Source organism: Hansschlegelia sp. (assembly GCF_035538955.1).
Classification (GTDB): Bacteria; Pseudomonadota; Alphaproteobacteria; order Rhizobiales; family Methylopilaceae; genus Methylopila.
In genome coordinates this window covers 614,317-660,434 of the sequence record NZ_DATLJK010000015.1, presented here as the reverse complement: position 1 = coordinate 660,434, position 46,118 = coordinate 614,317, and the positions used below count along the sequence as shown (strand labels likewise).

General features: G+C 67.7%; 44 protein-coding genes and 1 tRNA gene (1 of these 45 running past the window's edge). 13 read left to right on the top strand and 32 right to left on the bottom strand.

Translation table 11 applies throughout. The features are described from left to right. Both VM780_RS15175 and VM780_RS15170 read left to right on the top strand, forming a co-directional pair. A partial coding sequence (locus tag VM780_RS15175) for a ferritin-like domain-containing protein (RefSeq protein WP_325448770.1) occupies positions 1-457 on the top strand: 457 nt, incomplete at its 5' end. 238 nt (positions 458-695) lie between these two features. After that, positions 696-785: transfer RNA gene (locus tag VM780_RS15170), tRNA-Ser, on the top strand. A 266-nt stretch (positions 786-1,051) separates the two neighbouring features. On the opposite strand, the gene VM780_RS15165 is transcribed toward VM780_RS15170, so the two are convergent. The 12 genes from VM780_RS15165 to VM780_RS15110 form a co-directional block, all read right to left on the bottom strand. Further along, the gene (locus tag VM780_RS15165) at positions 1,052-3,589 is read right to left on the bottom strand and encodes an excinuclease ABC subunit UvrA (protein WP_325448822.1); all 2,538 of its coding nucleotides are present in this window, start codon (positions 3,587-3,589) and stop codon (positions 1,052-1,054) included. A 93-nt stretch (positions 3,590-3,682) separates the two neighbouring features. Then, positions 3,683-4,522 (bottom strand): aldo/keto reductase, encoded by an 840-nt coding sequence (locus VM780_RS15160; protein WP_325448768.1) that lies wholly within the window; start codon positions 4,520-4,522, stop codon positions 3,683-3,685. Between the two features lie 177 nt (positions 4,523-4,699). Then, positions 4,700-5,386: a type 1 glutamine amidotransferase domain-containing protein gene (locus VM780_RS15155; RefSeq protein WP_325448766.1), complete on the bottom strand. Its 687-nt coding sequence runs from the start codon at positions 5,384-5,386 to the stop codon at positions 4,700-4,702. 24 nt (positions 5,387-5,410) lie between these two features. Then, positions 5,411-6,406 (bottom strand): zinc-dependent alcohol dehydrogenase family protein, encoded by a 996-nt coding sequence (locus VM780_RS15150; RefSeq protein ID WP_325448764.1) that lies wholly within the window; start codon positions 6,404-6,406, stop codon positions 5,411-5,413. Between the two features lie 87 nt (positions 6,407-6,493). Further along, complete coding sequence (locus VM780_RS15145; protein ID WP_325448762.1) at positions 6,494-7,063, bottom strand: type 1 glutamine amidotransferase domain-containing protein; 570 nt, start codon at positions 7,061-7,063, stop codon at positions 6,494-6,496. 371 nt (positions 7,064-7,434) lie between these two features. Beyond that, positions 7,435-7,707: a putative quinol monooxygenase gene (locus tag VM780_RS15140; protein ID WP_414652834.1), complete on the bottom strand. Its 273-nt coding sequence runs from the start codon at positions 7,705-7,707 to the stop codon at positions 7,435-7,437. Positions 7,708-8,138: 431 nt separating this feature from the next. Next, positions 8,139-9,899 (bottom strand): putative bifunctional diguanylate cyclase/phosphodiesterase, encoded by a 1,761-nt coding sequence (locus tag VM780_RS15135; RefSeq protein WP_325448758.1) that lies wholly within the window; start codon positions 9,897-9,899, stop codon positions 8,139-8,141. 151 nt (positions 9,900-10,050) lie between these two features. Continuing rightward, a complete protein-coding gene (locus VM780_RS15130; protein WP_325448757.1) occupies positions 10,051-11,052 on the bottom strand; it encodes a GlxA family transcriptional regulator in 1,002 nt (333 codons plus the stop codon). A 225-nt stretch (positions 11,053-11,277) separates the two neighbouring features. Beyond that, positions 11,278-12,045, bottom strand: a complete 768-nt coding sequence (locus tag VM780_RS15125; protein ID WP_325448755.1) for a Crp/Fnr family transcriptional regulator — start codon at positions 12,043-12,045, stop codon at positions 11,278-11,280. A 383-nt stretch (positions 12,046-12,428) separates the two neighbouring features. After that, positions 12,429-12,965, bottom strand: a complete 537-nt coding sequence (locus VM780_RS15120; protein WP_325448753.1) for a DsbA family protein — start codon at positions 12,963-12,965, stop codon at positions 12,429-12,431. Positions 12,966-12,991: 26 nt separating this feature from the next. Next, a complete protein-coding gene (locus tag VM780_RS15115) occupies positions 12,992-13,435 on the bottom strand; it encodes a redoxin domain-containing protein (protein WP_325448751.1) in 444 nt (147 codons plus the stop codon). 17 nt (positions 13,436-13,452) lie between these two features. Then, entirely contained in the window at positions 13,453-14,058 is a 606-nt protein-coding gene (locus tag VM780_RS15110) for an HdeD family acid-resistance protein (RefSeq protein WP_325448749.1), read from the bottom strand. Positions 14,059-14,443: 385 nt separating this feature from the next. Here VM780_RS15110 and VM780_RS15105 point away from each other — a divergent pair, with 385 nt between their 5' ends. From VM780_RS15105 to VM780_RS15095, 3 genes are read left to right on the top strand one after another with little or no spacing between them, the layout of a single operon-like run. Continuing rightward, complete coding sequence (locus VM780_RS15105; protein ID WP_325448747.1) at positions 14,444-15,358, top strand: J domain-containing protein; 915 nt, start codon at positions 14,444-14,446, stop codon at positions 15,356-15,358. After that, positions 15,355-15,732: a chaperone modulator CbpM gene (locus tag VM780_RS15100; RefSeq protein ID WP_325448745.1), complete on the top strand. Its 378-nt coding sequence runs from the start codon at positions 15,355-15,357 to the stop codon at positions 15,730-15,732. Before VM780_RS15105 ends, VM780_RS15100 begins: the two co-directional genes overlap by 4 nt. Positions 15,733-15,771: 39 nt before the next feature. Beyond that, complete coding sequence (locus VM780_RS15095) at positions 15,772-16,245, top strand: phosphate-starvation-inducible PsiE family protein (RefSeq protein WP_325448742.1); 474 nt, start codon at positions 15,772-15,774, stop codon at positions 16,243-16,245. A 5-nt stretch (positions 16,246-16,250) separates the two neighbouring features. Here VM780_RS15095 and VM780_RS15090 read toward each other — a convergent pair whose 3' ends face one another. The 17 genes from VM780_RS15090 to hmpA form a co-directional block, all read right to left on the bottom strand. Further along, the gene (locus tag VM780_RS15090; protein ID WP_325448740.1) at positions 16,251-16,808 is read right to left on the bottom strand and encodes a nucleotide exchange factor GrpE; all 558 of its coding nucleotides are present in this window, start codon (positions 16,806-16,808) and stop codon (positions 16,251-16,253) included. Between the two features lie 39 nt (positions 16,809-16,847). Further along, a complete protein-coding gene (gene dnaK / locus VM780_RS15085; protein ID WP_325448739.1) occupies positions 16,848-18,761 on the bottom strand; it encodes a molecular chaperone DnaK in 1,914 nt (637 codons plus the stop codon). A gap of 184 nt (positions 18,762-18,945) precedes the next feature. Further along, a complete protein-coding gene (gene bchE, locus VM780_RS15080) occupies positions 18,946-20,472 on the bottom strand; it encodes a magnesium-protoporphyrin IX monomethyl ester anaerobic oxidative cyclase (RefSeq protein WP_325448737.1) in 1,527 nt (508 codons plus the stop codon). A gap of 19 nt (positions 20,473-20,491) precedes the next feature. After that, positions 20,492-21,199, bottom strand: coding sequence for a di-trans,poly-cis-decaprenylcistransferase (locus VM780_RS15075; protein ID WP_325448735.1), 708 nt, complete (start codon positions 21,197-21,199; stop codon positions 20,492-20,494). Positions 21,200-21,231: 32 nt separating this feature from the next. Continuing rightward, positions 21,232-21,606 (bottom strand): transcriptional regulator, encoded by a 375-nt coding sequence (locus VM780_RS15070; protein ID WP_325448733.1) that lies wholly within the window; start codon positions 21,604-21,606, stop codon positions 21,232-21,234. Continuing rightward, positions 21,593-22,210: a hypothetical protein gene (locus VM780_RS15065; RefSeq protein ID WP_325448731.1), complete on the bottom strand. Its 618-nt coding sequence runs from the start codon at positions 22,208-22,210 to the stop codon at positions 21,593-21,595. The genes VM780_RS15070 and VM780_RS15065 overlap by 14 nt, the downstream gene beginning before the upstream one ends. A 56-nt stretch (positions 22,211-22,266) precedes the next feature. Then, a complete protein-coding gene (locus VM780_RS15060; RefSeq protein ID WP_325448729.1) occupies positions 22,267-22,938 on the bottom strand; it encodes a response regulator transcription factor in 672 nt (223 codons plus the stop codon). Next, positions 22,938-25,628, bottom strand: coding sequence for an ATP-binding protein (locus tag VM780_RS15055; protein WP_414652833.1), 2,691 nt, complete (start codon positions 25,626-25,628; stop codon positions 22,938-22,940). The genes VM780_RS15060 and VM780_RS15055 overlap by 1 nt, the downstream gene beginning before the upstream one ends. Before the next feature lie 33 nt (positions 25,629-25,661). Then, positions 25,662-26,237 (bottom strand): potassium-transporting ATPase subunit KdpC, encoded by a 576-nt coding sequence (gene kdpC, locus VM780_RS15050; RefSeq protein WP_325448725.1) that lies wholly within the window; start codon positions 26,235-26,237, stop codon positions 25,662-25,664. A 74-nt stretch (positions 26,238-26,311) separates the two neighbouring features. Further along, complete coding sequence (gene kdpB, locus VM780_RS15045; protein ID WP_325448723.1) at positions 26,312-28,348, bottom strand: potassium-transporting ATPase subunit KdpB; 2,037 nt, start codon at positions 28,346-28,348, stop codon at positions 26,312-26,314. Between the two features lie 109 nt (positions 28,349-28,457). Then, complete coding sequence (gene kdpA / locus VM780_RS15040) at positions 28,458-30,167, bottom strand: potassium-transporting ATPase subunit KdpA (protein ID WP_325448721.1); 1,710 nt, start codon at positions 30,165-30,167, stop codon at positions 28,458-28,460. 543 nt (positions 30,168-30,710) lie between these two features. Next, on the bottom strand, positions 30,711-31,742 hold the full coding sequence (locus tag VM780_RS15035) for a hypothetical protein (protein WP_325448719.1): 1,032 nt from the start codon (positions 31,740-31,742) through the stop codon (positions 30,711-30,713). 503 nt (positions 31,743-32,245) lie between these two features. Continuing rightward, entirely contained in the window at positions 32,246-32,524 is a 279-nt protein-coding gene (locus VM780_RS15030; RefSeq protein WP_325448717.1) for a hypothetical protein, read from the bottom strand. 44 nt (positions 32,525-32,568) lie between these two features. Beyond that, positions 32,569-32,778 carry a hypothetical protein gene (locus VM780_RS15025; RefSeq protein ID WP_325448715.1) on the bottom strand — a complete coding sequence of 70 codons (210 nt, stop codon included), beginning with the start codon at positions 32,776-32,778 and terminating at the stop codon, positions 32,569-32,571. Between the two features lie 147 nt (positions 32,779-32,925). Further along, complete coding sequence (locus tag VM780_RS15020) at positions 32,926-33,756, bottom strand: alpha/beta hydrolase (RefSeq protein WP_325448713.1); 831 nt, start codon at positions 33,754-33,756, stop codon at positions 32,926-32,928. Between the two features lie 172 nt (positions 33,757-33,928). After that, positions 33,929-35,107 (bottom strand): HPP family protein, encoded by a 1,179-nt coding sequence (locus tag VM780_RS15015; protein ID WP_325448711.1) that lies wholly within the window; start codon positions 35,105-35,107, stop codon positions 33,929-33,931. A 121-nt stretch (positions 35,108-35,228) separates the two neighbouring features. Next, on the bottom strand, positions 35,229-36,443 hold the full coding sequence (gene hmpA / locus VM780_RS15010; protein ID WP_325448709.1) for an NO-inducible flavohemoprotein: 1,215 nt from the start codon (positions 36,441-36,443) through the stop codon (positions 35,229-35,231). Positions 36,444-36,520: 77 nt separating this feature from the next. On the opposite strand from hmpA, the gene VM780_RS15005 reads away from it, so the two are divergent. Then, positions 36,521-37,006, top strand: coding sequence for an Rrf2 family transcriptional regulator (locus VM780_RS15005; protein ID WP_325448707.1), 486 nt, complete (start codon positions 36,521-36,523; stop codon positions 37,004-37,006). A 46-nt stretch (positions 37,007-37,052) separates the two neighbouring features. Here VM780_RS15005 and VM780_RS15000 read toward each other — a convergent pair whose 3' ends face one another. Beyond that, positions 37,053-38,054, bottom strand: coding sequence for an SDR family oxidoreductase (locus VM780_RS15000; RefSeq protein ID WP_325448820.1), 1,002 nt, complete (start codon positions 38,052-38,054; stop codon positions 37,053-37,055). Positions 38,055-38,095: 41 nt separating this feature from the next. After that, the gene (locus VM780_RS14995; RefSeq protein ID WP_325448705.1) at positions 38,096-39,040 is read right to left on the bottom strand and encodes a LysR family transcriptional regulator; all 945 of its coding nucleotides are present in this window, start codon (positions 39,038-39,040) and stop codon (positions 38,096-38,098) included. A gap of 168 nt (positions 39,041-39,208) precedes the next feature. Between VM780_RS14995 and VM780_RS14990 the strand changes: the two genes are divergently transcribed. The 6 genes from VM780_RS14990 to VM780_RS14965 all read left to right on the top strand — a co-directional run bounded on the left by VM780_RS14990 (position 39,209) and on the right by VM780_RS14965 (position 43,594). After that, positions 39,209-40,156 (top strand): ring-cleaving dioxygenase, encoded by a 948-nt coding sequence (locus VM780_RS14990; protein WP_325448703.1) that lies wholly within the window; start codon positions 39,209-39,211, stop codon positions 40,154-40,156. Positions 40,157-40,258: 102 nt separating this feature from the next. Further along, positions 40,259-40,879 carry an alpha/beta hydrolase gene (locus tag VM780_RS14985; RefSeq protein ID WP_325448702.1) on the top strand — a complete coding sequence of 207 codons (621 nt, stop codon included), beginning with the start codon at positions 40,259-40,261 and terminating at the stop codon, positions 40,877-40,879. Positions 40,880-41,035: 156 nt separating this feature from the next. After that, positions 41,036-41,845 (top strand): quinoprotein dehydrogenase-associated SoxYZ-like carrier, encoded by an 810-nt coding sequence (locus VM780_RS14980; protein ID WP_325448700.1) that lies wholly within the window; start codon positions 41,036-41,038, stop codon positions 41,843-41,845. Then, the gene (locus VM780_RS14975; RefSeq protein WP_325448698.1) at positions 41,845-42,453 is read left to right on the top strand and encodes a rhodanese-like domain-containing protein; all 609 of its coding nucleotides are present in this window, start codon (positions 41,845-41,847) and stop codon (positions 42,451-42,453) included. The genes VM780_RS14980 and VM780_RS14975 overlap by 1 nt, the downstream gene beginning before the upstream one ends. Before the next feature lie 25 nt (positions 42,454-42,478). Next, positions 42,479-42,868 carry a thioredoxin family protein gene (locus VM780_RS14970; protein ID WP_325448696.1) on the top strand — a complete coding sequence of 130 codons (390 nt, stop codon included), beginning with the start codon at positions 42,479-42,481 and terminating at the stop codon, positions 42,866-42,868. Positions 42,869-42,874: 6 nt separating this feature from the next. Beyond that, positions 42,875-43,594: a cytochrome c biogenesis CcdA family protein gene (locus VM780_RS14965; RefSeq protein WP_325448694.1), complete on the top strand. Its 720-nt coding sequence runs from the start codon at positions 42,875-42,877 to the stop codon at positions 43,592-43,594. A gap of 9 nt (positions 43,595-43,603) precedes the next feature. Here VM780_RS14965 and cynS read toward each other — a convergent pair whose 3' ends face one another. Next, positions 43,604-44,053: a cyanase gene (gene cynS / locus VM780_RS14960; protein WP_325448692.1), complete on the bottom strand. Its 450-nt coding sequence runs from the start codon at positions 44,051-44,053 to the stop codon at positions 43,604-43,606. A 299-nt stretch (positions 44,054-44,352) separates the two neighbouring features. On the opposite strand from cynS, the gene VM780_RS14955 reads away from it, so the two are divergent. After that, positions 44,353-46,118, top strand: the 5' portion of a protein-coding gene (locus VM780_RS14955) for an acyl CoA:acetate/3-ketoacid CoA transferase (RefSeq protein WP_325448690.1). Its footprint extends 226 nt past the window's final position; only the first 1,766 of its 1,992 coding nucleotides appear in the window; the start codon lies at positions 44,353-44,355; its stop codon lies beyond the right edge, outside the window.

Genomic DNA, 46,118 nt, shown 5'->3' with positions numbered 1-46,118 from the left:
CGTCGAGAACCAGGCGCTGTCGCTCATCGACCGCCAGCTTGACCGGCTGAGGAACTATGATGAGGTCGCCGAGCAGCTGCGTCGTCACCGCGGCGAGACCGAGCAGCAGATCGGGCGGCTCGAGCAGATTCTCGGTTCGCTGGACGAAAGCCACTCCGCCCTCAAGGACGCCGCGCTGTCGTTCACGGGCAATCTGGCCGCGCTCGGCCACGCCGTCGCGGGCGACGAGATCCTGAAGAACACGTTCGCGAACTTCGCCTTCGAGAATTTCGAGGCGGCGAGCTATCGCTCGCTTATCACGATCGCTGAGGCCGGCGCATTCAGCTCCGCCGTTCCGCTGCTTCAGAACAGCCTCGACGAGGAGCTCGCAATGGCGGCTTGGCTCGAGCAGCGCGTGCCGGCGATCACCACCAAGTACCTGACGCTGTCGTCGCAGGGCGAGAAAGCCGACCGCTGACGCCACAGGCGCCGGCCCTCGCGTCTGGCGAGGGCCGATCCCTTTATTCGACCGGCCTCCTGCCGCGGCCCGGCCCCGCCCGCTTGGCGCCCTGCTGGCGGGGCCCGCCCTCCCGGCGGATGGCGCCACGCCGCCCTTCGGGCGCGGCGCCAACAAAGCGTCGCGGCCAGAGGCCCTTGCGGCTTGTGCCCCCGCCGCGTCGCGTGTATCTCACCGCGGATCGACGCTCGCCTTACGCGGAGAGGTGCCAGAGTGGTCGATTGGGACGGTCTCGAAAACCGTTGTGCGGGCAACCGTACCGTGGGTTCGAATCCCACCCTCTCCGCCACTTCCTTGAGCTAAATAATTGGGATCATCCTGGCGGCCGAGGCTGAGCGTGCCGAAACGTCACGATCAGCCCGCACCCATTAAGCGCCCCTCCCCAGCAAGCTCGGACAATCCTGGCCGATCATCGGGGAGCCGCGCAGCGCCGTTCGGCGGCCGTTGATCTCCGGCCGACGCTCGCCGGAGCCGGTGATCCCACAGCAGACGTCGAGCTCGCTGGAGGGCCAAGGCGCTAGCTCCCCGCCGCCTCAGCCGCTTCGGCGCCGCCGCTCAGGTGGCTGTGGCGACTAGCGCTCCGCCGAGCGCGCGATCCAGATAAGGCGCGGTGCGGCTCGCCTGGCAGGCGGCGACCTGCGCCGGCGGACCGCTCGCGACGATCCGCCCGCCCTCGTCGCCGGCGCCGGGCCCGATGTCGATCACCCAGTCGCTCGCCGCCGCCACCTTCATGTCGTGATCGACCAGGATGACGCTGTTGCCGGCCTCGACTAGGGCGCGGAGCTGGCCAAGCAGGCGCTCGACGTCGGTTGGATGAAGACCGGTCGTCGGTTCGTCAAGCACATAGAGCGCGCCGCCCCGCTGGGAGCGCTGCAACTCGGCGGCGAGCTTCACCCTTTGCGCCTCGCCGCCCGAAAACTCCGTCGCGGGCTGGCCCAGGCGCAGATAGTTCAGCCCGACCTCTCGGAGCACCTCGAGCGACCGGCCGACGTTGGGCGCGTCTTCGAAGAACTCCCAGGCGCTCTCGACAGTGAGCGCCAGCACCTCGGCGATGGTCTTGCCGCGATAGCGGATCTCGAGCGTCTTTGGGTTGTAGCGGGCGCCGCGACATGCGGGGCACGGGGCGTAGACGCTCGGCAGGAAGAGCAACTCCACCATCACGAAGCCTTCCCCTTCGCAGCGCGGGCAGCGGCCCTTGGCGACGTTGAACGAGAAGCGGCCTGCATCGTAGCGGCGTTTTTTGGCTTCGGGGGTCGCCGCGAACAGGGCGCGGACATGGTCGAAAAGGCCGGTATAGGTGGCGAGGTTGGAGCGCGGGGTGCGCCCTATCGGCTTCTGGTCGACCTCGATCAGCCGCCTGATCCCATCAAGTCCGCCGAGGATCCGGCCTTCGGTCACGCCGGCGAGCCGGTCCTCCAGCGCGGCGTCGCCATCCGGCTCCTCTTCGGCCGCGACCGGGCTGCCGAGGGCGGCGGCGACCAGTTCGACCAGCGCTTGGCTGACGAGGCTCGATTTTCCTGAACCGGAGATTCCGGTGACGGTCGTCATCACGCCGAGCGGGATCGCGCAGTCGACCTGCTTCAGATTGTTGCGCGAGACCCCCTCCAGCCGCAGCCAGCCGGCGGGCTCGCGCTTCGGGCTCGGCGTCCCGCCGCCTTCGCCGAACAGATGGCGTCTCGTTTCCGACGCGGCGACCTCGCGCAGACCCTCGATCGGGCCGCTGTAGAGGATCTCGCCGCCATGCTCGCCAGCGGCGGGGCCGACATCGACGATCCAGTCGGCGCGGCGGACGACGTCCATCTCATGCTCGACCACGAACAGCGAATTGCCGACCGCCTTCAGCCCGTCGAGCGCTCGGAGCAGCGCCTCGGTGTCGGCGGGATGAAGCCCGGCGGACGGCTCGTCCATCACATAGACGACCCCGAACAGGTTGGAGACGACCTGAGTGGCGAGCCTTAGCCGCTGCAGCTCGCCTGGCGAAAGGGTCGGGGTGCCGCGTTCGAGCGCCAGATAGCCGAGACCAAGGTCGAGCAGCACCGTCAGTCGGCGGCGCAGATCGCCGGCGATGCGCTCGACGACCAAGGCCTTCTCCGGATGGCTCTTGCGGAGCGCTCTGAGCTTGCCGGCTTTCGCTTCGGCATAGGGCGCGAAGATCTTCGAAACCCGAGCCATCGGCTGGCGGCTCATTTCGGCGATGTCGAAGCCCTCGAAGCGGACCGACAGGGCTTCCCGGCGCAGCCTCTTGCCGTCGCAGACCGGGCAAACTCGGGCGATCATGAAGCGCGCGGCGCGCTTCTTCATCATCGCGCTCTGGGTCGTCGCATAGCTGTGGGTGACATGGCGCTTCGCGCTCGAGAAGGTGCCCATGTAAGCGGGCTCCGTCTTGCGCCGGATGGCGCGCTGGATTTCGTCGTGGCTCCACCCGGGATAGACCGGAACCTGCGGCTGCTCGTCGGTGAAAAGGATCCAGTCGCGCAGCTTTTTCGGCAGGTTCCGCCACGGCGTGTCGACGTCGACGCCGAGGCTGATCAGGATGTCGCGCAGATTCTGGCCGCCCCAGGCCGTCGGCCAAGCGGCCACCGCGCGCTCGCGGATCGTCTTGGACGGATCGGGGACCATCGAGGCCTCTGTGACCTCATGGATGCGGCCGAGGCCCTGGCAGCGCGGACAGGCGCCCTCGGTCGTGTTGGGCGAAAAGGATTCGGCGTCCAGATGGGCTTGCCCCGGCGGATAGTCGCCAGCGCGCGAGTAGAGCATCCGCATCAGGTTCGAGATGGTGGTGACGCTGCCGACCGACGAGCGGGTGGTGGGCGATCCGCGCTGCTGCTGCAGCGCCACCGCCGGCGGCAGGCCCTCGATCTCGTCGACCTCAGGGACCTCCATCTGGTGAAACAGGCGACGCGCGTAAGGCGAAACCGACTCCAGATAGCGGCGCTGCGCCTCGGCGTAGAGCGTGGAAAAAGCCAGCGACGACTTGCCCGATCCCGACACGCCGGTGAACACCACCAGAGCGTCGCGCGGGATGTCGACATCGACATTCCTGAGATTGTGCTCGCGCGCGCCGCGCACGCGGACGAAGCCGGAGGTCTTCATGTCTCGCGTGCGAACCTCCTCGATCCGGACGCTCACGAACGGCCGTCCGTCGGCTTCGGCTTTATGCCTGCCGGATAAGAAGGCGTCGTGGGCCTACAACATTGGAAGGCGGCGCGGTTTCGGGCCGAGCGGGAACGCCGCGTCTATCCGGGCGAATTCAGCTTCCGTCAGCCGGAGCGAGCCCGCGCCGGAATTGTCTTCGGCGTGCTCGACGCTGGACGCCTTGGGTATCGCGAACAAGGACGGCTTGCGCACCAGGAAGCGGAGCGCCACCTGACGCGCCGTCGCGCCGTGGCTTGCCGCAATCTCCTCCAGGACGAGGCCGCCCGGCGTGCGCCGGCCCGGGAAGTCGCCATGGCCGAACGGACTGTACGCGACCACGGCGACCCCGTGCTCCTCGCACCAAGGCAGAACGGCGTGCTCGATTGCGCGTTCACCGAGGTTGTAGAGAACTTGGTTGCAGACGAGCTGGCCCTTACCACCAGCTTTCCAGGCGGCATCGAGGTCGGGCACGTCGAAATTGCTGACGCCCCAGGACAGGATCTTGCCCTGCTCGCGGAGCCGCTCGAAGCCGGCGAACGTGTCCTCGAGCGGATGGGAGCCGGGCCAATGCAGGAGATAGCAGTCCAGCCTGTCTGTCCCGAGGCGCGCGAGCGAGCGCTCGCAGGCGGCTACGGTCCCGCTATAGGAAGCGTTGCTGGGGAGCACCTTCGAGACGACAAAAACGTCGTCTCTCCGCCCCGCTATGGCCTCGCCCACCACGATCTCGGCGTCGCCGTACATTTCGGCGGTGTCGATGTGGGTCATGCCGAGGTCGATGCCGCGCCGCAGGGCCGCGATGGCGGTCGGCCGGTGCGCGGCGTCGATGTACCACGTTCCCTGGCCGATCACCGCAACCTCTCGCGGCAATAGCCCGAACGGGCGTCGCTCCATGCTCGTCTGATCCGACGCGGGTGACGCCTGGCGACTGGCGGCTTTCATGAAACGGACAGCCTTTCCTCAGTCTGTGCGAGGCGGAATTCAACCCGCCTTTCTGAATGCCGCGGGCCGGTGGGGTTTTCGGCCGCTGCGAGTTCAACGGATTGCGTAGATCTGGGCCTGTCCACGCCCTTACGCCCGCGCCGCGAGCTTTTCGATCAACGCTCTGGCTGCGGGCGCTGAGGACGCAGGGTTCTGCCCGGTGATCAGGAGCCCGTCGGCGACCACATAGGGCTGCCAGTCGGCGACCTTCGAGAACAGGCCGCCGTTCCGCTTGAGCTCGTCCTCGACCAGGAACGGAACGACCGCGGTCAGCCCCACGGCCTCCTCCTCCGTGTTGGTGAAGCCGGTGACGTTGCGGCCCTGGACCAGCGGCTTGCCGTCTGTGCCCTGCGCGTGCCGGAGCACGCCGGGCGCGTGGCACACGAGGGTGACGGGCTTGTCCGCCGCAATCGTCCCCTCGATGAGCGCGATCGAACGGCGGTCCTCCGCCAAATCCCAGAGAGGACCATGGCCGCCGGGATAGAACACGGCGTCGAAGGCCTCATGCGAAACCGTGTCGAGCCGGGCCGTCGCCGCGAGCGCGGCCTTGGCCGCAGCGTCGGCCTCGAAACGCCTCGTGTCGTCGGTCTGGAAGTCAGGTTCCGCGCTCTTGGGATCGAGCGGCGGCTCGCCGCCCTTGGGCGACGCGAGAGTGATCTCGGCGCCCGCGTCCTTGAAGGCGTAGTACGGCGCGGCGAACTCCTCGAGCCAGAAGCCGGTCTTGCGGCCGGTGTTTCCAAGACGGTCATGCGAGGTGAGCACCATCAGTATCTTCACGTCCGTTTCCTCTTCAGCGAGCGCTCAATGGGGGACGGTGACGACGATCTTCCCGAACTGCTGGTTCGACTCCATGTAGCGGTGCGCGTCGACGATCTCGTCGAGCGTGAAAGTCTTCGCGACGATCGGCTTCAGGCGCCCGCCGGCGAGGCCATCTTGGATGAAGGCCGATGCGCGGGCCATCCGCTCCTTGTCCCGGACAAACTCGAACAGCGTGTAGCCGCGCAGCGTCAGCGCCTTCTGCATGGCCGCGATGACCGGAAATGGCGTGGGCCCAGACGCGAGCGCGCCGTAAAGAAAAAGAACGCCGTGAGGACTCATCGCCTCGGCGAGCCTCTCCACCTGAGGTCCGCCGACCGGGTCGAACACGAGGCGCGCGCCCTTGCCGCCCGTCGCACGGTTGACCTCGGCCGGCAGATCCTGCTCGGACGTGACGATGACATGCGCCGCGCCGGCGCCTTCCAACGCCGCCGCCTTGTCGCGCGTCCGGGTCGTCGCGATCGAGATCGCGCCGACGCTGTTCGCGATCTGGATCGCCGCGAGGCCGACGCTTGAGGACGCCGCCGGAATGACGACCGCGTCGCCCTCTCCGAGACGGCCGATGTCGATGAGCGCGCCCCACGCCGTGAGGTAGGCCATCCATAGCGCGGCCGACTCGATCGCCGAGACTCCGTTGGGGCGTCGCACGACGCCGTAAGCCGGCACGATGGCCGTCTCCGCGTAAACGCCGTAATCGTTCATGGAGAAAGCCGGGATGACGCTGACGAGATCGCCAGGCGCGAAGCCGTCGACGCCGTCTCCCAAAGACTCGACCGTAGCGGAGGCCTCGTAGCCAAGGCGCGCGGGCAAGCGTGGCGTTTCGAGGTAGGCGCCCGACCGAAACATCGCTTCGGCGCGATTGAGGCCGATCGCCTCCACCCGCACGCGCATCTCTCCCGGTCCCGGATCGCCGACCGGGAGATCATCGAACTGCATCACCTCTGGTCCGCCAGTGCGATGGAACCTGACCACCCGTGTCATGGCGACGTGTCCTTACATTGCAACGCCGGAGAGCATGTGCGGCCAACTCAGAAGCCGCTCGTCGTCCCGTCGCGGACGACGACCGCCTCAGGCCGCCTGGCCCGCGCGTCCTTCCGCGCCTGCGAACAGCTTGATGGTTTCCCGGTTGAAAGCGGCCATGTCGTCGGGGCTGCGGCTCGTCACGAGGCCCCGGTCGACGACGGCCTCCTCAACGACCCAGTTCGCGCCGGCGTTCTTGAGATCGGTCTTGAGCGACGGCCAGGAGGTCATGCGGCGGCCGCTTGCCGCGCCGGCTTCGATGATGGTCCACGGCCCGTGGCAGATCGAGGCGACAGGCTTCCCGGCGTCGAAGAACGCTTTGGCGAACGCCACGGCCTTGGCGTCGGCGCGGAGCGTGTCGGGATTTATGACGCCGCCGGGCAGGAGGAGAGCGTCGTAATCCCCGGGGATCGCTGAAGCGAGCGGCGCATCCACAGGGTAGCGCTTGCTCCACTCTGTGAAGTTCCAGGCGCGGACCTCGTCGGTCTTTGGCGAGATCAGGGTGGTCTTGGCGCCGGCTTCGTCGAGCGCCTTCCGGGGCTCGGTCATTTCGACTTCCTCGAACCCATCGGTGACGAGAATAGCAACGTTCAATCCTTTGAGCGTGTCAGTGGCCATGAGAAATCTCCTTTGAGGCTGCGCTCGACCGGCGAGAGTGGCCGAGGCGCGGGGGCTCGGCGTCTGCGTTTGGCGGATTGGAGCGCTTGGGGGGAGCCGCTCCTGGCGTCCGCCGGCGGCTCGCCCGGTTGGCCGCGTTGTGCGAAACGATGACGAACTTCTTGGGCGAACTCTCGAACATCCGCTACGCGCTAGGAGCCAGTTCGAGAGGGATGACTTCGACTTTCACGACTTTGGAAGGTCGAGATCTTGAACCTTAGATGTCGTCGCGACGATACACGTGCCGACGCGATCCCGATGCCGTGATTGCTCCTCCTTCGATTTGTTGCGGGTCGAGCAAGGCAATGCCAGCGCGTACTTTTCGTGCGGTGTCAGGGCAGCTTCGCCGCAAGCACATCGAGTTTTTCAATTTTGGGAGGCGAGGCGAAAAGCTCGGGCGACCGCTCCATCAATGCGGCCGCCACAAGGCCGGAGAGGTGCGCTTGCCGTCCCGCCTCATCAGCGAAAACGTCGAAAATCCCGAAAGTCGCCGGGCCCATGCGGACGCCGAACCAAGCGATGGTTCCAGGTTCGTTCTGGACGATCGGCTGGCCGCTTTTTAGAAACGCCTCGACATCTGCTTCTTTTCCGGGCTTGGCTTCCATGGTCACGAGGAGCGCGAACCTAACCACTCGCTTATCCTTTCAAAGTTGACGACGCGCCGAGAGCCCGACTAGGTCGACGGACACGGCTATCGAGCCGCGGCTCATCTTCGACCGAACCCATGTTCATGGCTGGCTATTCAAGATACGAACTTCGACCCGCCGATATATCGAATCAGGGTCGAGGTCCCGGGACACCGCCTCAGGCGCATCAAGTCTCACGCGCGAGCGCGACGCCCTGACGATCGTCAATTTCGCAGATTGCTTGAGGGTGTTCGATCGGGCGGGAAGGCGGAAGGCGGCGCTGACCAGGCGACTGGCCGCAGACCGCTGACGCCAGAGCTTGCGCTGTGCCCGGCCGCCAGACCGAGACCGCTTAGCGGTCGCGTGAGCGCCAGATGAGGCTGCCGTTAGGCGGCGGCCGTCGCGCCCAGTCAGACGCCGGCGAGCAGCCCGTGCTCGTTCAGCGCGAGATCTTGATCGAGCAGCGCGTCGAACTGGGTCTCACCCATCGGCGCCGCGAACAGGTAGCCCTGGCCCACCGAGCACCCGACCGCCTTCATGATCGCGCGTTCCGCCTCCGTCTCGATCCCTTCCGCGACGACGCGGATGTCGAGAGCGGCGCCGAGCCTGACGACGGTTTCCACGATGATGCGCTTCGCCGCGCTGTGGGCGACGTCGTGCACGAAGCTCCGATCGATCTTGATCTCGCTCAGCGGAAAACGCTCCAGATACCGCAGATTGGAATAGCCCGTGCCGAAGTCGTCGATCGAGATCCCGACGCCAAGACGCCTCAAGTCTTCAAATGCTTGGCGAATGCTGTCGTCTTCGGGAATCATCAAGTTCTCGGTGAGTTCCAGCGTCAGCCATTCGCCCCGGCAGCCCGTGTCCTCCAGCGCTTGACGGACGAAAGCGGCCATGTCGCGCCGCATGAACTCGAGCGCCGACACATTGAACGAAAAACGCAGCGGCGTGCGGCGACCTTGATTGACCCGCGCCGCTTGCGCCGCGACCGTGCGCAAGCCCCATGCGCCGATCTCCAGCATGGCGCCGGTTTCTTCGGCGATGCCCAGGAACAGGCCCGGTGATTGGAGACCGAAGACGCCGTGATTCCACCGCAAGAGCGATTCCGCGCCACTCAGATCACCTGTCTCAAGATCAATCTGAGGCTGGTAGTGGAAGATGAATTCTTGATTGGCGACAGCGGTTTGAAGCTCGTTCGCGAGCCGGATCCGGTTCCGTGCGTTCCGTTCGTCCTCAGCCGCGAAGGCAAGGGGCGGATGGCCGGGTTTGACCTTCGATCGGTGCAGCGCGGCGCCCGACTGCCGGACGAGGTGGAGCGGGTCCGTCCCGGCCGGTCCGACGGCGAAGCCGATGGCGAACTGAACCGCCACCGATGCGCCGGGCAGCAGAAACCGCGGTCGCAGCAAGCCCACGACGCTCTCTACGAGATCTGAGGCGCGATCGGCGTCTTCCAGTTCGAACGCGAGCGCGAAGCTGTTGGTGCCCACCCTCGCGATCGCGACCGCAGGGACCGTCGCCAGGCGTGCGGCCGCCGCGCGAAGCAGCGCGTCGCCCACGTCATAGCCGAAGCCATTATTCACATCACGGAATTTTATTATATCTGTCTTTAAGAGAAGTAACTTCGATGTTTTGATAGCATTCGCCGCAACCAATCGGTCGATGAGACCGTAGCGGTCGAGAAGACCAGTCAGGCGGTCGATGTTCGAGGCGTATGTGACGTCTCGGATGACGCCGACGAAGTGCGTCAGACGACTGGCGTCGTCATATAGGGGCGCCATCCGCAACGCGTTACGGAACATTGTCCCGTCACGCCGGTAGTTTCGCAGGATCACCGAACAGGCGCGGCCTTCCTCCAAAGCGGCCCGGACCTCTGCGATCTCGGGCTGCAGGCGGTCGCTGCCCTGGAGATAGCGGCAATTCTTCCCAATCGCCTCATCGGGCGAATAGCCGGTGATCGCCTCGAACGCGCTGTTGACCTGGACAATTGGCTGCCCCCGCATGCGCATATCGGCGATCAGCACGCCGTCGCTGATATGGTCGAGCGCCACCAGGGACGCAGCCTGCGGGAGCGCCGGATCGCCCGACCGCTTGATCAGGCTTCGCCACCGACCTGATTTGAATCCACGTCCCGCCGGAGCCAGATCGACAAGCGCATTCGGCTCAAGGGTCATTGCGCGATCAAGTCACGTAGGCCTTCAACGCCCTCGAAAGCGCTGGGATTTCCCGCCGTGCCGCGCGCGTCGGTATCATGGTCCATGTCAGGCCTCCGTGCGCGAACCTGCGGCCCGGTCGCCGACGCTTCAACCTATAATGAGCGACTGATCAGGACAAATCGGCGGCGCCACCGTCGTCGTCCGCTTCTCCGGATGACGTCGTCGTCTGGAACCGGAGACGATATTCCGCCGGAGAGACGCCGATGCGGCGTTGGAACGCTCGCCTGAGCGTCGTCGTCGATCCGAATCCCGCGGCATGGGCGATCGCCTTGAGCGAAGACGGCGTGTCTTCCAGCATCCGCCGGGCGACATCGACCCGCGCCAGTTCGACATAGGCGGCCAGGCTCATGCCGGCCTGAGCGTGGAAGAGCCGCGAAAGATGCCGCGGGCTCACTCGGGCTACGTCGGCGAGGACCTCGAGGCTCAGCTCTGCGCGAGGGTTCTCCAGGATATGCAACCTTACCCTGTCGACCGGGCCAGCGCCGGCGCTCTGTGCGGTTAAAATCGCGCTGAATTGCGACTGGCCGCCGGGCCGCTTTAGGAAGACGACCAGCCGACGCGCCACCCACAGCGCCAGCGCGCGCCCGTGATCCTCCTCGATCAGCGAAAATGCGAGATCGACGGCCGCCGTGACGCCGGCGGAGCTGAACACCTTGCCGTCTCGAACAAAGATGCGGTCGGGCGCGACCCGAATATCGGGATTTTCAGCAGCGAAGCGGTCGGTGTACTCCCAGTGGGTCGTCGCGCGGCGTCCCGCCAGAAGCCCCGCCTGCGCCAGCAGAAAGGCGCCCGTGCACGTCGAGCCGTAGCGCCGCGCCTGCGCGGCTTGCTGGCGCATCCACAGCGTGACGTCTTCGCTGGGGCGAGCCGGCACCCCGTGCGGGCCCGCGACGATCAACGTGTCGGAAGATTCGGTCGCGTCGACGATAGAGGCGTCAGGCACATATTTAAGGCCCGAAGCGCTTTCCTCCGCGACGCCCCGCTCGGTGACTACCCGCACGCGGTAGCGCTGACCGGGTTCGAGCTTGCAGTTGGCCTCGAAGAGCGCGTCACGCAATCCGGCGACTTCAAGCAGATGCACCTTCTCGGGCGCGAAGATCGTTATCAGCACGGCCCGAACTCCCCCGACCGGGCATAGCCCTCAAGTCGTACACACTGAGCCGCTGCAGCGCGTCGCGACGCTGTCCAACGATCCGCCGCCAAGCCTTCGCCATCGTGATTGCCTCAGGACCTGCGCCGGCGATGCGCGATCTCTGCTAACGCTTACGAAGCAGATCCTTCCCTGTCGCGACAGACCTTCCGCTCGCCGGGCGACCGCAACCGCGTGCGCCGGCCTTTATATCAGTTTCCGCGGGGCCGTCATCGCTATCCGCCTTGGGCCGTTGAGCTTGATGAGCCCGGCTCTCCGGAGTTCGGTCATGGCCCGGCTTACAGTCTCGACCGCGATCCCAAGATGGTCCGCGATATCGTAACGGGACACCGGCAGTACGACTGCGCCATCCTCCGCGCCGGAAAGCCGCGTCGACATCAGCAGCAGATAGGCCGCGATCTTCTCAGTGGCCGTGGTCCGCCCTTGAACCAACAACTGGCTCTCAAGTCGCGCGATGACGTCGCAGGCAAGCTGATAAAACAACCGATAAAGGCGAGGATCGTCCTTGGCGAGCTTGATCAGGTTTCGCTGCGTAAGGCGCGCCGTCAGAGTGCCTTCGGTAACAGCTTCGAACGAATAGCTCCCCGCGTCGTCTGACCCGAGGGCAAAAAAGTCGCCGGGCATGATCAGATCGACGATCCGTCGCTGGCCGCTTTCATGGACGACACTTTTACGGACGATGCCCGAGAGCACCCAGCACAGTCCGCCTTCGGTCAACAGCGCGGCGCAGTTCTCCTCGCGTCGCCAGCGTGTGAACGCCACGGCGCCGTCGAGCTCGGGCGTGAAGTCCAGCAGTTCGGGATCGGCGCTGGATCCCGTATGCGGGCGTGGAAGGGCGTTTACGGAACGAACCTGAGCGGCGCTGACAGCGTACATCTCGTGTCTCCGTGTGAGCGCGGCCCAATCGTCCAGGTCTTCCAGCCGTTTTGGCTCGGCGCCGAAAACTATGCTCATCGGAAGATGATCCGCGCGCGGACCCCAACGCAATTCCGTCGCATTCCTAGGTAAAGGTCGCAGAGCGGCCGTCCGCGCCAGCCGCCCTAATTAGGGGCGAGCGGCGTCGGAGTGGCGGCGGCTAGATCTTCGGTCGCATGTTCGCCGACGCCGCCAAACGCGCCGAATCGGCCAATGTGCGGACGCCGAGTCTCTCCACGACATGCGACCTGTGTGGGTCCACGGCATAGGCGCTGATTTCGACGGGGGACCGGAGGTCAGCTCGGCATGTTCAACAGGGCGCTGGCCTTCGAAGCCGTCGTCGCGCTGGTCATCAGGCGATCAGCGCGCTCCCGCTGGTCGCTCTGGAGACGCGGGAGACGATCGTCCGGGAGATCGACGAGCTAGCGCGTCGTCGCCGGGAGCATCCGATCGATGGCTTCGCCCAGTCCAAACACCCCGTTGGGGTCGTCATAGCGCGCGCCGTTGATGAAGAAGGTGGGCGTTCCATTGACGCCGCTGCGCACGCCGCCGATGAAGTCGGCCCTCACCTTTCCGGCGTAGAGACCATTGGCGAGGGCGTCGCGCAGAGCGACAGTCGAAAGGTTCAGGCTGGCGGCCAGCGAGATCATCAACGGCACGCTCAACCGGCGCTGATTGGCGTAGAGCGCGTCGTGCATCGACCAGAACAGGCCGTTGGCGCCGGCGAACTCCGCCGTCTCGGCCGCCGGAGCCGCATGCGGATGCATCTCCGCCAGAGGGAAGTGCCGGAAGACCAGGCGAACTTCGCGGCTGAAGCGCTCTTGAATCTGATCGATGACGGGCTGCGCTGCTCCGCAATAGGGGCATTCATAGTCGCCGTACTCGACCAGCGTGACGGGCGCGTCCTGGCTGCCTCGGATGTGGTCATGCGACGTTACGGGAACCCTGAGCGTTGCCATCTTTGTTCTCCGTTGCTGGTAGCTCCTCAAGCGCATCCGTCGGCGCCCGGATTCACCGCGATCGGCGAACGGTAGCTCCAGGCGACCACGCCTTTCTCGTCGATGATGAACAGCGCCCGTTCGCTCACCCCCTCGGCCTCTCGATAGGCGCCGTAGCTTCTCGCGACAGCGCCCTTGGGTTCGAAGTCCGACAGGAGCGCAAAATGCAGCTTGCGGTCTCGGGCGAACGCCTGATGGCACCAGACGCCGTCGACCGAGATGCCGAGCAGCTCCGCGCCGTGGCGGCGAAACTCCGGAAGGATGTGGTTGTAGAGGGACATCTGGTCACCGCAGACCGGACTCCAGTCCGCCGGGTAGAAAGCCAGCACCACCCGGCGACCGGCGAATTCGTTGAGCGAGAGCGTCTGGTCGGGGGTGACGTGGAGGGTGAAGTCGGGGGCCGGAGCGCCCTTCGTAAGCAGTTGAGCCATAATTGCCTCCCAGGGGTTCAGGCAGACGCCGCCAGTGGATCTGGCGCGTGTTCGCCGCGATGCTTTCGGAGCTGAAAGGCCAAGACCATCAGGATCACGCCCAGCACCAGCGAATAGGCCGCCAACCACCAGGTGAGCACCAGGGCGCCGATCAGCGGCGCGGCGAACAGCAGCACGCCGTAGATGAGCGAGGCGACGCCGCCGACCACCAGGATCCACCGTCCGTGGCTGATCTTCAGGCTGAGCGCGGCGCCGAGCATCAGGGCGCCGGAGATCAGCGCCCACGCGCCGACCATGAAGACGAACGCGATCACCGTGATGCCCGGCCAGATCGCCGTCACGACGCCGACGAGCACGCCGAACAGGCCGTTGAGGAGAAGCAGTCCCCAGCGTTCGCCTTTCCGGGCGCCGCGCACCGCAAGCACGATGTTGAGGATTCCGTCCACCAGGCTGTAGGCGGCGAAGATAAGCACGAGAGCCAACATCGCCGCGCCGGGCACCGCGAAAGCGGCGATGCCGAACAAGATGGCGAGCAGGCCACGCAGCGCGACCGCCCACCAGTTGTCGGCGAGCATGGCGTTCATGGCGTTCGCACGGGGACCGACAGACTCGATGTTGATCATGGTGCGTCTCCGCGATCTGCTTGCGCCTGAATGCCGTTCTTGTTGCAACCTACCGGGAGCGCGGGGGGGCGTTCCTTGACGGTCGTCAATTCAGGGTCTCGATCGGCCCGCGTTTAGACGTCGACGCGGCCAAGCAACTCGAGGCCAGGCTCGGTCCGCAGTGCGGCGACGACCCGCCCTGCTTCCTTTGGGCCCGCGCTGAACAGCATGGCCTGGTCCGCGAGGCCAAAGCCGTCCGCTAGAATCTTCGGGGAATACAGCGCTTGCGCCGGCTTGGACGATATCGGCGACGGGGGCGCGGATGTCGGCGTCTTTGACGACCGTCAATTCGCGCCCTGCCGAGGCAAATTATTGTTGCGCCATCCGAACCGGAAGACCGGATGCGATGGCCGCGACTGATCCCTACGATGTGCTGGCTGTATCGAGAGACGCCTCGCAAAAGGATATACAGGCGGCCTTCCGCAAGCTCGCGAAGAAGTTGCACCCGGACCTCAACCCGGGGGACGCGCAGGCGCAGCGCAAGTTCCAGGAGGTGTCGGCCGCCTATGAACTCCTGGGCGACGAGGAGAAGAGAGCGCGCTTCGATCGCGGCGAAATCGACGCCTCCGGCGCCGAGCGGCCGCAGCGCCGCTATTACCGGGACTTCGCGGAGGCCGGCGGCGCCTCTGACGGATACAGCCAGACATCCGGCTTCGAGGACTTTGATGACGCCGACGACATCCTGTCCTCTTTCTTTTCGCGCAGCGGTCGGCGCGGCTTCCGCATGGGGGGCGTCGATCGGCGCTATCGCCTGGAGGTCGATTTCCTGGACGCGGTGAACGGCGCCACGAAGCGCCTTGTTCTGCCGGACGGGACCTCCCTCGACGTCGTCATCCCGCCCGGAGCCGAGGACAATCAGGTGATCCGGGTCGCCGGCAAAGGAGAAGCCGGCGCGGGGGGCGGCGAGCCGGGCGACGCGCTGATCGAGATCGCCGTCCGTCCCCACCCGTTCTTCCGCCGCGAAGGGCTCAACATCAGACTCGATCTGCCGATCTCCCTGTCCGAGGCGGTGCTCGGCGGGAAGGTCGTCGCTCCGACGCCTTCGGGACCCGTTACTGTCGCCATCCCCAAAGGATCCAACACCGGCAAGGTGCTGCGCCTGAAAGGAAAAGGCGTCCCGGGGCGCGGCGGCAAGCGCGGCGACGAGTACCTGGTTCTGAAAATCGTCCTGCCGGACAAGCCCGATCCGGAGCTCGAAGCTTTCGTCAGCCGCTGGAAGGCAGGCAAGACCCATGACCCGCGCGAAGGGCTGAAAGCATGACGATTGACCACGCCGAGATGTGCCGCAGGGTCAGCGTCGGGCGTCCGTCGCTGCAGCGCTGGATCGAGGCAGGCTGGATTCACGCGCCAAGCGGCGACGGGTTCGTCGCATTCTCCGAGATGGACGTGGCGAGGGCGCACCTGATCCGCGATCTTGCAGGACCTATGGGCGTCAACCCGGAAGGGGTCGCCGTCATCCTTGACCTGATCGACCAGATCCACGGCCTGCGCCATGCCCTGCGAGGGCTGAGCATGGCCGTCGGCGCGCAGGATCCCGAAGTGCGCCGACGCATCTGGTCGGACGCCGCGCATCCCCCAAGCGGCCCGAGCCGGGCTGCTGGCGCGCTGGGCGGCCGACCTCGAGCAGTCCTGTGAAGGACATCAGGCACGCTCCTCCAACAACAGGAAACCGCGATGGCGATCAAGGACGACGTCAGGGCCATGCGGGCAGCCTTCATCCCGCTCACGATCTATGAGCGGTTCGAGTATGTCGTCATCCTCGTGCTTACCGCCCTGATCGCCATCATCGTGATCGCGGCGGTATGGACGTTGACGCTAAAAGTCCTGTTCGGCCTCATCCTCTCCGGCGGAGTGGATCCCGCGGACTACTCTACCTTCCAAGCAGTCTTCGGCATGATCTTCACGGTCATCATCGCGCTCGAATTCAAGAAGTCGCTGCTGGTGGCGGCGCAGCCCCGCAGCAGCGTGGTCCAGATCAGCGTCGTGGTGTTGATCGCGCTGCTCGCGATCTGCCGAAAGTTCATCATTCTCGACCTCGCGGAGACCGACGCGCCGCACATCCTGGCCTTGTCGGCGGCGGCTCTCACGCTGGGCGTGGTCTATTGGCTGGTTCGCGCCCGTGACGAAGGCGCAGGTGAAGACAGCTGACGCCCCTACGTCTCGCGAGGCGCGCCGGCCGCCGCGGCGTCCTTGCTGACGCCGACCAGCGCCGGTCGCAACAGACGCTCGTGATGCATGTATCCCGGCTGGATCACCTGCGCCACGACGCCAGGCTGATAGCGTGCGTCCGCCACCTCGAAGCTCGCCTGATGCCGGTGCGGGTCGAACGGCTCGCCGACGGGATCAAGCCGTTGAAGGCCGTGCTTGGCGAAGGCGTCGAGCAGGGCGCGCCGCGTCGCCTCGACGCCGTCGATCAATGCGGCGACGGCGGGCTCCGATCGCAGGTCCGCCGGCGCGCTGGCTATCGCGCGTTCAAGATTGTCAGCCGTCGACAGAAGATCGCGGGCGAAACCCGACGCCGCATAGCGGACCGCGCCTTCGCGCTCCCGTCGCGCCAGCTGGCGGCTATTTTCCTGCTCGGCGAGCGAGCGGAGCAGGAGATCTTTCGTCGTCGCCAGTTCGTCGGCGAGTTCGGCGGCGGATCTGTCCGGCGCCCCCTGCGGCTCCCGATCTGCGCCGGCGTCGCCGGGCAAGTTGCTGGTCCCGTTCATGACCCATATCCGCTGAGTTGTCGGAGCCGATCGTGGCCGTTACCGCCGCGCCCGCTTCTGCTCGTCGACCTCCTCGAATTCGGCGTCGACCACATCATCGCCGTCGGCGCCGCCCGATGAGCCGGTCTCGCCGGCGCCTTGCGCGTCAGCAGCGCTGTTCGCGACCTGATCGATCTTGGCGGCCGCCTGCGACAGCGTCTGGCTCTTGGATTCGATCTGGGACACATCCTCGCCGGCCATCGCCGCTTTGAGCTCGGCCAGCGCCGTCTCGATCGCCGTCTTGTCCGACGGCTGCAGCTTGCCGCCATGTTCGGCCAGCGATTTCTCGGTGGAATGAACCAGGCTTTCCGCTCGGTTGCGGGCTTCCGCCAGCGCGCGGCGCTTCTTGTCCTCTTCAGCATGCGCCTCGGCGTCTTTCACCATCCGCTCGAGCTCCTCGTCCGACAGTCCGCCCGAGGCCTGGATGCGAATTTGCTGTTCCTTGCCGCTGCCCTTCTCCTTGGCCGAGACGTTGACGATGCCGTTGGCGTCGATGTCGAACGTCACCTCGATCTGCGGCACGCCGCGCGGCGCCGGCGGGATGCCGACGAGGTCGAACTGGCCGAGCAGCTTGTTGTCGGCGGCCATTTCGCGCTCGCCCTGGAACACCCGGATGGTGACGGCCTGCTGATTGTCTTCGGCCGTGGAAAAGGTCTGGCTCTTCTTGGCCGGAATGGTGGTGTTGCGCTCGATCAGCCGCGTGAACACGCCGCCGAGCGTCTCGATGCCGAGCGATAGCGGGGTGACGTCGAGCAGCAGCACGTCCTTCACGTCGCCCTGCAGCACGCCCGCCTGGATCGCAGCGCCGATGGCGACGACCTCATCCGGGTTGACGCCCTTGTGGGGCTCCTTACCGAAGAACTGCTTCACCACCTCCTGCACCTTCGGCATGCGGGTCATGCCGCCGACAAGGACCACCTCGTCGATCTTGCTTGCGTCGAGCGCCGCATCCTTGAGCGCGGCCATGCAGGGAGCGATCGTCCTCTGCACCAGATCTTCCACGAGTGCTTCAAGCTTCGAGCGCGTGAGCCTGATGTCGAGATGCTTGGGGCCGGCCTGGTCCGCGGTGATGAAGGGCAGGTTGATGCTGGTCTCGTGGCTCGAGGAGAGCTCTATCTTCGCTCTCTCGGCGGCCTCGCGCAGGCGCTGCAGGGCCAGACGGTCGTTGCGCAGGTCGATGCCCTGCTGCTTGCGGAACTCGTCGGCCAGGAAATCGATGATCCGCTTGTCGAAGTCTTCGCCGCCGAGGAAGGTGTCGCCGTTGGTCGACTTCACCTCGAACACGCCGTCGCCGATATCGAGCACTGAGATGTCGAAGGTGCCGCCGCCGAGATCGTAGACCGCGATCGTGCCCTGCCCCTTCTTGTCAAGCCCGTAAGCGAGCGCGGCCGCGGTCGGCTCATTGATGATGCGCAGCACCTCGAGGCCGGCGATCCGGCCGGCGTCCTTGGTCGCCTGACGCTGGGCGTCGTTGAAATAGGCCGGGACGGTGATGACGGCCTGCGTGACGGTCTCCCCGAGATACTGCTCGGCCGTCTCCTTCATCTTCTGCAGGATGTAGGCCGAGATCTGCGAGGGCGAATACTTCTTGCCGTTCGCCTCGACCCATGCGTCCCCATTGTCGCCCGGCACGATCTTGTAGGACACCAGCCCCTTGTCCTTCTCGACGATCGGGTCGTCGAACCGCCGTCCGATCAGCCGTTTGATCGCGAAGATGGTGTTTTCCGGATTGGTGACGGCCTGGCGCTTGGCCGGCTGGCCGACCAGGACTTCGCCGTCCCTGCCAAAGGCGACCATGGACGGCGTCGTCCGCGCGCCCTCCGCATTCTCGATCACTTTGGCCTGCTTGCCCTCCATGACGGCGACGCAGGAATTGGTTGTTCCGAGATCGACCCCGATCACCTTGCTGGCCATTCCCGCCTCCATCCGAACGAGCGTTGCGCGAACCCGAGCCAAGTCGAGTTGAGCGGCGAGCCGCGTCTACGCCGTGATCAGACGCCTGCCGCAGTCCGGAAACCTTGACGATCGTCAAAAGCCAAAGAAGGAGACAAAAGCTCGATGCCGGTCGAGCGTGGCGGCGGGTGATCGAGCGGTCCAATTACGCGGCGGCTCGATCGCCGACACGCCGCTCGGCTCGTCGCGCCGCCATGGATTCCTCCTCGGCATCCTGCGGGTCGCCCCACAACTGGCGAACCGTCGGTCCGTTTCGTGTCAGAGGATCGCGCAGGAAGCTGAGAATCTCATACGGCCAGACGCGCCGGCCCATCTGCGAGTACCAGCGCATGGCGTGGCGGAGGCCACGATCCGGGTGAAGATAGGTGCGGAACAAGGCTTTCGGCCGCGCCTGAAGGACGACCTCGGTGAACTTGAACCAGAGCAGCGTGCGCCAGGGCGGCATATGTCGGGTGGCGAGAACCTGGTGCTTGTAATCCCACTTCCGGCGATCGGTCTGGATCACCCGGCGTTCCGCGGCGATCCTGAAATAGGGCGTCCAGCGGTGAGGCGTCACGTAGAGCATCTGTATCTGGTCGGGGTCATAGGAAAGCAGTCGCTTCAATCCGAGCCAGTGGTCCTTGTCGGTCTCCTCCTCGAACCCGACCACCCATGTCGCCATGGATAGGATGCCGTGGCGGCGCATCAGCCGGATGGCCTCGCGATCCGTTTCGGCGCGGCCGCCTTTCCGGATCAGCTCCAGGGTGGCCTGGTCGGTGTTCTCAAGGCCGAGAAGGAAGCGCTGCCAGCCGGCCTTCTTGTAGAGATGCAGGATGTCGGCATCGCGCACGATGTCGTCGGCGCGTGTCGAGCCCACCAGGATGAGGTCCACCTTTTCGGCGATCAGGGCTTCGAGGAAGGCGCGCCACGCCTTCTTGGACACGGTCGGGTTCTCGTCGGCGAAGTTGATCACCCTGACGCCGTGCTCGCGGTGAAGACGCGCGAGCTCCTTCGCGAACAGCACGGGGTCACGGTGTCGCCAGCGGGTCCAGAATCCGCGCTGGCCGCAGTAATTGCAGAGGTGCGGACAGCCCCGGGAGAATTGAACCACGACAGCCCGCAGACCGCCCCAATAGCTGTATCGGGCGTGATCGATCAGCTCCCAGCCCACCCGGTAAGCATCAAGGTCTCGAATGACTGGCGCCGCCGCCGTCGCTTGGGGGCCGGCCGGGGTCGGAAACGCGATGCCTTGGACAGACTCGAGCGGAACGTGATCGCGGAGCGCCGCCATCAGGCGGCGGCCGGTCTCTTCGCCTTCGCCCCGCACGATCGCGGCGACATAAGGCTCGTCCGCGAGAATTTCGCGCCAGTGATAGGTTGGAAACACGCCGCCATAGACGATCTTCGTCTCAGGCCGCGCCGCGGAGACCCCGCGCGCGACTTGTGCGATCACCGGGTGACCGGAGGTGGACCCGGAATGGCCGAACAGCACGGCGTCCGGCGCGTGCGACAGGATCTCTGCGATCAGGTCAGGGATTGGCGTCGGGCCGAACTCGGCGTCGATCAGGCGCACGTCATGGCCGTCGTCGATCAGCGGGCCGCCGACCGCGAGGAGACCAAGCGGAGGCAGGTGATCGTCCGGAATGCGGCTGCCGATGGAAGGATGCGGGACGTTGACGAGAACAATGCGCATGTGACTGGTCCCCCGCCGGTCAGGCCGCGGCGGCGGTCGAGAGGCCGCCGAAGCGGCGCTCGCGCGCACGGAAGTCGGCCAAGGCGGCGCGGAGATCGTCCTGGTCGAAATCGGGCCACAGGCGGTCCGTGAACCAGAGCTCCGCATAGGCGCTCTCCCAGAGCAGGAAATCGGAGAGCCGCCGCTCGCCGCCCGTCCGGATCAGGAGGTCGACGTCTGGCAGGGCTTGTCCGCCGGTCACATGGCGTCCGAAGACTTCGCGACCGACATCCGGAACCCCCGCCAGCTTTGCGGCCGCCAAGAGGATCGCGTCGCGCGCCGAGTAGTCGAGCGCGATCCTCAGATGCAGCCGTTCACCGCCCAGGGTGCGAGCTTCGGCGGCGGCTATCGCATCGGCCAAGCCCGTCGGCACCCGGTCGCGCCGGCCGATCGCCGTCAGCCGCACCCCGGCTTCTGCAAGCCTCGGAGCTTCGGCGCTGACATAGCGCCGGAGAAGCTCCATCAGCGCGGCGACCTCGGCAGCCGGCCGGCGCCAGTTGTCCGACGAGAACGCATAGAGCGTCAGCACGCCCACTCCGCAATCCGGCGCAGCCTTCACCAGACGGCGGACCGTCCGGACGCCCGCGCGATGGCCCGCGGCGCGCGGCCATCCGCGGCGCAGAGCCCAGCGGCCGTTGCCATCCATGATTATCGCGAGGTGGATATTGTTATGCAGAGTACTTTGCATCGTAGAGTCCCTTGACAAAAAAAAGACGGAGCTCAAGCGGTGGTCGGTTTGATCTCCCGGAGCGTCCCCCCCGCTTCGGCGGCCTTCGCGGCGTCGCGCACCACCTGTTCCAGGACGGCGAGATAGTCGATGAAGCGCCGGCGGCCTTCCGGGGTCATCCGGCAAGTGGTCAGAGGCCGCGCGCCGTCGAATGTCTTCGTGACAGAGACGAGGCCCGCCTCCTGCAGCACTTGAATGTGACGGCTCAGATTGCCGTCGGTCAGGCCGCAGAGCTTCTTGAGATCGCTGAACGACAGCCCTTTTGGGTTGGCGGCGAGCGACGTCAGCACGCCGAGCCGCGCTTTCTCGTGGATCGTTCGGTCGAGACCCTCATAGGCGAAGGGCGAGGGATCGTTAGTTCCGGCCATCGCGGCCTCCTGGCGCGGCACGAAGCAGACCGGCTATGAGCGCCTGCCCGATCCCGAAAGGCAGGCCCATGGTCCACGGTGAAAGCGCGCGCGCTTCGGCGGAGAGCGCCAAGGTGACGAAGCCCGCCACCACATAGAAGCCGCCGCCCAGCGCGAGCTGACGGGGCAGGATCCGCAGCGAGGCGAAGACGCCGAGCCCGACCAGGATCTGCCAGAGCCCCGGGAGCATCCAGAGGGCGTCCGGCGCCACCCGCCACAAGGCGACGAGCAGCAGCGCCCCCACCGCTCCCGCAGGCAGCATCTGCTCCGCCGCATGGCGGAGCATGTCGTCCGCAAGTCCGGAATGGTCCCGTCTTGTCCGGGCGAGCATCTCCGTTCCTATGATGGCGACCGCCGCGATCGCGACCCCGATCCACACAGCGAAGAACGGCAGCGGCGCGGGATGCTCGGCCCCGAGCGTCCAGGCTTGTCCTGACGCTACGAGGACCGCGATGACGCCGGTCGCCGCCACGGCGCCCGGCCCGTAGCCCTGGAACGCAGAGCTGGCCGCGAGCTGGCCCCGGATCGTCGAGATGTCGTCGAGGGCCTTCTTGAGATCAGTCATTTCGCTCGCCAGCTTTGCACTGCAAAGTATGCACGATTGCAGAGCAGGCGCAAGAGTCAGCCGGCGAGCCGATAGCCGACGCCCGGCTCGGTGAGGAGAAGCGCCGGACGCGCCGGATCGGCTTCCAGCTTGACGCGCAGCTGCCGGACGAAGACGCGCAGGGATGTCTGATCGCCGTCGTCCTGGCCCCACACCGCGCGGAACAGGTGCCGGTGGGTCAGCACTTTTCCTGCGTGCACGACCAGTTCCTGCAGGATCGCGAACTCCTTCGGGCTGAGCTTCACCTCGGCGCCGCGAAGGGTCACGAGGTGGCGCGCGAGGTCGACCGTCAGCGGGCCGGCGCTGAAGATCGGCTCGGCGCCGCGGTCGGCGAGCCTGTGGCGCAGCGCTGCGCGCATGCGCGCCATCAGTTCGTCGGTCCCGAACGGCTTCGTCACGTAATCGTCGGCGCCGAGATCGAGCGCCGCCACCTTGGCGGCCTCCTCGCCGCGGCTCGACAGAACCACGATCGGCACGGGGCTCTTGGCGCGGATCTCACGGATGAGGTCGAGCCCCTCCATGTCCGGCAGCACAAGCTCGGGCGGAAGATGGCGCATCAGGCGCAGCGCCTCCGCGGCGGTCTCGGCCTCGAGGGTGCGGTAGTCGTTGACCGTCAGGGTCGCCTTCAGGAAGCGCCTGATCGGCGCCTCATCGTCGACGATCAAGACGGTGATGGCGCTCGACGCCATTATGCGCTCCCCTGCTCGCCCGCCGCCCTGCCCCCGCGCAGGCGCAGGACGAAGCGCGCGCCCCGGCCGGAGGGCGGCGTCTCGACGGTCACGGTTCCGCCGAGAGCTTCGACGAAGCCCCTGGCGATCGCGAGCCCGAGGCCGGCGCCCGGCGTCTTCCTGTCCCCGCCGGCGGAGCGATAAAACCGTTCGAAGACGTGCGGGACGTCTTCCGGAGCGATCCCAGGGCCGTCGTCGGTCACGCTGAGCGTCACGCCGTCGGCCTCCCGCTTGCCCTCGATCGCGATCCGGGCCGAGGGCGGCGTGTGCTTCCCGGCGTTCTCCAGCACATTGACCAGCGCGTGCTCGATCAGCACCGGATCGCCCAGCGCGATGAGCGGCGTTTCCGGAAAATCCAGCGTCACGGCGCGGTCGCCCAGCGCCCCGGCTGCGCGCCGCAGCGCCGCGCCGGCGATGTCCTCCAGATCGATCTCGTCTGACGTCGCCGCGACGCCGCCGGCGTCGAGCTTCACGACGTCGAGCAGGTTGGCCACGAAGCGGTTGAGCCTTTCGGTCTCGGTCTGGGCGCTCGCCAGCATGTCGTCACGCGTCGCGTCGTCATAAAGCCCGCCATAGCTTCTGAGGCTCGTGATCACCCCCATGATGGTGGCGAGCGGCGTCTTGAAGTCGTGGCTCACCGAGGTGAGCAACGCGCCGCGCAGCCGCTGCGTCTCGGCCTCGAGCCGCGCCTCGTCGACATCCGCTCCGAGGCGGATGCGGTCGAGCGCCACCGCGGTCTGGTCAGCGAGCGCGTCGAGCAGGCGGCGTTCGACCGGCGTCAGGATCGGACCGGCGGCGCGCCGCGCGACGCCGACCACGCCCAGCTTGCCGCGGCTGGTCTTCAGCGGCAGGAACAGCCGCGTCGCGCCCGGCAGGGTCGCGGAGCCGCGACCAGCGGGCTCGTCATGCTCGTAGGCCCAGCTCGCGGCCGCCAGCTCGCCCGGCTCGATCGTGTCCTCGGGCGGATAGGCGCCGCCGATCGCGAGCCCTGTGGGACTTGCGGTAAGCAGCACGACGTCAGCTTTCAGCATCAGCGCGACCTGATGGGCGGCGGCCCACAGCAGGTCGTCCTCGGTGGCGACCGCCGCCAGCTTCCGCGAGAACGCATAAAGCTCGGCCGTCGCCCGCGCCTGCGAGCGCGCCGACAGCGTCTGCGCCCGCACGCGCGCGGCGACCGAGCTCGCGACGACCGCCGTCAACGAGAAGAACACGATCGCGACAACGTTCGACGGATCGTTGACGGTCAGCGAGAAGCGCGGATCCGTGAACAGGAAGTTGTAGGCAACCGCCGACAGGACCGACGCCGCAAGCGACGGCCCGGCGCCGTAGCGCAGCGCGATGAGAAGAACGGCGGGCACGAAGATCAGCGAGATGTTCGGCAGATCGATCGCGAGGTCGATCGCGAGTCCGGCGGCGCCCGCGACGGCGACGGCGAGCGCGGCGACCGCATAGGGCTTCGGGTCCCGCCGGCCCGCGGTGGCCGGACGCGCCTCCACCGGCTTGGGCGGGGCGGTCTCTCCGTCGCCGGCCATGACCTGCACCGCGATCGGACCGGCCCGGTCCAGGAGATCTCCCACCACCGAGCCACGGGTCAGCGCGAACCAGCGCGTGCGCTTCGCTTTGCCGACGACGATCGTCGTCACGTTCCGGCGTCGGGCGAAGTCGAGCAGCTCCTCGGCCACGTCGGCGCCGCCGGGCAGCGTCAGCGCCTCGGCGCCGAGCGCCTCCGCGAGCCGCAGCGTGTCGGCGATCCGGTCGCGCTCGACCTCCGACAGCCGCGCGTGCCGCGGCGTTTCGATGCTGACGCAGAGCCACGGGGCCCGCGCGCGGTCGGCGAGGCGCTTGCCGGCGCGCACCAGCGCCGCCGCGCCGGGACGCTCGTCGATCGCGACCAGCACGCGCTCGCCCGCCGGCCACGGACCCTCGATCCCATGAGCCGCCATGTAGTCGCGCATGTCGCTGTCGACGCGCTCGGCGGTGCGGCGGAGCGCGAGCTCGCGAAGCGCCGTCAGATTGCCCGGCTGAAAGAAATGCCGGACGGCGCGTTCGGCCTGCTCGCGGACATAGACCTTTCCGGCCGCGAGCCGCCGGCGCAGGGCGTCGGGAGTCAGGTCGATCACCTCGACCTCGTCGGCCAGGTCGAACAGCCGGTCCGGCACGGTCTCGCGCACGCGCACGCGGGTGATCCGCGCCACAACGTCGTTCAGGCTTTCGAGGTGCTGCACGTTGAGCGTCGTGAAGACGTCGACGCCCGCCTCGAGCAGTTCTTCGACGTCCTGGTGGCGCTTCGGATGCCGGGAGCCGGGTGCATTGGCGTGGGCAAGCTCGTCCACCAGCACCAGCTCAGGCCGCCGCTTCAGCACGGCGTCGACGTCCATCTCGCTGAGATTGCGGCCGCGATACGGGATCTCGGCCATGGGCACGGCTTCGAGGCCCTGGACGAGCGCCAGCGTCTCGGCGCGGCCGTGCGTCTCGACCACGCCGATCACGACGTCGACGCCTTCGCGCTTCGCCGCCTGAGCGGCGGTGAGCATCTCGTAGGTCTTGCCCACTCCGGGCGCGGCGCCAAAGAAGATCTTCAGCCGGCCGCGGCCCGCGCGTTCGGCCTTGGCGAGGAAGCTCTCTGGAGAAGGGCGGACGCCGGCGGCCATCTTCGCCATTATAGCCGTCGCGGGCCGGCTCGCTTACGGCTTCGAAAGCTGGTCGAGCGCGAGGTTGAGCGCGAGCACGTTGACCCGCGGCTCGCCCAGCAGCCCGAGCAGCCGCGGCGCGACCGACCGCTCGACCAGGCTGCGCACCTCCGGCTCCGGAAGCCCACGCTCGCGCGCCACGCGGCCGACCTGCGCATAGGCCGAGGCTGGCGAGATGTCGGGGTCGAGCCCTGACCCGGAGGCGGTGACGAGATCTGCCGGGACCGCGCCCGCGAGCCCATCCTCCGCCCTCGCCTTCAAAACGTCGCCGGCGATGCGATCGGCGAGCGCCTCGGACGTCGGGCCGAGATTCGAACCCGAAGATGACGCAGCGTCGTAGCCGCCAGTCCCGGCTGCGGAGGGGCGGCCGTGGAAATAGCGCGGCTGCGCGAAGGACTGGCCGATGAGACTCGAGCCGATCAGAGCGCCGTCCCGCACGACCATGGAGCCGTTGGCGGCAGCCGGCATCGCGACTTGCGCGACGCCGGTGATCGCGAGCGGGTAGAGCAGTCCGGTCACGAGCGTAAACAGCGCGAACAGCACGATGGCGGAGCGGAGATGGGCGAGCATGGAAGGACCCGGTTGACGGCGACGTTCGAGGACGTGGCTTCAGGCTTTGCTGGGGGTTCTGCGCCCCCCAAAGGTCACGCTAATCCGAGCGCCGAGACGCCCATGTCGATCAGCTTGATGCCGGCGAACGGCGCCGCGAGGCCGCCCAGGCCATAGACGAAGAGGTTGCGGCGGAGCAGCGCTGCGGCGCCCGACGGCCTGTAGGAGACGCCCTTCAGCGCGAGCGGCACCAGACCGACGATGATGAGCGCGTTGAAGATGATGGCGGAAAGGATCGCGCTCTGAGGCGACGCCAGCCCCATGACGTTGAGCGCGCCGAGGCCGGGGTAGAGCGCCACGAACATCGCCGGGATGATGGCGAAGTATTTCGCGACGTCATTGGCGATAGAGAAGGTCGTCAGCGCCCCGCGGGTCATCAGCAGTTGCTTGCCGATGCCGACGATCTCGATCAGCTTCGTCGGGTCGGAGTCGAGGTCGACCATGTTGCCGGCCTCGCGGGCGGCGACCGTGCCGGTCTGCATGGCGACGCCGACGTCGGCCTGGGCGAGCGCCGGCGCGTCGTTCGTGCCGTCGCCGCACATCGCGACCAGCCTGCCCTCCGCCTGTTCCTCGCGGATGAGCGCGAGCTTCGCTTCCGGCGTGGCCTCGGCGAGAAAGTCGTCGACCCCGGCCTCGGCGGCGATCGCGGCGGCGGTCATCGGGTTGTCGCCGGTGATCATGACGGTGCGGATGCCCATCGCGCGGAGCTCCTGAAAGCGCTCGCGGATGCCGCCCTTCACGATGTCCTTGAGATGGACGACGCCGAGGATCCGCGCGTCGGCGGAGACCACGAGCGGCGTCCCGCCCTCCCGCGCCACGCGCTCCACGATGGCGGCGAGCGCGTCCGGGATGCGGCCGCCGAGCGCCTTCACGTGGGCGATGACGGCGTCGCCCGCGCCCTTGCGGATTTTGGCGGCGCCGATGTCGACGCCGCTCATGCGGGTCTGCGCCGAGAACGGGACAAAGACCGCGTCGAGCGAACCGATCTCGCGGCCGCGGAGGCCGTGCGTCGCTTTGGCGAGGGCCACGATGGAGCGGCCTTCCGGCGTCTCGTCGGAGAGGCTTGCGAGCTGGGCCGCGTCCGCGAGCTCGCCGCCTCGGACGTCCGGAAGCGGCAGGAACTCCGCGGCCTGGCGGTTGCCGAGCGTGATCGTCCCGGTCTTGTCGAGCAGCAGCACGTCGACGTCGCCCGACGCCTCCACCGCGCGGCCGGACATCGCGAGCACGTTGAAGCGCACCAGCCGGTTCATGCCGGCGATGCCGATGGCGGACAGAAGCCCGCCGATCGTGGTCGGGATCAGCGTCACGAACAGCGCGATCAGAACGATCACCGGCACGACGCCGCCGGCATAGGCCGCGAAGGCCGGGATGGTCGCGACCGCCAGCACGAAGATGAGGCTGAGGCCCGCCAGCAGGATCGTCAGCGCGATCTCGTTCGGCGTCTTCTGGCGCTCCGCGCCCTCGACCAGCGCGATCATGCGGTCGAGGAAGCTCGAGCCGCTCGCCGCCGTGATGCGCACCCGGAGATGGTCCGACAACACCTTGGTGCCGCCGGTCACCGCCGAGCGATCGCCGCCGCTCTCGCGGATCACCGGCGCGCTCTCGCCCGTGATCGCGCTCTCGTCGACGGTCGCGACGCCCTCCACCGCCTCGCCGTCGCCGGGGATGAGGTCGCCGGCCTCGACCAGCACGACGTCTCCGACCCTGAGGGCCGACGCCGCCACCTCTTCGTAGCCGCCTCCGTCGGCGGCCAGGCGCTTCGCCATCGTCTCCGACCGGGTCCTCCGGAGGGCGTCTGCCTGCGCCTTGCCGCGCCCCTCCGCGACCGCTTCGGCGAAGGTCGCGAAGTAAGCGGTGAGCCAGAGCCAGAACGCGATCTGGCCCGAGAAGCCGGCGGCAGCGCCGGCCGCGAGGTCGCGCGCGAAGAGGATCGTCGCGGCGAAGGCCACGACCTCCACGGCGAACATCACCGGGTTGCGGATCAGCACCCGGGGATCGAGCTTTCTCACAGCGCCGCCGAGCGCCGGAACCATCAGCGCGGGAGCGAACAGGGACTGAGGCTGTGCTGACATGACAAGGGCTCTGAGGTGGGACCGCAGCCGGTCCGGATGGCGAGCGCGTGGACGGCGACCGGGATCTTCGGACGCGCGCATGACGAGGGAGCTCATCGGCCTGCCCCGTTCAGAAGGTCCGGCCGGCGGCGGTCGCGAAGGCGTCGGCGGCCGGACCGAGCGTCAGCGCGGGGAGATAGGTGAGGCCGCCGACGATGAGGATCACGCCGACGAGCAAGCCGACGAACAGGCCGCCATGCGTAGGGAGGGCGCCGGCCGAGGGCGGCGTCCGGCGCTTGGCGGCAAGCGAGCCTGCGACCGCCAGCATCGGCACGATCAGGGCGAACCGGCCGATCATCATTCCCGCTGCGAGCAGGATGTTCCAGAACAGGCTGTTCGCGCTCAGGCCGGCGAACGCCGAGCCATTGTTTGCGGCCGCGGAGGTCGTGGCGTAGAGCATCTCGGAAAAGCCATGCGGACCGCTTTCCTGCAGGCCTGCAAGCCCGAGCGGGCTGACGGCCGCGACCGCGAGCCCGATCAGCGTGGCGGCCGGCGAGCAGAGCAGCGCCAGCATGGTGAGCTTCACCTCGCGCGCCTCGATCTTCTTGCCGACATAGTCGGGCGTGCGCCCGACCATCAATCCGGCCACGAACACCGCGACGATCGCGAAAAGCAGGACGCCGTAGAGTCCTGCGCCGACGCCGCCGACGATGACCTCGCCGAGCTGCATCTCGATCATCGGGATCATGCCGCCGATCGCGGAGAACGAGTCGTGCATCGCGATCACCGCGCCGCAGGAGGCGGCGGTGGTGATGGCGGCGAAGAGCGCGGAGAGCGCGATCCCGAAGCGGACCTCCTTGCCCTCCATGTTTCCGCCCGCGGGATCGACCCCGAGCGCCATGTGGATCGGGTTCGCGCCGGCCTCGGCCCAGTAGAGGACGGCGACGCAGGCGATGAACAGCGCGCCCATCGCGCCGAGGATCGCCCAGCCCTGCCGCTCGTCGCCGACCATGCGGCCGAACAGGTTCGTCAGCCCCGCGCCGATCGCGAAGATCGAAACCATCTGGATGAGGTTTGAGAGCGCGCCCGGGTTCTCGAAGGGATGCGCGGAGTTGGCGTTGAAGAAGCCGCCGCCGTTGGTGCCCAGCATCTTGATCGCAAGCTGGCTCGCAACCGGCCCCAGCGCGATGGTCTGGTCCGCGCCCTCAAGCGTTTTCGCGGTGACGTAGGATTGCAGCGTCTGCGGCACGCCGAGCGCGACATAGACGAGCGCCAGGACGATGCAGGCCGGCAGCAGCACGTAGAGGACCGAGCGCGTGAGATCGACCCAGAAATTCCCAATCCCCTTGGCCGATCTTCGCGCAAAGCCCCGCGCCAGCGCGACCGCGAGCGCCATGCCGGTCGCGGCCGAGAGGAAGTTCTGCACGGTCAGCGCCCACATCTGGGAGCCGTAGCTCATCGTGGATTCGCCGCCGTAGGACTGCCAGTTCGTATTCGTGACGAAAGAGACCGCGGTGTTGAGCGCGAGGTCCGGCGTGACGCCCGGAAAGCCTTGCGGGTTGAGCGGCAAAATCCCCTGAAGCCGCAGAAGCCCATAGAGCGCGAGAAAGCCGACGAGGTGGAAGGACAGCATCGCGAGCGCGTAAGGGGCCCAGCCCTGGTCGGCTTCGGACCTGACGCCTGCGAGCCGATAGAAGCCGCGCTCCACCGGCGCGAGCGCGGGATGCAGAAACGTCCCCTCGCCGCCATAGACGCGCGTCAGAAATCCACCGAGAGGGCGGGTGAGCACGAGCACGAGCGCACAGAACAGCGCGATCTGCATCCAGCCGTTGAATGTCATGTCGATGTCCGGAGAAGCGCGGAGCGGCTAGAACCGCTCGGGCCGCAACAGCGCGGCCAGGAACACGGCCGCCGCGGCGAAGGCCGCGCTTGCGCCGAGCGCGGCGTCCAGAAGTGGCAGGCCGAGGAGCGTCATCGCCGTCACAGCCGGTCGCAGGCGAGCGCATAGGCGCCGAGCGTGGCGAAGGCGGCGACGCCGGCCGCGAGCATCAGCATGTCCGTCATGGTCCCAAGCCCCTGCGCGGCGCCAATCGCCGCGGAGGGATCTAGGCGGAGAGCGCGTTGGGTTGGGAGGCGGCCGCCGCCCAGTCTGCGTAAGGAACGCGTTGGGACGGACCGAAATCGCGTTCGATCGTCCGGCCCGGCCACGACCGTCGAGGGCGGCGGATCAACGGCGAGAACATCCCGGGCGTGGCGGCGGAGAGCCCAGGCTATTGCGACCGCGGGCCCGAACGCCCGTTCGACATTATCTCAATCGGGCGGCGTCCCACACCTCCCGGAGCAGGCTGAGAAGCCCGCCGCCGGGCAAGCTGAAGCTTACCGCCTATGCCGCATTGGCGTTGGCGTCAGCTCGCGTCGCCTTGTACTCGGTCAGGCGCAAAATCTCCTCGGCATTGAACCGCGCCTTGTAAGACGTTCTCGCGCGCTCGCGCCGCCAATGGAAGCCCGGGTTAGGGATCTGCCAACTCTCCCCATATATGCACCTCAGCAGGCCCGCGACATTCTTCACGGCGAGAACATTTCTTCCTTCTAATTCTATCTCCTGATACCCATCGAAATCTTCCAGTCGAAACATGCAGCGCCCCGCAAATCCAAAGGCGGAATGCAGCACTCCCTTCTTATCGAAGAAGAGCCGGCCGATGTCGATCTGGGCTCCTGGAATTTCTGGATGCTTGACGTAAAAGCATGACTTCTTGACACGGATTATATAACCAGCATCCCACAGAGCATGTATTATCCTCTCCGCCTCAGCCTTGACTTCCGGAGGCGTCGTTTCTTTGGACAAATACCCAACGTCGAAGTCGTGGTCTCGCCCGATAAACTTGCCAGCTCGAGCAGCGCCCAACAGAGTTCCATAGATGACCATCAGGTCAGTATCTAACTCTTCTTTTAGGAAGTGACGAACTCTGTCGTAGAGCGCGAACACCGCGGCCTGCCACTCCTTATCGAGCTCCTTCGAGAGCTGCAGTCGGCCCTTCTGATTGAAGACGTATCCGGCTGCAATTTTACTAAATAGCTCGGAACTGGTGTGAGGCCCGCTCTTCCGCGGGCGCCTGTAAAAGCCATGACCTTCAATGAAGAGCGGATCCCCCTCGAAGGTAATCGACAGCCGGTCGGTTGATTTCGTGTAGTTCCAGAGACTCTTAAGACGGAGCCGGAACCGCCGGATAGAGTCAGACCCGTCTTGACCGATGACATCTGAGGTCTTGGCGGCCGCGACTGGCTGGCCGTTCAAACAAAGATCCAGGGAGCGAGCGTCGCCACCTTCGGGAACACGAAGCCACCCAGAGATGCTCGTCTCATCGAAGGTCTCGACCCGCCCGATTGGTTCTGATGCGGCCGGTGCGTCAGTCATAGCTTACGTACTCTGAGTCGATGACGAAAGTAGTTCAGAATATTTTGAGTGTGCTTCTGCTAGTAGGAAACCATGGTGTCTTCATCCTGAAATGTCAATTTGGCGTCGTTGCAGGCTCGCCGCCACAAGCTGCCGAGCTCATCAGGCGCGCGGGCGGCAAGGGGCGCCCGGCAGGACGAGCGGGCTAAGGGCGGCGCTGCGCGTCGAACATCGCCCGCCTGCTGCGAGACGGGGGAATGAACAGGCGGGTGTCACGTTTGCCTCCCCTGCCCGGCTGCCGATCTGGTTTGAAGGCTCGCGTCGCCGCGCCGGGAGATCATACGGGTCTGCGCTCCGAAACGTTGCGACTGGCCTGGCCCAGTTTCGGACGGAGGAACGAGCGCGTCGCTGTCGCAAATCGTCCCGACGCGCACCACGATCCAGACGCGGCGGCCCGAGCCCGCTTGGCGGGCGGATCCGGCGACCCCGACAGCCCAGTTCTCGCGCCGGCGGTGTCTCCTGCGCTACCAGCGGTCGCCGGCGTTGGCCGCGGCGGCGGGCGCGCGCTTTTGGCTTCTGGTGCGGAACAGCAGCCGCTGCTCCGCGAATTCGCGCTCTGCGCGCAGCTCAGCGAGTTCGCGCTCGAGCAGATCGAGCCGCTGATGCGAGGCGCTCGCGTCAGCTCCGGCGCGCTGCAGAAGAGCCCTGTGAAACATCAGTTCGAGCGCGCGCCGCTCGCAGTCCGACACCCGCAGGCGCGCCTCATCAAGCGCTTCGCTGAGCTCTCTGATCACGTCGTCCATGGCCGATCCTCCTGGACGGGCTCAGATGTCATCCTCGCCGCCGCTCAGGGCGTCTTCGGGTTGTCCTGCTCGGCCTGAGATCTGTTCAGAACGCCGCCTTCGGGCGCCGAGGTGATGCCGTGATTGGCGACATAGACCACCAGGACGCTGAACAGGGCGAGGACCATCACGGCCACCATCGCAATGACGCCGTATGGAGGCCTCGCCTTGCGGCGCGGCTGATCGGCTGAATCGGAACGGTGCAGGGAAGCCATGGCGCCTCATGGGCCGCGGATCGGGAGAACTGTTCCGGAAGCGGCCAAGGGGGCGGAAAGTTCCCGCCCCCGCGCCGCCGCGCGCTTGCCGGAGGCGCACTCGAGGGAGGTCGAGCGGCCCGGTTGACCCGGCCGCTCGACGACGCGTCAGCTTTGGAAGAAGGCCAGCAGGTCCGGGTTGATGATCTCGGGATGGGTCGTGCACATGCCGTGCGGCAGGCCCTGATAGGTCTTCAGCGTGCCGTTCTTCAGCAGCTTGACCGAGAGCGGCGCCGAGTCCGCGTAAGGGACGATCTGGTCGTCGTCGCCATGCATGACCAGCGTCGGAACCTCGATCGCCCGCAGGTCCTCGGTGAAGTCGGTCTCCGAAAACGCTTTTATGCAATCGTATTGCGGCTTGGCGCCGCCGATCATGCCCTGGCGCCACCAGTTGCCGATCACGCCTTCGCTCACTTTCGCGCCCGGACGGTTGTAGCCGTAGAACGGCCCTTCCGGCAGGTCGCGGTAGAACTGCGCGCGGTTGGCGGCGAGCGCGGCGCGCAGGCCGTCGAACACCTCGATCGGAAGGCCGCCGGGATTGGAATCCTTCTTGACCATCACCGGCGGCACCGCGCCGATCAGCACCGCCTTCGAGACCCGGCCGGGATCGGCCCTGGCGACGTAGCGGGCGACTTCGCCGCCGCCGGTCGAGTGGCCGACATGGATCGCGCCCTTGAGGTCAAGGGCCGCGGCGAGTTCCTTCACGTCGGCCGCATAGGTGTCCATCTCGTTGCCCGTCGCGGTCTGGCTCGACCGGCCGTGGCCGCGGCGATCATGCGCGATCACCCGGAAGCCCTTGTCGAGGAAGAACAGCATCTGGGCGTCCCAGTCGTCGGCGCTCAGCGGCCAGCCGTGATGGAACACGATGGCTTGCGCATCTTTCGGCCCCCAATCCTTGAAGAAGATCGTGGTCCCGTCCTTGGTGGTGATCGTGCTCATCGCGCGGGTCCTTGTCTGATCGGGAGGGTCTGGCCCTCTCTCATACTTTAGACGCGCCCGTCAGGCGTGGCTCGCCATAAAACGAGCCGGCTTCGCGAAGATGACGGCGGCCGGCCGAGAGCGAGCTCCCGCGCGGGCGCGCTCTCGCTTACGGCGATGAGTCTGGCTGAGGTCAGGCCGCAGCCCGGTCGGGACGGGGCGTGCGGCTGAGCAGCAGGGCCGCGATCAGATCGGTCTGCGTGACGATGCCGATCAGCTGGCTGTGACGGTCGACGACCGGCAGATGGTGGAGGCCGGCGGTCGTCATCAGCCGGACGAGGTCGGCGATCGGCGCGTCCGGCGTTGACGTCTTGGCCGGGGAGGTCATCACCTCCCGCACCACTGAATTGGGCGCCGTGCCGTTGAGGGCTCTGAGGTGGAGCCGCTGCGTCAGGCTCAGACGCGGGCCCTTGGGCCCCCAGGCAACCTTGTCGAGCAGGTCGGTCTGGGTGAGGATTCCGATCACCCGGGCGTTGCCATCCGTCACCGGCAACGCCTTGACGTGGTGCCGCCGCACGATGTCGAGCGCTTCCAGCAGCGGGGTCTCGGGCGAGACGCCGATGACGTCGCGCGTCATCACGTCGCCGCAGGTAAGCTCGCCGGAGCGCCGGCGCAGCGCCCGCACCTCGGCGCGCCGCAGGATCATTTCAAGGTCGCCGCGGTCGACGTCGAGCAATTCGTCATGCTCGGCGAGCGCGGCGTCAATGTCCTCCGAGCTGAAGCCGAGGCGCGCGCTCTGCGGCGGCTCGTTCTCGCGCGGGGCGGCCGAGATCGCGGGCGCGCGATGCGGATAGGCGCGGCCGGTCAGGTTGTTGTAGGCGACCGCCGAGGCGAGCAGCAGGACGGAGTTCGCCAGCACCGGCCAGAACACGAATTCATAGCCGAGCTGACTGATCGCAGGGCCGCCGACCACTGCGGTGAGCGCCACGGCGCCGCTCGGCGGATGCACGCAGCGCAGCGCCAGCATGGCGGCGATCGCGCCGCTGACGCCGACCGCCGCGGCAAGAAAAACATCGGGCACGAATTTCGCCGCCGTGACGCCGATGATCGCCGCCACGAGATTGCCGCCGATCAGCGACCAGGGCTGCGCCAGCGGGCTCGACGGCACGGCGAACAGCAGCACGGCCGACGCGCCCATCGGGGCGATCAGCAACGGCAGATGCGCGGCCTCGCCGCCAACCAGCGCGGCGCTGGCGAACCCCGTGATCGCGACCCCGAGCAGCGCGCCGAACGTGGCGCGCAGCCGTTCCGTCCGGCTGACGGGCGCGAGCGATGGCGCGAGGCGGCGCATGAGTTCTGCGAGCGTGGGCATCGCTTCTCCTGTCGTGCGGCGATCTAGGTTCCGGCGCCCGCGCCGGCGAGGCCACGCGGCGGGCAGACACAGACGAGCGGAGCCCGGCGGCCGGGCCCCGCTCGTCATTCTGCAGGGAAGGTCAGGCGGCGAGGAGCTCGTCGGCGGGGCCGAAGAACTCGTAGTGAATCCGCGACGGCGGCACGCCGCGGCTGACGAGCCCGTTCACGAAGGCGCGCAGGAAGGCGCGCGGCCCGCACAGGAAGTAGTCGGCGTCGCGCAGCGGCGTGTGCTGCGCGAGCCATTCGGGCGTGACCAGCCCCGCCTCGTCATAGGTCTCACCCTGCACGTCCTGCGCGCGCGGCTTCTCATAGAAGAAGGTCGTGCGGATGCGGCCGCCGGAGGCCTTGGCGAGCGCCCGCACTTCCTCGCCGAGCGCGTGGGTCGCGCCCGACAGCGCGCCGTGCACGAAGTGGACGGCCTCGCCGGCGCTCTGCCGGGCGAGCGCGCTCAACATGCTGACCATCGGGGTCAGCCCGACGCCGCCGCTCACCAGCACGACCGGCCGCTCCGTGGTCTCCGGCAGCACGAACTCGCCGGCGGGGGCTGCGGCCTTCAGCCGGTCACCCGGTTGGGCCTGGTCGTGCAGCCAGTTGGAAGCGGCGCCCTGCGGCTCGCGCTTCACGGAGATGCGGTATCCATTGTCGCCCGGCGCCGACGAGATGGTGTAGTTGCGCTTCAGCGGGGCCCCGCCCGGAATCTCGAGCCACAGCGTCAGATACTGACCGGGCCGATGCGGCAGCGTCGCGCGCCCGTCGGCGGGCTTCAGCACGAAGGATGTGATGACGTCGCTCTCGCGCCGCTTCTCGGCGACGACGAAGTCGCGCCAGCCGACCCAGCCGCCCGGGGCGGCGGCGTGCTCGGAATAGATCTGCGATTCACGGCCGATCAGGATGTCGGCGAGGAACCAGTAGGCCTCGCCCCAGGCCGTCAGGATCTCAGGCGTCGCGGCCTCACCGAGCACGTCCTTGATGGCCGCGAGCAGGGCTTCGGCGACATGCGGATAGTGCTCGGGCAGGATGTTCAGCCCGACATGCTTCTGGGCGATGCGCTCCACCGCGCCTGCGAGCGCGCCGAGATTGTCGATGTTCTGCGCGTAGGCCAGCACCGCGGTCGCGAGCGCCTGCGGCTGGGAGCCGGTCTCGCCATGATGCGACTGGTTGAAGAGGTCCCGGATCTCCGCGTTCTGGAACATCCGCTCATACATGCGGCGGGTGATCGCGAGCCCGTGGGCCTGCAGGGCGGGGACCGTCGCTTTGACCAGGCTGACCGTCGACTCGCTGAGTTCTCTTGGCATAAGGCCCCCATAAGATGTGCTTGCGGCACACCTTCTAGAGCCTTGGACAAAAGGTGTAAAGCGAATATATCTTCTAAATGCGTCTGACCCTGCACACCGACTACGCCCTGCGCGCGCTGATCTATCTCGGCCTGCGCCCGGACCGCCGCGTCTCGATCCACGAGATCGCGGAGGCGCACCGCATCTCCGAGAACCACCTCGTCAAGGTGATCCACAATCTCGGCCGCGGCGGCTTCGTGCAGACCGCGCGGGGCAAGGGTGGCGGCTTGAGACTGGCGCGCGCCCCCGAGGAGATCCGCGTCGGCGACGTCGTTCGCTTCACCGAGGAGGATCTGGCGCTGGTCGCCTGCTTCCAGGCGGAGGGGCCGGGTTGCGCGCTGATCAATGTCTGCCGGCTTCAGAGCCTTTTGGGCGAGGCGCTCGGCGCCTTCATGGCCGTGCTCGACGGCAAGACGCTCGCCGACCTGATGGGCGGCGCGAACCGGCCTGCCATGACGGCGCGCCTCGGCATTCCTGATGCCGCAGACGCCTCGGCGGCTGGGAGCCTCGCGCCGATGCGCTGATCCGAGCCGGGCGCGCACCGGACCGGGACTTCGACGAATTAAGGCGTCAGCGCCGGCGCGCGGCGGCGATCGCCGCGCCGAGGCCGGCGAACAGCAGGGCGCCGGCGGCCACCACGCCGACGCGGACCATGTTGGCCGGCAGCAGCGGCGCCCCGGCGGTCGCCTCCGCCGAGAACGATCCCTCAACGCGATGGCGGCCCGGCACCGGCGCTTCGAGATTGTCCCGGCGGTCCGGCAGAATCGGCGTCTTGTCCTGCTGCCCCTCGACAGCCTTGGCCAAATAGCGATCCAGGAAGCCCGGCAGCACCGCGTTGCCCAGCACGGTGAGCGCCGTCGTCCAGCCGATCCAGTAGTCGGAGCGGCCGCCATGCGCGGCCTGGAAAATCGCCTCGGCGACGAGTTCGGGCTGGGCGGGCGTTCCCATCGGCCGCGGCGCCCGGGCGAGATGCGCCCGCGCCCAGCCGAACTGGGGCGTGTTGACGGCGGGAAGGTCCACCATGACGATCCGCACGGCCGAGCCGTCATGGATCAGCTCGGAGCGGACCGACTCGGTGAAGCCGCGGATGGCGTGCTTCGCGCCGCAATAGGCGGACTGCAGCGGGATTCCCCGATAGGCCAGCGCGGAGCCGATCTGGATGATCGTTCCGCGGTCCCGCACCCGCATGCGCCGGAGCGCCGCCATCGTGCCGTGCACGAAGCCCAGATAGGTGACTTCGGTGACGCGGCGGAACTCCTCGGGCGACATCTCGCCGAAGCGGGAGAACACCGTCTCCATGGCGTCGTTGACCCAGATGCGGATCGGCCCGAGCTCCGCTTCGATCCGCTCGGCGGCGGCAAACATCGCCTCAGGGTCGGCGACGTCGGCTGCGATCGGCAGCGCTTGGCTCCCGCGCCGCGTCACCTCCGCGCGCACGTCCTCGAGCGCCGCCGCCTCGCGGGCGATCAGCCCAAGCCGGAAGCCGGCCGCCGCGAACCTCATCGCGACCGCCCGGCCGACGCCCGCGCTCGCGCCTGTGACCACGACGACCGGCGCGTCTTTTCGATCCATCATCCCGCCATCCCTCTCGAAGACTGGGAACGGCGCGGCGGTCACTCGGTTCCGGCGTCTCGCCAGCCTTCGAGGCCGGCGCCCTCGAGCAGCGGGCGGGCCGCCGCGAGCTCCGCGCCCATGAAATCCATGAACGCCCGGACCCGTGGCGACTGTCGCAGGTCGGGATGGGTCAGGATCCAGAGGTCGGCGGAGAACGCCGGGTCGGGCGGCGCGAGGCGGATCAGTCCCGGCCGCGTCTCGGCGATGAAGCACGGGATGTGGCCGACCCCGAGGCCCGCCTCGACCGCCTCGGCGAGGCCGAGCACGGTGTTGGCGCGGTAGCGCAGATTGGCCTCCGGGATGTTGTCTCGCGCGAACCTGACGACCTTCAGCCCCGTCAGCTCCTCGCCGAGCGACACCCAGGACCGCGTCTTGAGCTCGCCGAGGCTCGGCAGGGCGGCGGGATCGGGGAAGTCGATCGCCCGGCCGTAAAGCGCCCAGGCGATGCGCGCGACGCGGCGGCCGACGAGGTTTTCCGGCGGGCTGTCGGTCGCCCGGATCGCGACGTCGGCATCCCGCTTGGAGAGGTTGAGGGCCGGATTGCCGATCACGACGTCGAGCCGGATGTCGGGGCAGGCCTGCTGGAATCGCGCGAACAGCGGGGTGAGCAGGTGGACCAGCAGCGTGTCGTTGGTCGCGACCCTGAGGTCGCCGGCCGGCGAGATCGCGCGCCCCTCGACGCGCCGCGAGAAGGCCGCGATCCGCTCCTCGACCTCGGCGGCGAGCTGGGTCATCTCCTCGCCCGCCGGCGTCAGCCCGTAGCCGTTGCGCCTCCGCTCGAACAGCGTCACGCCAAGCGTCGCCTCGATCTGGCCGAGCCGCCGGAACACGGTGGAGTGGTTGAGGCCGAGCGCCGCCGCCGCGCCCGGCATGCCCCGCGCCTCGGCAATCGCCTTGACGAGCCGAAGGTCGTCCCAAGAGAGGGACCGAAACAGGTCCGCCATTCGAATTCCCCGAGAGCTTCCACGCATCATTTTGCACGAAAGCATCATCATTATCGTCTTGCAATCGCGAGCTTGCGCAGGATCAAGCACACGTCCTCGCGGAAATGCCCTCGCAGGGCCACTTTGCATCCCAACGGCGCAAGGGCGTCACGAGATTGGAGCGCTGCAATGGCTCACAACGGCATCCACCACGTTACCGCGATCGCGGGCTCGGCCCGCCGCAACGTCGACTTCTACACCCGCGTGATGGGCATGCGGATGGTCAAGAAGACGGTCAATTTCGACGATCCGACCACGTACCACTTCTATTACGGCGACCAGCAGGGCTCGCCCGGCTCGATCCTGACCTTCTTCCCGTGGGCGCATGTCGCGCCGGGCAGGCTCGGCGTCGGCGAGACGCAGGAGACGGCGCTGCGCGTGCCGGAAGGCGCGATCGGCTACTGGACGCACCGCTTCGTCGCCGAGGGCGTGCGCCACGAGGCGCCGGAAACCCGCTTCGGGGAGACCGTGCTGCCGTTCCGTGATCCGGACGGCATGCGGCTTGCGCTTGTGGCCGTTCGGGGAGCGGAGGCGGAGCCGGCCTGGAGCGGCGGCGACGTGCCCGCGGAGCATGCCATACGCGGCTTTCACGGCGTCAGCCTGCTGCTCGAGGACATCGCGCCGACCGCGGCCATCCTCACCGACGTGTTCGGCTACGCGCAGGAGCGGACCGAAGGCGCCACGACCAGGTTGCGGGCCGGCGACGGCGTCGGGGACGTGATCGACCTCAGAGCTGCGCCGGGCTTCCTGCCGGGCAGGCCGGGCGCAGGCGCGGTGCACCACATCGCGTTCCGGGCGGCCGACGACGCCGAGCAGGCGGCGCTGGTCGAGAAACTCGCGCGCGATCACGGCGTCCGCACGACGGAGCAGAAGGACCGCGACTATTTCCGGTCCGTCTACTTCCGCGAGCCGGGCGGCGTGCTGTTCGAGATCGCGACCGACGCGCCCGGCTTTGCGGTCGACGAGCCGGCGGACCGGCTCGGCCAGGAGCTCAAGCTGCCGAAGTTTCTCGAGCCGCACCGCGCGCGGATCGAGGCGGCGCTGCCGGCGCTTGGCCAAACGGAACCCGTCGGCTGAACCAATCAGCTGGCTAAACCGTACGGCGGACGGAACTCAGCGTCCGCCGACCTTTTTTTCGCTCTTCTCAAACCTGGCCGCAGTCGCGGCCGGAGGTTCGCCATGACGGTCGCAGAGACCTTCCGTCACCTGCATCGCTTCGTTCCCGGGACGGACGCTTCCCGTCCGCCGCTGCTCCTGTTGCACGGCACGGGCGGCGACGAGAACGACCTGCTGCCGCTCGGGCGCGCGCTCGCGCCCGGCTCGGCGCTGCTTGCGCCGCGCGGCAACGTTCTCGAGGGCGGCGCGCCGCGCTTCTTCCGGCGGCTGCGCGAGGGCGTGTTCGACGAGGACGATCTCCGCCGGCGCGCCCACGAGCTGGCGGACTTCGTCGCCGTGGCGCGCGACGCCTATGGGATCGGCAAGCCGGTTGCGCTCGGCTTCTCGAATGGGGCGAACATCGCCGCCGCCGTGCTGCTCCTGCGCCCGGAGGCGCTCGCCGGCGCGGCGCTGCTGCGCCCGATGAGCCCGTTCGCGGCGCCGCCGCCCGCCGCCCTGACTGGGACGCCGGTCCTGATGCTGTCGGGGTCGCTCGATCCGATCGTGGCGGCCGACGACGTCGGGCGTCTCGCGCAGACGCTGCGCGCAGCCGGAGCAAGCGTGGATCACCGCGCGCTGCCGGCCAGCCATGGGCTGACGCAGGGCGATCTCGGGGCGATGACCGAGTGGCTGGCGCAGCTCTGAGGCTTCCTCAGACGCAGAGGTGAGCCTGTGCCGTCCCGCGGACCTCCGTCCAGGGCCATGTAACGGATGCGCGGGACGGCGCGTATTCCTTGGAGTATAATCTACCTACGGGGCTGCCGTAACAGAGGCGACGCCAGATCGCCGCCGGAGGAAGACATGACCAGACATTTCGTGCCCTTCGCTGCGGCGCTCCTTGCGGGCGCGCTGGCGGCGACTCCCGTGCTCGCCGAAGACGACGCGGCGGCGCGCGACCAGCGTTGGACCGAGCTGCGCCAGGACGTGTTCGGCGACCGCGCCGTCGAGCAGTCCAAGGACGTCGTCGCGCTCGACGCGCCGGTCCGCGCGGAGGACGCCGCGCTGGTGCCGATGGCGATCAAGACGGCCGATCCGGCCTGGATCAAAGGCCTGACGCTGATCATCGACGAGAATCCGGGGCCGGTCGCGGCCCGGGTGACGTTCGGCCCTGCCGGCGACGCCGGTCTGCTGAAGCTCCGCACGCGGGTCAACACCTACACCAACGTGCACGCGGTTGCGGAGACGACCGACGGAAAGCTGTTCGACACCGTCCGGTTCGTGAAGGCGAGCGGCGGTTGTTCGGCGCCCGCCGGTTCGAGCGAGGAAGAGGCCATGAAGGGCATGGGCGAGATGCGCCTCAAGGTCCGGGACGAGATCACGCCCGGCAAGAGCGCGCAGGCGACCCTGATGATCCGCCATCCCAACTTCAACGGCATGCAGATGGACCAGATCACCCGCGCCTACACGCCGGCGCGCTACATCAAGGAGATCAAGGTCACCTACAACGACAAGGACGTCTTCTCGCTGGTGAGCGACATCTCGCTCTCGACCGACCCGGTGATCGAGTTCGGCTTCAAGCCGGAGGCCAAGGGCCAGATCAAGGTGGCGGCGACCGACACCGAAGGCGGCCACTGGGAAAAGACCTTCGACGTTCCGACACAGAGCAACTGATGTTCCGCCTGATGCGCGCCGCCCGCCTCGCGGCGGGCGCGCTGGTGATCGCCACGGCGGCGGCGCACGCCGCCGGCGGTCCCGGCTCGGCGTCCGAACCTGACGGCCTCTGGACAGGGCCGATGCAGAGCTACACCCCGTCGACCCTCAAGGGCGCCGAGGTGGTGGACGCCGACGGCGTGGCGGCGCTGGCCGCGAAGGGCGACGCGGTGCTGATCGACGTCGCGCCGGCCGACCGCAAGCCGCCGACCCTGCCCGAAGGCGCGCTCTGGGCGCCGCAGCACCGCTCGATTCCCGGCTCGGCGTGGTTCCCCGGCGCGGGCCCCGGCGATCTGTCGCCCGCTCAGGAGGCCGCCCTCAAGGCGCGCGTGCTGGAGCTTGCCGGAGGTCGGCTCGACCGGCCGATGGTGACGTTCTGCCATCCCGACTGCTGGGGCAGCTGGAACATGGGCAAGCGGCTGCTCGGCTGGGGCTTCCGGAACGTCTTCTGGTTCCCGCAGGGCCGGGAAGGCTGGCAGGAGTCGGACCGGCCGACCGCCGTGGTCAAGCAGGACTCCGTATGGGCCGCGGCGGCCAAAGCCGAAGCCGGGCCGGCCGCGCCTCAGTAAGGCGGCTCAAGGAGCGACCCCAAAGATGCTGTCCCGCCGCGTGATGCTTCTGGGCGGCCTCTGCGCCGTCGCATGGTCGGCCGCCGCGCAAGCCGCGCCGATGGCGCCGTTCTCCGCCGACGCGTTCGACGCCGCCGTGAAGCAGGGCGGACCGGTGCTGGTCCACATCCATGCGGCCTGGTGCCCAATCTGCCGGGCGCAGAAGCCGATCCTCGAAAAGCTCCTGGCCGAGCCGCGCTTCGGCGCGATGCGTGCGTTCGAGATCGATTTCGACGGCGACCAGCCGAGCGTGCGGAAGGTCGAAGCCCGCGTGCAGAGCACGTTGATCGTCTACAAGGGCGGCCGCGAGGTCGGCCGCTCGGTCGGCGAGCGGCAGCCGGAGTGGATCGAGGATCTGCTCGAGAAGGCGCTCTGACGGGCCATGCTCTGGACGCTGGCTCTCGCCTTCGCGGCGGGCGTGCTGTCGGTGCTGTCGCCCTGCGTCCTGCCGCTGCTGCCGATCGTGTTTGGGGCCGCGGCGTCCCAGCACAGGCTCGCGCCTCTGGCGCTCGCAGCGGGGCTTGCGCTCTCCTTCGTGGCGATCGGGCTGTTCGTGGCCACCATCGGCTTCGCCGCGGGTCTCGACGCGTCCGTGTTCAGGACCGTCGGCGCGGCGCTGCTGATCGCGCTCGGGATCGTGCTGCTGTTTCCGGCGGCCGAAAAGGCGTTTGCGCGGGCTGCGGCGCCGGCGGCCGGATGGGCGGGCGCGCGGCTCGACCGCATGTCGCGCGCGGGCGTCGCGGCGCAGTTCGGGGTCGGGCTGCTTCTCGGCGCCGTCTGGAGCCCCTGCGTCGGCCCGACGCTCGGCGCGACCTCCCTACTCGCCGCGCGCGGCGAGCGCCTCGGCGAGGTGGCGCTCACCATGACGGCGTTCGGCCTCGGCGCCGCGGCGCCGCTGCTGCTGATCGGGCTCCTGTCCCGAGAGGCGCTGCTGCGCTGGCGCGGCCGTCTCGCCGCCGCCGGCCGCGGGGCGAGGGCCGTTCTGGGCGCGCTGCTGGTGCTGCTCGGCGCGGGCGTGCTGAGCGGCTACGACAAGAACCTCGAAGCCGCCCTGCTGGACCGCTCGCCGGACTGGCTGACGGACCTCACCACGCGGATCTAGCGGCGCCGATCAGTAGCGCTTGTAGCCGAGGAACTTGCCCGACATGGCGAGCTTCACGCGGTCGCCCTTCTGGTCGGGCTGGCGCTCGAGCGTCATGTCGAAGTCGATCGCCGACATGATGCCGTCGCCGAACTCTTCCTGGATAAGCTCCTTCCAGGTCGTCCCGTAGACCATCACCAGCTCGTAGAAACGGTAGATCAGCGGATCGGTCGGCGGAATCTCGCCGAGCGACCCGCGATACGGGATCTCGGTCAGCAGGATCTCGGCCTCTTTCGGCAGATCGAGCATCTCGGCCGCCCTGGCGGCCTCGCCGGGCTCCAGCCGCATCTGGCCGAGCAGCGCGGCCGTCACCACGACTGGCGAGGTCGAGACCGACACCCGCTCGTGGATCTGCTTCCAGGTGAGGCCCTTCAGGCGCTTGGCGCTGAGCACCATTTCGGTGACTTCTTCGCGGGTCATCTTCGGCGTCTCCATCGGCTTGCGCGCCGCGCCGAAGGCTTCCGTCAGCGGAGGAAGGCGCGGGCCGTCGGTTCGTGCAGAACCCGTGCCACGACTTCTGGGGTCGCCGCCGCAACGCCGGCGCAGGCCGCGAACCGGCCCCTGCGGCGGCTCGGCGCACTACGACCTAGGCGGCATTGCAGAGCTTTTTGACGCTCTCTACGCTCGTGGCTCATCCGCAAATCCAAGACGATCCACGATCTTGGCATGCCATGACTGGGGCAGCCGGAGCTTAGGCCGCCGGAGGAACGCGAAGCCGCATGAAGAAGAACAAGGTCACCACCTCCGCGGAGGCCATGGCGCTGATCCGGGACGGCGACGTCGTCACCACGACGGGTTTCGTCCAGAGTTGCATCCCCGAGGCCCTGCACGCCGCGCTCGAGAAGCGCTACGTCGAGACCGGCGCGCCGCGCGACCTGACGCTGATCATGACGGCGGGCGCCGGCGACAGCAAAGGCCTGGGCACCGGACGGCTGCACCATGAGGGCTTGCTGAGCCGGGTCATCGCCGCCAATTTCGGCCGCATGCCAAAAGTCGCGCAGGCCGCCAAGGAGAACCGCATCCGTGGCTACAACCTGCCGCAGGGCGTGATCTCGCAGCTCTACCGCGCCTGCGCGGCCGGGCAGCCCGGCCTGTTCTCGAAAGTGGGGCTACACACCTACGTCGACCCGCGCCATGGCGGCGGCAAGGTGAACACGCTGACGGACGAGGAGATCGTCAAGGTCGTCGACGTCGATGGCGAGGAGTGGCTGTTCTACAAGGCCACCAAGATCGACGTCGCCTTCATCCGCGGCACCAGCGCCGATCCTTCGGGCAACATCTCGATGGAGAAGGAGGCGCTGACGCTCGACTGCCTCGCCCAGGCGATGGCGGCCCACAACAATGGCGGCATCGTCATCGCGCAGGTCGAACGTATCGTCGACGACGGCTTCCTGCTGCCGAAGGACGTTCGGATTCCGGGCATCCTGGTCGACTGCGTGGTGGTCGCTGACGCCGAACACCACCGCATGAACTACGGCGTCCAGCACGACCCTGCGCTCGCGGGCCAGATCCGGGTGCCCGTGACCGGCATCGCCCGCATGAAGCTCGACGCCCGCAAGATCATCGCGCGCCGCGCCGCCTTCGAGCTGCCGCCGAACGGCGTGGTCAATCTCGGCGTCGGCGCGCCGGAGGGCATCTCCTCGGTCGCCAATGAGGAGAAGGTGACGCCCTACATCACGCTGACCACCGAGGCCGGCGCGGTTGGCGGGGTGCTGGCCTCGGGCTCGAGCTTCGGCGCGGCGACCAACGCCGACTGCATCATCGACCAGAACCAGATGTTCGACTTCTACGACGGCGGCGGCCTCGACATGACCTGCCTCGGCATGGCCGAGTGCGACCAGGAGGGCAACGTCAACACCTCGAGCTTCGGCGGCAAGCTCAACGGCTGCGGCGGCTTCATCAACATCAGCCAGAACGCCCGCAGCGTGGTGTTCGCCGGCACCTTCACGGCCGGCGGCCTCGAGGTCGAGATCGACAATGGCGAGCTGAAGATCCTCAAGGAGGGCCGCTCGCGGAAGTTCCTGAAGCTCGTCGAGCAGAACACCTTCAGCGGCCCCTACGCCAAGGAGCGCGGCCAGCCGGTGATCTACGTCACGGAACGCTGCGTCTTCCAGCTCACCAAGGAGGGGCTGGAGCTGATCGAGGTCGCGCCGGGCGTCGACATCGAGCGGGACATTCTCCCGCACATGGACTTCCGGCCGATCATCAACCGGCCGATCCTGATGGACCGCCGGATCTTCCTCGACGAGCCGATGGACCTGATCTCCGACCTGCTCAACCTCAAGCTCTGCGAGCGGGTGAGCTACGACGCCGACCGCAACATCCTGTTCCTCAATCTCGAGGGCTGGCAGGTCCGGCAGAAGAGCGACATCGACGATCTCCGCCGCGTGCTGGTCGAGGCCTGCGAGAAGGCTGGCAGGCGCGTCAACTCCGTCGTCAACCATGATGGCTTCCGCATCAGCGAAGCCTTCTACGACGACTATGC

Coding starts and splice junctions, on each gene's coding strand:
- VM780_RS15165 (WP_325448822.1), bottom strand. CDS start 3,589: ATGAAGACCTCCGGCTTCGTCCGCGTGCGCGGCGCGCGCGAGCACAAT.
- VM780_RS15160 (WP_325448768.1), bottom strand. CDS start 4,522: ATGGAGCGACGCCCGTTCGGGCTATTGCCGCGAGAGGTTGCGGTGATC.
- VM780_RS15150 (WP_325448764.1), bottom strand. CDS start 6,406: ATGACACGGGTGGTCAGGTTCCATCGCACTGGCGGACCAGAGGTGATG.
- VM780_RS15145 (WP_325448762.1), bottom strand. CDS start 7,063: ATGGCCACTGACACGCTCAAAGGATTGAACGTTGCTATTCTCGTCACC.
- VM780_RS15140 (WP_414652834.1), bottom strand. CDS start 7,707: ATGGAAGCCAAGCCCGGAAAAGAAGCAGATGTCGAGGCGTTTCTAAAA.
- VM780_RS15135 (WP_325448758.1), bottom strand. CDS start 9,899: ATGACCCTTGAGCCGAATGCGCTTGTCGATCTGGCTCCGGCGGGACGT.
- VM780_RS15125 (WP_325448755.1), bottom strand. CDS start 12,045: ATGAGCATAGTTTTCGGCGCCGAGCCAAAACGGCTGGAAGACCTGGAC.
- VM780_RS15120 (WP_325448753.1), bottom strand. CDS start 12,965: ATGGCAACGCTCAGGGTTCCCGTAACGTCGCATGACCACATCCGAGGC.
- VM780_RS15115 (WP_325448751.1), bottom strand. CDS start 13,435: ATGGCTCAACTGCTTACGAAGGGCGCTCCGGCCCCCGACTTCACCCTC.
- VM780_RS15110 (WP_325448749.1), bottom strand. CDS start 14,058: ATGATCAACATCGAGTCTGTCGGTCCCCGTGCGAACGCCATGAACGCC.
- VM780_RS15105 (WP_325448747.1), top strand. CDS start 14,444: ATGGCCGCGACTGATCCCTACGATGTGCTGGCTGTATCGAGAGACGCC.
- VM780_RS15100 (WP_325448745.1), top strand. CDS start 15,355: ATGACGATTGACCACGCCGAGATGTGCCGCAGGGTCAGCGTCGGGCGT.
- VM780_RS15095 (WP_325448742.1), top strand. CDS start 15,772: ATGGCGATCAAGGACGACGTCAGGGCCATGCGGGCAGCCTTCATCCCG.
- VM780_RS15090 (WP_325448740.1), bottom strand. CDS start 16,808: ATGAACGGGACCAGCAACTTGCCCGGCGACGCCGGCGCAGATCGGGAG.
- dnaK (WP_325448739.1), bottom strand. CDS start 18,761: ATGGCCAGCAAGGTGATCGGGGTCGATCTCGGAACAACCAATTCCTGC.
- bchE (WP_325448737.1), bottom strand. CDS start 20,472: ATGCGCATTGTTCTCGTCAACGTCCCGCATCCTTCCATCGGCAGCCGC.
- VM780_RS15075 (WP_325448735.1), bottom strand. CDS start 21,199: ATGCAAAGTACTCTGCATAACAATATCCACCTCGCGATAATCATGGAT.
- VM780_RS15070 (WP_325448733.1), bottom strand. CDS start 21,606: ATGGCCGGAACTAACGATCCCTCGCCCTTCGCCTATGAGGGTCTCGAC.
- VM780_RS15065 (WP_325448731.1), bottom strand. CDS start 22,210: ATGACTGATCTCAAGAAGGCCCTCGACGACATCTCGACGATCCGGGGC.
- VM780_RS15060 (WP_325448729.1), bottom strand. CDS start 22,938: ATGGCGTCGAGCGCCATCACCGTCTTGATCGTCGACGATGAGGCGCCG.
- VM780_RS15055 (WP_414652833.1), bottom strand. CDS start 25,628: ATGGCCGCCGGCGTCCGCCCTTCTCCAGAGAGCTTCCTCGCCAAGGCC.
- kdpC (WP_325448725.1), bottom strand. CDS start 26,237: ATGCTCGCCCATCTCCGCTCCGCCATCGTGCTGTTCGCGCTGTTTACG.
- kdpB (WP_325448723.1), bottom strand. CDS start 28,348: ATGTCAGCACAGCCTCAGTCCCTGTTCGCTCCCGCGCTGATGGTTCCG.
- kdpA (WP_325448721.1), bottom strand. CDS start 30,167: ATGACATTCAACGGCTGGATGCAGATCGCGCTGTTCTGTGCGCTCGTG.
- VM780_RS15035 (WP_325448719.1), bottom strand. CDS start 31,742: ATGACTGACGCACCGGCCGCATCAGAACCAATCGGGCGGGTCGAGACC.
- VM780_RS15030 (WP_325448717.1), bottom strand. CDS start 32,524: ATGGACGACGTGATCAGAGAGCTCAGCGAAGCGCTTGATGAGGCGCGC.
- VM780_RS15025 (WP_325448715.1), bottom strand. CDS start 32,778: ATGGCTTCCCTGCACCGTTCCGATTCAGCCGATCAGCCGCGCCGCAAG.
- VM780_RS15020 (WP_325448713.1), bottom strand. CDS start 33,756: ATGAGCACGATCACCACCAAGGACGGGACCACGATCTTCTTCAAGGAT.
- VM780_RS15015 (WP_325448711.1), bottom strand. CDS start 35,107: ATGCCCACGCTCGCAGAACTCATGCGCCGCCTCGCGCCATCGCTCGCG.
- hmpA (WP_325448709.1), bottom strand. CDS start 36,443: ATGCCAAGAGAACTCAGCGAGTCGACGGTCAGCCTGGTCAAAGCGACG.
- VM780_RS15005 (WP_325448707.1), top strand. CDS start 36,521: ATGCGTCTGACCCTGCACACCGACTACGCCCTGCGCGCGCTGATCTAT.
- VM780_RS15000 (WP_325448820.1), bottom strand. CDS start 38,054: ATGGATCGAAAAGACGCGCCGGTCGTCGTGGTCACAGGCGCGAGCGCG.
- VM780_RS14995 (WP_325448705.1), bottom strand. CDS start 39,040: ATGGCGGACCTGTTTCGGTCCCTCTCTTGGGACGACCTTCGGCTCGTC.
- VM780_RS14990 (WP_325448703.1), top strand. CDS start 39,209: ATGGCTCACAACGGCATCCACCACGTTACCGCGATCGCGGGCTCGGCC.
- VM780_RS14985 (WP_325448702.1), top strand. CDS start 40,259: ATGACGGTCGCAGAGACCTTCCGTCACCTGCATCGCTTCGTTCCCGGG.
- VM780_RS14980 (WP_325448700.1), top strand. CDS start 41,036: ATGACCAGACATTTCGTGCCCTTCGCTGCGGCGCTCCTTGCGGGCGCG.
- VM780_RS14975 (WP_325448698.1), top strand. CDS start 41,845: ATGTTCCGCCTGATGCGCGCCGCCCGCCTCGCGGCGGGCGCGCTGGTG.
- VM780_RS14970 (WP_325448696.1), top strand. CDS start 42,479: ATGCTGTCCCGCCGCGTGATGCTTCTGGGCGGCCTCTGCGCCGTCGCA.
- VM780_RS14965 (WP_325448694.1), top strand. CDS start 42,875: ATGCTCTGGACGCTGGCTCTCGCCTTCGCGGCGGGCGTGCTGTCGGTG.
- cynS (WP_325448692.1), bottom strand. CDS start 44,053: ATGACCCGCGAAGAAGTCACCGAAATGGTGCTCAGCGCCAAGCGCCTG.